At 67.9% G+C, this 55,452-nt stretch carries 57 protein-coding genes, 1 tRNA gene, 1 other RNA gene and 1 pseudogene (2 of these 60 cut by a window edge); 12 read left to right on the top strand and 48 right to left on the bottom strand.

From position 1 onward, the window contains the following. Window positions 1-596 carry the 3' portion of an aminotransferase class V-fold PLP-dependent enzyme gene (locus ACFQZV_RS08200; RefSeq protein ID WP_378749890.1) on the top strand. 493 nt of this gene lie to the left of the window's left edge, so only the last 596 of its 1,089 coding nucleotides appear in the window; the start codon falls outside the window, past its left edge; it ends in the stop codon at window positions 594-596. A 1-nt stretch (window position 597) separates the two neighbouring features. Here ACFQZV_RS08200 and ACFQZV_RS08195 read toward each other — a convergent pair whose 3' ends face one another. From ACFQZV_RS08195 to ACFQZV_RS08170, 6 genes are all read right to left on the bottom strand, one after another. Further along, on the bottom strand, window positions 598-1,842 hold the full coding sequence (locus ACFQZV_RS08195; protein ID WP_378749892.1) for an MFS transporter: 1,245 nt from the start codon (window positions 1,840-1,842) through the stop codon (window positions 598-600). Then, the gene (locus ACFQZV_RS08190) at window positions 1,835-2,602 is read right to left on the bottom strand and encodes a fumarylacetoacetate hydrolase family protein (protein ID WP_378749894.1); all 768 of its coding nucleotides are present in this window, start codon (window positions 2,600-2,602) and stop codon (window positions 1,835-1,837) included. Before ACFQZV_RS08190 ends, ACFQZV_RS08195 begins: the two co-directional genes overlap by 8 nt. A 4-nt stretch (window positions 2,603-2,606) precedes the next feature. Beyond that, window positions 2,607-3,791 (bottom strand): hypothetical protein, encoded by a 1,185-nt coding sequence (locus ACFQZV_RS08185; RefSeq protein WP_378749896.1) that lies wholly within the window; start codon window positions 3,789-3,791, stop codon window positions 2,607-2,609. A 38-nt stretch (window positions 3,792-3,829) separates the two neighbouring features. Next, window positions 3,830-4,936, bottom strand: a complete 1,107-nt coding sequence (locus tag ACFQZV_RS08180; RefSeq protein WP_378749898.1) for a branched-chain amino acid aminotransferase — start codon at window positions 4,934-4,936, stop codon at window positions 3,830-3,832. 31 nt (window positions 4,937-4,967) lie between these two features. Next, window positions 4,968-6,020, bottom strand: coding sequence for a 3-isopropylmalate dehydrogenase (locus ACFQZV_RS08175; protein ID WP_378749900.1), 1,053 nt, complete (start codon window positions 6,018-6,020; stop codon window positions 4,968-4,970). A gap of 63 nt (window positions 6,021-6,083) precedes the next feature. After that, on the bottom strand, window positions 6,084-7,616 hold the full coding sequence (locus ACFQZV_RS08170; RefSeq protein WP_378749902.1) for an MFS transporter: 1,533 nt from the start codon (window positions 7,614-7,616) through the stop codon (window positions 6,084-6,086). Between the two features lie 76 nt (window positions 7,617-7,692). Here ACFQZV_RS08170 and ACFQZV_RS08165 point away from each other — a divergent pair, with 76 nt between their 5' ends. Beyond that, on the top strand, window positions 7,693-8,238 hold the full coding sequence (locus ACFQZV_RS08165) for a TetR/AcrR family transcriptional regulator (RefSeq protein WP_378749904.1): 546 nt from the start codon (window positions 7,693-7,695) through the stop codon (window positions 8,236-8,238). A gap of 28 nt (window positions 8,239-8,266) precedes the next feature. On the opposite strand, the gene serA is transcribed toward ACFQZV_RS08165, so the two are convergent. The 4 genes from serA to ACFQZV_RS08145 all read right to left on the bottom strand — a co-directional run bounded on the left by serA (window position 8,267) and on the right by ACFQZV_RS08145 (window position 11,640). After that, window positions 8,267-9,871 carry a phosphoglycerate dehydrogenase gene (gene serA, locus ACFQZV_RS08160; RefSeq protein ID WP_378749906.1) on the bottom strand — a complete coding sequence of 535 codons (1,605 nt, stop codon included), beginning with the start codon at window positions 9,869-9,871 and terminating at the stop codon, window positions 8,267-8,269. Window positions 9,872-10,013: 142 nt separating this feature from the next. Continuing rightward, complete coding sequence (locus tag ACFQZV_RS08155) at window positions 10,014-10,361, bottom strand: bacitracin resistance protein (protein ID WP_378749908.1); 348 nt, start codon at window positions 10,359-10,361, stop codon at window positions 10,014-10,016. Continuing rightward, a complete protein-coding gene (locus ACFQZV_RS08150) occupies window positions 10,358-10,882 on the bottom strand; it encodes a DNA polymerase III subunit gamma/tau (RefSeq protein WP_378749910.1) in 525 nt (174 codons plus the stop codon). Before ACFQZV_RS08150 ends, ACFQZV_RS08155 begins: the two co-directional genes overlap by 4 nt. Before the next feature lie 35 nt (window positions 10,883-10,917). Further along, on the bottom strand, window positions 10,918-11,640 hold the full coding sequence (locus ACFQZV_RS08145; protein WP_378749912.1) for a copper homeostasis protein CutC: 723 nt from the start codon (window positions 11,638-11,640) through the stop codon (window positions 10,918-10,920). A 152-nt stretch (window positions 11,641-11,792) separates the two neighbouring features. Between ACFQZV_RS08145 and ACFQZV_RS08140 the strand changes: the two genes are divergently transcribed. Both ACFQZV_RS08140 and ACFQZV_RS08135 read left to right on the top strand, forming a co-directional pair. Continuing rightward, window positions 11,793-12,308 (top strand): hypothetical protein, encoded by a 516-nt coding sequence (locus tag ACFQZV_RS08140; RefSeq protein WP_378749914.1) that lies wholly within the window; start codon window positions 11,793-11,795, stop codon window positions 12,306-12,308. Between the two features lie 411 nt (window positions 12,309-12,719). Continuing rightward, on the top strand, window positions 12,720-16,058 hold the full coding sequence (locus ACFQZV_RS08135; RefSeq protein WP_378749916.1) for an nSTAND1 domain-containing NTPase: 3,339 nt from the start codon (window positions 12,720-12,722) through the stop codon (window positions 16,056-16,058). Between the two features lie 89 nt (window positions 16,059-16,147). On the opposite strand, the gene ilvC is transcribed toward ACFQZV_RS08135, so the two are convergent. The 6 genes from ilvC to ACFQZV_RS08105 all read right to left on the bottom strand — a co-directional run bounded on the left by ilvC (window position 16,148) and on the right by ACFQZV_RS08105 (window position 23,604). Then, window positions 16,148-17,173 carry a ketol-acid reductoisomerase gene (ilvC, locus tag ACFQZV_RS08130; protein ID WP_378749918.1) on the bottom strand — a complete coding sequence of 342 codons (1,026 nt, stop codon included), beginning with the start codon at window positions 17,171-17,173 and terminating at the stop codon, window positions 16,148-16,150. An 89-nt stretch (window positions 17,174-17,262) separates the two neighbouring features. Continuing rightward, window positions 17,263-17,772, bottom strand: a complete 510-nt coding sequence (gene ilvN / locus ACFQZV_RS08125; protein WP_378749920.1) for an acetolactate synthase small subunit — start codon at window positions 17,770-17,772, stop codon at window positions 17,263-17,265. A 1-nt stretch (window position 17,773) separates the two neighbouring features. After that, on the bottom strand, window positions 17,774-19,576 hold the full coding sequence (locus ACFQZV_RS08120) for an acetolactate synthase large subunit (protein WP_378749922.1): 1,803 nt from the start codon (window positions 19,574-19,576) through the stop codon (window positions 17,774-17,776). A gap of 66 nt (window positions 19,577-19,642) precedes the next feature. Continuing rightward, on the bottom strand, window positions 19,643-21,349 hold the full coding sequence (gene ilvD / locus ACFQZV_RS08115) for a dihydroxy-acid dehydratase (RefSeq protein ID WP_378749924.1): 1,707 nt from the start codon (window positions 21,347-21,349) through the stop codon (window positions 19,643-19,645). A gap of 9 nt (window positions 21,350-21,358) precedes the next feature. After that, on the bottom strand, window positions 21,359-22,147 hold the full coding sequence (gene otsB, locus ACFQZV_RS08110; RefSeq protein ID WP_378749926.1) for a trehalose-phosphatase: 789 nt from the start codon (window positions 22,145-22,147) through the stop codon (window positions 21,359-21,361). Next, a complete protein-coding gene (locus ACFQZV_RS08105; RefSeq protein WP_378750405.1) occupies window positions 22,144-23,604 on the bottom strand; it encodes an alpha,alpha-trehalose-phosphate synthase (UDP-forming) in 1,461 nt (486 codons plus the stop codon). The genes otsB and ACFQZV_RS08105 overlap by 4 nt, the downstream gene beginning before the upstream one ends. Before the next feature lie 88 nt (window positions 23,605-23,692). Here ACFQZV_RS08105 and ACFQZV_RS08100 point away from each other — a divergent pair, with 88 nt between their 5' ends. Further along, window positions 23,693-23,947, top strand: coding sequence for a hypothetical protein (locus ACFQZV_RS08100; RefSeq protein ID WP_378749928.1), 255 nt, complete (start codon window positions 23,693-23,695; stop codon window positions 23,945-23,947). Here ACFQZV_RS08100 and ACFQZV_RS08095 read toward each other — a convergent pair. From ACFQZV_RS08095 to ACFQZV_RS08045, 11 genes are all read right to left on the bottom strand, one after another. After that, window positions 23,925-24,830 carry an alpha/beta hydrolase gene (locus tag ACFQZV_RS08095; protein WP_378749930.1) on the bottom strand — a complete coding sequence of 302 codons (906 nt, stop codon included), beginning with the start codon at window positions 24,828-24,830 and terminating at the stop codon, window positions 23,925-23,927. The two genes, ACFQZV_RS08100 and ACFQZV_RS08095, sit on opposite strands and share 23 nt — an antisense overlap. Before the next feature lie 8 nt (window positions 24,831-24,838). After that, a complete protein-coding gene (locus ACFQZV_RS08090; RefSeq protein ID WP_378749932.1) occupies window positions 24,839-25,591 on the bottom strand; it encodes a 3-hydroxybutyrate dehydrogenase in 753 nt (250 codons plus the stop codon). Next, the gene (locus ACFQZV_RS08085) at window positions 25,588-26,271 is read right to left on the bottom strand and encodes a TetR/AcrR family transcriptional regulator (protein WP_378749934.1); all 684 of its coding nucleotides are present in this window, start codon (window positions 26,269-26,271) and stop codon (window positions 25,588-25,590) included. Before ACFQZV_RS08085 ends, ACFQZV_RS08090 begins: the two co-directional genes overlap by 4 nt. Beyond that, window positions 26,255-27,823, bottom strand: a complete 1,569-nt coding sequence (locus tag ACFQZV_RS08080; protein ID WP_378749936.1) for a class I adenylate-forming enzyme family protein — start codon at window positions 27,821-27,823, stop codon at window positions 26,255-26,257. Before ACFQZV_RS08080 ends, ACFQZV_RS08085 begins: the two co-directional genes overlap by 17 nt. Beyond that, window positions 27,823-28,869, bottom strand: coding sequence for a branched-chain amino acid ABC transporter permease (locus ACFQZV_RS08075; RefSeq protein ID WP_378750407.1), 1,047 nt, complete (start codon window positions 28,867-28,869; stop codon window positions 27,823-27,825). Before ACFQZV_RS08075 ends, ACFQZV_RS08080 begins: the two co-directional genes overlap by 1 nt. A gap of 89 nt (window positions 28,870-28,958) precedes the next feature. Then, the gene (locus ACFQZV_RS08070; protein WP_378749938.1) at window positions 28,959-29,834 is read right to left on the bottom strand and encodes a branched-chain amino acid ABC transporter permease; all 876 of its coding nucleotides are present in this window, start codon (window positions 29,832-29,834) and stop codon (window positions 28,959-28,961) included. Next, entirely contained in the window at window positions 29,831-30,565 is a 735-nt protein-coding gene (locus tag ACFQZV_RS08065) for an ABC transporter ATP-binding protein (RefSeq protein ID WP_378749940.1), read from the bottom strand. The genes ACFQZV_RS08070 and ACFQZV_RS08065 overlap by 4 nt, the downstream gene beginning before the upstream one ends. Further along, window positions 30,562-31,332 (bottom strand): ABC transporter ATP-binding protein, encoded by a 771-nt coding sequence (locus ACFQZV_RS08060; protein ID WP_378749942.1) that lies wholly within the window; start codon window positions 31,330-31,332, stop codon window positions 30,562-30,564. Before ACFQZV_RS08060 ends, ACFQZV_RS08065 begins: the two co-directional genes overlap by 4 nt. Before the next feature lie 3 nt (window positions 31,333-31,335). Then, window positions 31,336-32,538, bottom strand: a complete 1,203-nt coding sequence (locus ACFQZV_RS08055) for a substrate-binding domain-containing protein (protein WP_378750409.1) — start codon at window positions 32,536-32,538, stop codon at window positions 31,336-31,338. A gap of 204 nt (window positions 32,539-32,742) precedes the next feature. Beyond that, the gene (locus tag ACFQZV_RS08050; RefSeq protein WP_378749944.1) at window positions 32,743-33,252 is read right to left on the bottom strand and encodes a hypothetical protein; all 510 of its coding nucleotides are present in this window, start codon (window positions 33,250-33,252) and stop codon (window positions 32,743-32,745) included. A 338-nt stretch (window positions 33,253-33,590) separates the two neighbouring features. After that, window positions 33,591-33,666, bottom strand: a tRNA-Lys gene (locus tag ACFQZV_RS08045). 96 nt (window positions 33,667-33,762) lie between these two features. Between ACFQZV_RS08045 and ACFQZV_RS08040 the strand changes: the two genes are divergently transcribed. The 4 genes from ACFQZV_RS08040 (at window position 33,763) to ACFQZV_RS08025 (ending at window position 37,242) form a co-directional block, all read left to right on the top strand. Further along, the gene (locus tag ACFQZV_RS08040; protein WP_378749946.1) at window positions 33,763-34,590 is read left to right on the top strand and encodes an inositol monophosphatase family protein; all 828 of its coding nucleotides are present in this window, start codon (window positions 33,763-33,765) and stop codon (window positions 34,588-34,590) included. Window positions 34,591-34,628: 38 nt separating this feature from the next. Continuing rightward, window positions 34,629-35,204 (top strand): hypothetical protein, encoded by a 576-nt coding sequence (locus ACFQZV_RS08035; protein ID WP_378749948.1) that lies wholly within the window; start codon window positions 34,629-34,631, stop codon window positions 35,202-35,204. A 95-nt stretch (window positions 35,205-35,299) separates the two neighbouring features. Beyond that, entirely contained in the window at window positions 35,300-36,625 is a 1,326-nt protein-coding gene (locus ACFQZV_RS08030) for a flavin monoamine oxidase family protein (protein WP_378749950.1), read from the top strand. A gap of 71 nt (window positions 36,626-36,696) precedes the next feature. Then, window positions 36,697-37,242: a pyridoxamine 5'-phosphate oxidase family protein gene (locus ACFQZV_RS08025; RefSeq protein ID WP_378749952.1), complete on the top strand. Its 546-nt coding sequence runs from the start codon at window positions 36,697-36,699 to the stop codon at window positions 37,240-37,242. Between the two features lie 10 nt (window positions 37,243-37,252). On the opposite strand, the gene ACFQZV_RS08020 is transcribed toward ACFQZV_RS08025, so the two are convergent. From ACFQZV_RS08020 to ACFQZV_RS07970, 11 genes and pseudogenes are all read right to left on the bottom strand, one after another. Next, a complete protein-coding gene (locus ACFQZV_RS08020) occupies window positions 37,253-38,473 on the bottom strand; it encodes a Dyp-type peroxidase (protein ID WP_378749954.1) in 1,221 nt (406 codons plus the stop codon). Further along, the gene (locus tag ACFQZV_RS08015) at window positions 38,473-39,051 is read right to left on the bottom strand and encodes a copper chaperone PCu(A)C (RefSeq protein WP_378749956.1); all 579 of its coding nucleotides are present in this window, start codon (window positions 39,049-39,051) and stop codon (window positions 38,473-38,475) included. The genes ACFQZV_RS08020 and ACFQZV_RS08015 overlap by 1 nt, the downstream gene beginning before the upstream one ends. Beyond that, window positions 39,048-39,653, bottom strand: coding sequence for a copper resistance CopC family protein (locus ACFQZV_RS08010; protein ID WP_378749958.1), 606 nt, complete (start codon window positions 39,651-39,653; stop codon window positions 39,048-39,050). Before ACFQZV_RS08010 ends, ACFQZV_RS08015 begins: the two co-directional genes overlap by 4 nt. A 97-nt stretch (window positions 39,654-39,750) precedes the next feature. Continuing rightward, window positions 39,751-40,359: a hypothetical protein gene (locus ACFQZV_RS08005; RefSeq protein ID WP_378749960.1), complete on the bottom strand. Its 609-nt coding sequence runs from the start codon at window positions 40,357-40,359 to the stop codon at window positions 39,751-39,753. Window positions 40,360-40,456: 97 nt separating this feature from the next. After that, the gene (locus tag ACFQZV_RS08000; RefSeq protein WP_378749962.1) at window positions 40,457-41,134 is read right to left on the bottom strand and encodes a CoA transferase; all 678 of its coding nucleotides are present in this window, start codon (window positions 41,132-41,134) and stop codon (window positions 40,457-40,459) included. A 17-nt stretch (window positions 41,135-41,151) separates the two neighbouring features. Further along, window positions 41,152-41,835, bottom strand: a pseudogene (locus ACFQZV_RS07995) (hypothetical protein); the annotation flags it as partial. 200 nt (window positions 41,836-42,035) lie between these two features. After that, window positions 42,036-42,405: a transfer-messenger RNA gene (ssrA, locus tag ACFQZV_RS07990) on the bottom strand. Window positions 42,406-42,516: 111 nt separating this feature from the next. After that, window positions 42,517-43,212 (bottom strand): anti-sigma factor, encoded by a 696-nt coding sequence (locus ACFQZV_RS07985; protein ID WP_378749964.1) that lies wholly within the window; start codon window positions 43,210-43,212, stop codon window positions 42,517-42,519. Next, a complete protein-coding gene (locus ACFQZV_RS07980; RefSeq protein ID WP_378749967.1) occupies window positions 43,199-43,750 on the bottom strand; it encodes an RNA polymerase sigma factor in 552 nt (183 codons plus the stop codon). Before ACFQZV_RS07980 ends, ACFQZV_RS07985 begins: the two co-directional genes overlap by 14 nt. A 21-nt stretch (window positions 43,751-43,771) precedes the next feature. Further along, a complete protein-coding gene (locus tag ACFQZV_RS07975; protein ID WP_378749969.1) occupies window positions 43,772-44,398 on the bottom strand; it encodes a class F sortase in 627 nt (208 codons plus the stop codon). Between the two features lie 10 nt (window positions 44,399-44,408). Beyond that, entirely contained in the window at window positions 44,409-45,233 is an 825-nt protein-coding gene (locus tag ACFQZV_RS07970; RefSeq protein ID WP_378749971.1) for a DUF4397 domain-containing protein, read from the bottom strand. A gap of 134 nt (window positions 45,234-45,367) precedes the next feature. On the opposite strand from ACFQZV_RS07970, the gene ACFQZV_RS07965 reads away from it, so the two are divergent. Next, on the top strand, window positions 45,368-46,042 hold the full coding sequence (locus tag ACFQZV_RS07965; protein WP_378749973.1) for an SIMPL domain-containing protein: 675 nt from the start codon (window positions 45,368-45,370) through the stop codon (window positions 46,040-46,042). A gap of 33 nt (window positions 46,043-46,075) precedes the next feature. On the opposite strand, the gene smpB is transcribed toward ACFQZV_RS07965, so the two are convergent. The 3 genes from smpB to ftsE all read right to left on the bottom strand — a co-directional run bounded on the left by smpB (window position 46,076) and on the right by ftsE (window position 48,727). Continuing rightward, a complete protein-coding gene (gene smpB, locus ACFQZV_RS07960) occupies window positions 46,076-46,552 on the bottom strand; it encodes an SsrA-binding protein SmpB (RefSeq protein WP_378749975.1) in 477 nt (158 codons plus the stop codon). 103 nt (window positions 46,553-46,655) lie between these two features. Further along, a complete protein-coding gene (gene ftsX / locus ACFQZV_RS07955; RefSeq protein WP_378749977.1) occupies window positions 46,656-47,570 on the bottom strand; it encodes a permease-like cell division protein FtsX in 915 nt (304 codons plus the stop codon). Then, window positions 47,567-48,727, bottom strand: a complete 1,161-nt coding sequence (ftsE, locus tag ACFQZV_RS07950) for a cell division ATP-binding protein FtsE (protein WP_378749979.1) — start codon at window positions 48,725-48,727, stop codon at window positions 47,567-47,569. The genes ftsX and ftsE overlap by 4 nt, the downstream gene beginning before the upstream one ends. A gap of 240 nt (window positions 48,728-48,967) precedes the next feature. Here ftsE and ACFQZV_RS07945 point away from each other — a divergent pair, with 240 nt between their 5' ends. After that, entirely contained in the window at window positions 48,968-50,386 is a 1,419-nt protein-coding gene (locus ACFQZV_RS07945) for an HNH endonuclease signature motif containing protein (RefSeq protein ID WP_378749981.1), read from the top strand. A 58-nt stretch (window positions 50,387-50,444) separates the two neighbouring features. Here ACFQZV_RS07945 and prfB read toward each other — a convergent pair whose 3' ends face one another. Then, on the bottom strand, window positions 50,445-51,557 hold the full coding sequence (prfB, locus tag ACFQZV_RS07940; protein WP_378749983.1) for a peptide chain release factor 2: 1,113 nt from the start codon (window positions 51,555-51,557) through the stop codon (window positions 50,445-50,447). Window positions 51,558-51,577: 20 nt separating this feature from the next. On the opposite strand from prfB, the gene ACFQZV_RS07935 reads away from it, so the two are divergent. Next, the gene (locus ACFQZV_RS07935) at window positions 51,578-52,876 is read left to right on the top strand and encodes an MFS transporter (protein ID WP_378749985.1); all 1,299 of its coding nucleotides are present in this window, start codon (window positions 51,578-51,580) and stop codon (window positions 52,874-52,876) included. Window positions 52,877-52,951: 75 nt separating this feature from the next. Here the strand turns inward: ACFQZV_RS07935 and ACFQZV_RS07930 are convergent, their stop codons facing one another. The 6 genes in view from ACFQZV_RS07930 to ACFQZV_RS07905 are tightly spaced (at most 18 nt apart) and all read right to left on the bottom strand, a layout consistent with a single transcriptional unit that may run on beyond the window. After that, window positions 52,952-53,401, bottom strand: a complete 450-nt coding sequence (locus tag ACFQZV_RS07930) for a pilus assembly protein TadG-related protein (RefSeq protein WP_378783299.1) — start codon at window positions 53,399-53,401, stop codon at window positions 52,952-52,954. Then, window positions 53,386-53,832 (bottom strand): TadE family protein, encoded by a 447-nt coding sequence (locus ACFQZV_RS07925; protein ID WP_378749989.1) that lies wholly within the window; start codon window positions 53,830-53,832, stop codon window positions 53,386-53,388. Before ACFQZV_RS07925 ends, ACFQZV_RS07930 begins: the two co-directional genes overlap by 16 nt. 4 nt (window positions 53,833-53,836) lie before the next feature. Then, the gene (locus ACFQZV_RS07920; protein ID WP_378749991.1) at window positions 53,837-54,268 is read right to left on the bottom strand and encodes a TadE/TadG family type IV pilus assembly protein; all 432 of its coding nucleotides are present in this window, start codon (window positions 54,266-54,268) and stop codon (window positions 53,837-53,839) included. 11 nt (window positions 54,269-54,279) lie between these two features. Continuing rightward, window positions 54,280-54,471 carry a hypothetical protein gene (locus ACFQZV_RS07915; protein WP_378749993.1) on the bottom strand — a complete coding sequence of 64 codons (192 nt, stop codon included), beginning with the start codon at window positions 54,469-54,471 and terminating at the stop codon, window positions 54,280-54,282. Between the two features lie 18 nt (window positions 54,472-54,489). Continuing rightward, window positions 54,490-55,437, bottom strand: coding sequence for a type II secretion system F family protein (locus tag ACFQZV_RS07910; protein ID WP_378749995.1), 948 nt, complete (start codon window positions 55,435-55,437; stop codon window positions 54,490-54,492). After that, window positions 55,434-55,452: the end of a type II secretion system F family protein gene (locus ACFQZV_RS07905; RefSeq protein WP_378749997.1), read on the bottom strand. It continues 839 nt past the right edge of the window; 19 of the gene's 858 nt are visible here — the last part of the coding sequence; its start codon lies off the right edge, out of view; the stop codon is at window positions 55,434-55,436. The genes ACFQZV_RS07910 and ACFQZV_RS07905 overlap by 4 nt, the downstream gene beginning before the upstream one ends.

Genomic DNA, 55,452 nt, shown 5'->3' with positions numbered 1-55,452 from the left:
GCCACGGCGTATTGACATATGGCGACGCGACCCAGGCGGTGGGGTGGCTCCCCGTCGACGCGACCGCCGTCGATGCCCTGGTGTGCCACGCCTACAAGTGGCTGTGCGCCCCGCGAGGCGCCGCGTTCCTCGCTCTGAGCCCCGAGTTCCAGCGCCGCATCACGCCCCTGCACGCCGGTTGGTACGCCGGCGACGACCCGTGGGCGTCGTGCTACGGCGCCGCGTTCGACCTCGCACCCGATGCGCGCCGGCTCGACGTGTCGCCCGCGTGGCAGGCGTTCGTGGGTGCCGCGGCGGCGCTCGAGGTGTTCGCTGCGATCGACACCCAAGACCTCTACGTTCATACGACGGGACTGGCCGCACGCTTCCGTGCGGCGATGGGGCTCGATGAGCCCGTGCTCCCCTCGGCGATCGTCACCTGGCCCGACCCCGACGGCCGCGACCTCGCCGCGCTGTCCCGCGCGGGGCTGACGGCCTCCGGCCGCGCCGGTCGGGCTCGCGTGGCCTTCCACGTCTTCAACGACGACGCCGACGTCGACCTCGTTCTCGGCGCACTCGGACGTCAGACCTCGGCGGCCAGGCCGGTCGTCGTCTGACTCACCCGCGCGTTGTGACCGACGCGCCGCGCCGCCCGAGCGGCGAGGCCACGACGACGGCGATCACGGCAACTCCCGACACCAACGCGAGTCCGCCATAGCCGATGAGCCCGAGGATGACGCCGGCCGAGATCGCGCCCGCGGCACCGACGATGCTCATCGTGAAGTCGCTGATGCCCTGACGTCGCGTGCGCATGTCTTCGGCGGAGGTCTCTGTCAGCAGCGTGGAACCGGCGACGGTCGACGCGCTCCACCCGAGCCCGAGAAGCACGAGGGCGACGGTGACCGCGAAGTTCGACTCCGCACCGATGAAGGCGGTCACCAGCGAGGCCGCGAGGATCACCTGACCGACGAGGATCGTCGTGACCCGGCCGACCCTGTCGGCAAGGACGCCGAACACCGGCGCGAGGGCGTACATCCCGGCGATGTGCAGGCTGATCGTCACGCCGACGATCGTCAGATCCGCTCCGTGGTGCAGGAGGTGAACCGGGGTCATGGCCATGATGGCGACCATCACACCGTGCGCAGCGGCAACAGCGAAGATGGCGAACCGAGCCGCGGTCGGCCGGTCAGGCCGCACGATCGCCTCCGCGGCGTCGACACTCTGTCGATCGGCGACGACCCGCTGCGCCGTCAGCAACGGATCGGGGCGGAGGAAGACGAGATACAGCCCGATCGCGAGCAGTTGCGCGCCGACGGTGAACAGGTACGCGCCCGTGAGCGGTGGCATCCCGATGGCAGCGCCCAGCACCTCGCCGGGACCCGTGAGATTCGGCCCCAGCACGGCGCCGATCGTCGTCGCCCACACGACGATCGACAGGTCGCGACCGCGCGTCGCGCTCGTGGCGAGGTCGGTCGCAGCGAAGCGGGATTGCAGGTTCGCGGCCTGACCCGACCCGATGAGCAGGAACGCCAGAAGCAGGAGCGGGAAGGATCGCACCGATACGGCGAAGACCACGAGCATGACGCCCGCCAGGGCGATCACCATTCCGATCGCGAGCGACAGCCGCCGCCCGCGCTGGCGTGCAAGTCGGGCAAGCGGAATCGCGATCAGCGCCGTCCCGAGCGTGACCGCCGCCGTGGCGAGACCCGACAGCGCTTCGTCGCCCGAGATCTCGGCCGCCAGCACAGCACCGAGGGAGATCGTGGCACCGAACGCGATGCCTCCGAGAACCTGGCCGAGCGAAAGGACCCACACCGCGCGCCGCTGGATGCGGGCGACCGCGGCGAGGGTGAGGTCAGGCATTGCGCGCCGTGTTGCGGAGGATTCCGAGCCCGGAGACCTCCACTTCGACGCTCTGCCCCGCGGTGAACGGCCCGACGCCCGCGGGCGTGCCGGTGAGGATCACGTCTCCGGGAAGGAGGGTGAAGGCGGCGGACGCATAGGCGATGACGTCGGCGACGGAGAAGATCATGTCGCTGATCGGCGCCTGCTGGCGCACCTCCCCGTCGACACGTGTCGTGACGACGGCGTCGCCGGTGGGATCGAACTCGGTTTCGATCGCCGGACCGAGCGGGCAGAAGGTGTCGAACCCCTTGGCCCGTGACCACTGGCCGTCGCTCTTCTGCAGGTCTCGCGCCGTGACGTCGTTGCCGACCGTGTAGCCGAAGACATAGTCGAGCGCGTCGGCCGCGGCGACGTTCTTGGCGATACGACCGATCACGACGGCGAGTTCTCCCTCGAAGTCGATGCGCTCGGACTGGGGCGGGAGGACGATGGCGTCATCGGGTCCGATCACCGCGGTGTTCGGCTTCAAGAACAGCAACGGCTCGTCGGGCACGTCGTTGCCCAGTTCGGCGGCGTGATCGCGGTAGTTGCGCCCGACGCAGACGACTTTGGAACGAGGGATGACGGGGGCGAGCAGCGTGATGTCTGCCAGCGGCACGCGCTCTCCTGTCGTGTCGTAGCCCGCGAACATGGGGTCTCCCGACAGGGCGACGATCTCCGAGCCGTCGACGATGCCGTAGCGGATGGCGTTCTGGTGGCTGAAGCGCGCGATTCTCACCCGTTCACCCTATCCGCCGCCGCGGGGTCAAGAACCAGGCGACGACGCCCACGGCCAGGCCCGCCGCGAGCCCCAAGAGCGGCTCGACGATCCCCCGCTGTGCGCGCCGGTCCGCAACCGACCACATTGCGGCGAGGTCGCGGGCGATGTCGGGGCGAGCGAGGGCCGCATTCGCGGGTCCCGGTTCGTAGGTGCTCATCGGTTCGACCGCGCCGGAGGCGGTGTCCACCCACGCGAACAGCGACCTGTTGCCATCCTCACCCGAGGTTCCGTGCACGAGCACGGCGTCCTCGCCGCGCCAGCCGATCGCCGACGCGAACGCGAACCCCTCCAGTGGCAGCGCCTCGACCGCCTCCGCATCCACCGCACCGATATGAAGCGTCGACCCGGATACGACGGCGAAGCTCGTGCCGTCGGGCGAGAACGCGTCGCCGTCCACGATCGCCCCGGCGGGCACATCGACCGGCCTCGTCTCGCCGGTCTCGCGATCGTGGAGCACCACTCCGGTCGACGAGTCGATGAGCACGAGGTCACCCGCCGGCGACAGCGCGGCCGCGTTCACCGTGCCGTCGACCTCGATGGGTTCGGTGGTGACCGATGAGAAGTCGAGCACGACGAGATCGCCGCTGAGACGGAGGTCACGGCTCTCATATCGACTCAATGGTCGATCGCTCGTCACCAGCGCGGCGCGCAGTCCGTCCGCCGAGAGCCCGACGGGTGCGGCGTAGCGTTCCGCATCGATGACGAACTCGTCGATGTCGGCGTCGGCGAAGGTCACGACGGGAACACTCCCGGGGATCTCCCCCGACCCGAGCACCGCGAAAGTACCGTCCGGGGAAAGCGCGAACGCCGCGGGGTCGCCTTGATCGGCGGTGACACCGCGCTGCTCCGCTGCGACCAGGCGCCGGTAGGTGACGCCGTCATCCGCCAGCACGATCGCCTGCGGAGTGTCGCCGCTTTCGACGCCGAGCCCGTTCTGGTAGATCATCGTCGCGGTCGTGACGTCGCCTGCGGCCAGCGGGTCGACGGCGAGCGAGTATTCCGCCACCTGCGCCGGGAACGTGGTTCCCTCCGCGGGCGGCTGCACCCACGTGACCGCAGCGGGCACGACGAACCACGCCGCAACGAGCACGCCCACGATCACCGCGGGTACGAAGCTCCGCGCACCTTTGCGTGCCCGCTGTGCCACGGCTACGCCCCTCTCGACCGGCCGAGCCGCCGCATCCGTCAGTCGTCGAGGCGCATCAGCCAGCCGTGCGTATCCTCACGGCGGCCGTACTGGATGTCGGTCAGCTCCTCGCGCAACGACAACGCGAGCTCACCCGTGGGCTGCTCATCGACGAAGTCCGCCCCCTTGAGCATGCCGATCGGCGTCACCACCGCGGCGGTGCCGCAGGCGAACACCTCGACGATGTCTCCGGAGGCGACCCCCTCGCGCCATTCTGCAAGCGACACCGCGCGACCTTCGACGGTGTGGCCGCGGTCACGCGCGAGCTGCAGGATCGAGTCGCGCGTGATGCCCTCGAGGATCGAGGGCGATTCGGGCGTCACGAGTGTGCCGTCCTTGTAGACGAAGACGACGTTCATGCCGCCGAGCTCTTCGACATTGCGGTCCTGGTCGAGGAAGACGACCTGGTCGCACTCGTGCGCGAACGCCTCGGCCTGCGGAAGCAGTGAGGCAGCGTAGTTGCCTCCGGTCTTGGCCGCGCCCGTGCCGCCACGCCCCGCCCGGGCGTAGTCCTCGCTCAGCCAGATCGACACGGGCTTGACCCCGCCGCGGAAGTACGCTCCTGCCGGCGACGCGATGAGGTAATACGCGACCTTGTGCGCCGGGCGCACGCCGAGGAACGCTTCCTTCGCAAACATGAACGGACGCAGGTAGAGGCTCTGGTCGGCCCCCGACGGCGTCCAGGCACCGTCGACGGCGATGAGCTCACGCAAAGATTGCACGAAGTAACTCACCGGCAGCTCGGGAAGCGCGAGGCGACGTGCCGACCGCTGAAGACGGAGGCCGTTCTGGTCGGGCCGGAACGTGTGGATCGAACCGTCGGCGTGACGATAGGCCTTGATGCCCTCGAAGATCTCCTGTCCGTAGTGCAGCACCGCAGCGGCCGGGTCGAGCGAGATCGGACCGTACGGCTGTACGCGCGGACGATGCCACCCGCCCCCGACAGACCAGCAGATGTCGACCATGTGATCGGTGAAGTGCGATCCGAAGCCGGGGTCGGCGAGGATCTGCTCGCGCTGTTGCGGCGTCTTCGCGTTGAGGTTCTTCGTCACCGCGAACTGCAGCGGCTCGAGGCCGGCGTCGGTGTCGGAATCGATGAGGGTCATGTCACGTCCTGAAGGGTCGGTGCGATCCAGGCTACGCCTGAAGTCGCACGGCGATCGCGTCGCCGATCTGCGTCGTGGTGCGGGTCGAACCGTCGCGTTCGGCGATGTCGGCTTCGACGGCCTGCGTGACCCGGTCGGCTTCGTCCTGCATTCCGAGGTGATCGAGGAGCAGGGCCACCGACAGGATCGCAGCCGTGGGGTCGGCCTTCTGTTGTCCGGCGATGTCGGGCGCCGATCCGTGGACGGGCTCGAACATCGACGGGAACGCGCCGTCGGGGTTGATGTTCCCCGAAGCGGCGAGGCCGATGCCTCCGGTGACGGCGCCGGCCAAATCGGTGAGGATGTCGCCGAAGAGGTTGTCGGTGACGATCACGTCGAAGCGGCCTGGGTTCGTGACCATGAAGATGGTGGCCGCGTCGACGTGGAGATAGTCTACGGCGACATCCGGATGCTCGGAGGCCACCGCATCCACGATTCGCTGCCACATCCCACCGGCATGCACGAGCACATTGGTCTTGTGGACGAGGGTGATCTTCTCGCGGCGGCGCTCGGCGAGGTCGAACGCGTACCGCACGACGCGCTCGATGCCGTAGGCGGTGTTGACGGAGGTCTCGTTGGCGACCTCGTGCGGCGTGCCTCGACGGATCGACCCGCCGTTGCCGACGTAGGGGCCTTCGGTGCCCTCACGGACCACGACGAAGTCGATCGCCCCCGGATCCGCCAGCGGCCCGGGCACACCCGGATACAGCTTCGACGGACGCAGGTTGACGTAGTGATCGAGCTCGAATCGCAGCTTCAACAGCAGACCGCGCTCGATGTTCGCGTCCTTGAGGCGCGCGTCGCCGGGAACTCCGCCGACCGCGCCGAGCAGGATCGCGTCGTGCGCGGCGATCGCCTCGAGGTCGGCATCCGTCAACGTGTCGCCGGTCTCGAGGTAGCGCGCGGCCCCGAGTGAGAAGTGGGTCGTGTCGAAAACGACGTCCGATCCGGCGGTCGCCGCGGCGAGCACCTTCTCGGCTTCTGCGACGACTTCGGGTCCGATACCGTCACCCGGGATGACAGCGAGCTTGACGTTGCGCGGCATCCCACCAGCGTAGCGATGCCGACGAGGCGTGCCCGACCACGAGCGCCGTACGCGAGACGGGCGTCAGCGCGTACGACCGAGTGTCGTGCGCGCAATCACAGCGGCCAGCACGACGAGACCCGCTCCGATCCATGCGGTGACCCCCACGCCCGCATCGAACGCGTGGGCTGCGGCATCCGCCAACTGCGCTCCGAGCGCGGGATCGAGACCGTCCGCGGCATGCACCGCACCGGCGAGCGTCTCCCGCGCGGCATCGGCGGCATCGGCCGGAACTCCGGGAGGGACCACGAGGTTCGTGCGGTATAGCGCGGTGAGGATGCCGCCGATCACGGCCGTCCCGAGCACCGCACCGAGTTCGTACGCCGTCTCGGAGACCGCGCTGGCGGCGCCCGCCTTGGCCGGGGGCGCGCTGGCGAGGATCAATTCGTTCGAGACGGTTTCGGCGGCGCCGATCCCGATGCCGAGCGAGACGAACGCCAGGATCAGGAGCCAGAGGCTCTCGGGCCCCGTCGCCAGCGTGACCAGGGCGTACCCGAGCACCGAGAAGACGAGGGCCACAGGAACCACGGTGCGGGGCGGATTGCGCTTGGCGATCGGCACGATGATCAGGCCCGACACGATCATCGCGAGGAGCCCCGGGACGAGCGCGAACCCCGCCTGCATCGGACTCAGACCGATGATGAGCTGCAGGTGCTGGGCGACGAAGAACAAGAAGCCGACCAGACCCACGACGCTGAGGAGGTTGACCAGGAGCGCACCACTGAACGTCGGGTTGCGGAAGAGTCGCATGTCGAGCATCGGCACGACCGCACGCAACTGCCGGCGGACGAACAGCCACCCGAATCCGATCCCCATAGCGAACCACAGCCACGCCAGCGACATGATGCCGTGCACCGCCAGTTCCTTGATCGCATAGACGATGGGCACCATCGTCGCCATCGACAACGCGATGCTGATCGGGTCGACGCGGCCCGGGTTCGGGTCACGGCTCTCGGGCACGAGCAGCGGAGCGAAGACGAGCAGCGGGATCAGCACGGGGACGGCCATCAAGAAGACCGAGCCCCACGCGAAGTGCTCGAGCAGGATGCCGCCGACGATCGGTCCGAGCGCTGCTCCGGCCGAGAACATCGACGCCCACACCGCGATGGCAAAGCGACGCTGATCGCGGTCGGTGAAGATGCTGCGCAACAGCGACAGGGTCGAGGGCATCAGCATGGCGCCGAAGACGCCCATGCCGGCACGCGCCGCGATCAGGAGTTCGGCGTTGGGCGCGAAGGCGGCCAGAGCCGAGACGATCGCGAAGCCGGTCGCCCCGAGAAGCAGCATGCGGCGTCGACCGAACCGGTCGCCGAGGGTGCCCATCGTGACGAGCAGGCCTGCGAGCACGAGCGGATAGGCGTCGATGATCCACAGCTGCTGTGCGCTGGTCGGCTCGAGCTCGAGCGCGATCGCGGGGAGGGCGAAGCTGAGCACCGTGTTGTCGACCGAAACGAGCAGCACCGGCAGCATCAGCACGACCAGACCCGCCCAGCCGCGCCATCCGACGCGCTGCTGCTGCTCTGCGCGGATCGCTTCGGTGATCGACTCGGGATGCATTCTGGCGCCTCTTTCTGTACCGTCCAGCCGGTATAGTATCAGGTATGCCGCATCCTCCGTCGCTACGATCGACCGCATGAGCCGGCCACCCCTCGCCCGCGAGAAGGTCCTCGACGCGTTCGAGCGCATCCTCATCGACGACGGCGAGCGTGCCGCGACGATGGATGCCACAGCGCGAGCTGCGGGCGTGTCGAAGGGGGGCCTCCTCTACCACTTCGCTTCCAAGGAGGCGATGGAGAACGCGCTGCTCGCCCGATTGGACGAACGCGTTTCAGAAGACCTGACCGCGATGGCGGCAGCACCCGAAGGCCCGGTCGCGTACTTCATCCGGACGTCCGTGATGCAGAACGATCCGCTCGACCGGGCCATCCTCGCTGCCGCGCGACTTGCACAAGGGGGCAACACGGTCGCAGCCGAAGAACTCCGCAACGTCCGCGATCGCTGGGCGCAGACGCTGCGCCCGCACGCGCGTGACGAGACCGCGCTCGATCTCGTCATGCTCGTCAGCGACGGGCTCTACTTCAACAACGCGCTCTCGGGCGGATCGATCCCCGGACCGGTGCCCCGTGATGACGCCATGACGGCTCTCATCACCCTCGTCGAAGACGCGATCCGACCCTGACGCGCAGGTTCCCCCGCAGAGCCCGTGGTCAGACCGGGGTGATCTCGATCTGACGGAAGAGATCCGCCGAGATCACCGACGCGATCTCTCCCAGCAGCGCGTCGGGGACGGGCGAGTCGACCGTGAGCACCGAGAGCGCCTGACCGCCGGCTGCGCGGCGCGCGATCTGCATGCCGGCGATGTTGATACCCGCCTCACCGAACTTCTGCCCGTATACGGCGACGATTCCGGGGCGGTCGGTGTAGACCATGACGACGTGGTTCTTCTCGATCGGCAACTCGATCGCGTAGTCGTTGATCCCCACGAGCTTCTCGATCTGCTTCGTGCCCGTGAGTGTGCCCGACACCGACAGCTGTGAGCCGTCTGACAGTGCACCACGCAACGTGATCACGTTGCGGTACTCGTCGCTGACGTCATCGACGATCAGACGCACCGCGACGCCCCGCTGCTCGGCGAGCAGGGGCGCGTTCACATACGACACCGTCTCACTCACGATGTTCGTGAAGACACCCTTGAGCGCGGCGAGTTCGAGCACGCTGACGTCGTAGTCGTTCAGCTCGCCGTGCACCTCGACGTCGAGCGAGGTCAAGGGCGAATGCGCGAGTGCGGCGAAGATCTGGCCCAGCTTCTCGACCAGCGGGATGCCGGGACGCACGTACGGATCGATCACGCCACCGGCGACGTTGACCGCGTCGGGAACGAGGTCGCCGCCGAGCGCCAGTCGCACCGACACGGCGACCGAGACCCCTGCCTTCTCTTGCGCCTCTTCCGTCGACGCCCCCAGGTGCGGGGTCACGACGACGTTCGGCAGCGACAACAGTGCGGCCGCGGTGCTGCCTTCTGCGGGCGGCTCGGAGGTGAAGACGTCGAGGCCGGCTCCGGCGATCTCACCGTCCCGCAATGCGACCGCAAGCGCGGCCTCATCGATGAGGCCGCCCCGGGCGACGTTCACGACGAACGCGGTCGGCTTCATCCGTGCGAACTGCGCCTCGCCGATCATGCCGGTGGTCTCCGGCGTCTTCGGCATGTGGATCGTCACGAAGTCGCTCTGCTCGAGCAGTTCGTCGAGCGTGACGAGCTGCACACCCAACTGCTGGGCCCGTGCACTGGTCACGTACGGGTCGTAGGCGACGACCCGCATGTCGAAGGCCTGCAGGCGCGCGGCGATGAGGGCGCCGATGCGGCCGAGGCCGATGATCCCGACCGTCTTCTCGAAGAGTTCGGTGCCGGTGTAGGCGCTGCGCTTCCACTGTCCGTCGGCGAGCGATGCGTGAGCGGCCGGGATACGGCGTGCGAGCGAGAGGACGTGCCCGATGGTCAACTCTGCGGCCGAGATGATGTTCGACGTCGGGGCGTTGACCACCATGACACCGGCGGTGGTGGCGGCGGCGATGTCGACGTTGTCCAGACCCACGCCGGCACGCGCGACGACCTTGAGCACGGGCGCGGCGGCGAGCGCTTCGGCGTCGATCTTGGTCGCCGAACGGATCAGCACGGCGTGCGCATCGGCGAGCGCGGACAACAACGCGGGCCGGTCGGTGCCGTCGACGTGGCGCACGTCGAAATCGGGGCCGAGCGCGTCGATCGTGGCGGGTGAGAGTTGTTCGGCGATGAGCACGACGGGCTTCGTCACGAGGGTGGATCCTTCGGGGGCGAGTGCACGGGCGCTGACGGCGCACGGGCGGCGGTGCAGACGGATGCCGCGCCACACGCCGTTGGGGGCGAGACGCCGCCCAGCCTACCGGCCGTGCGGGCTCGGCTCGAACCGTGTGACGTCAGCTGCCCTGGTAGAGCGAGAAACTGGTCGCCGAGTAGGCGACGACGTTGAGCCACAGCACGCTTGTGACGGCGAGGCCGGTCAAGAAGATGAGGATGCTCTCGAGCGCCCGTCGTTTCCATCCCAGGGCGAACGCGAGGGCGAAAGCGAGGATCGGGAAGACGCACGCGAAGATGAGCACGAACCAACCCAGCGCACTCAGCCCGAAGCTGCCGCCTGCTTGTTGAAGGAGGAAGGCGACGGCGTTCCAGACGGCGTAGGCGTAGAAGAGCCCGAAGGCGCCGGCGATCGTCGCGACGAGCCACGTGGGCATGTGCGATCGGCGAGTGGGTGCGGTGTCGGTCATTGTCCCACCGCTCCCACCATGATGAACGGCCACGGAACGAGCAGAACGACACCGCCGACGAGCCACACGATGCGCAGCCATGCCGCCCGCCCCCGGGTGACGAAGAGCGTCGTGCCGAACCAGATGAGCGGGGCGGCGACGGCGAGCACCAGCGCCGGCTGATATGCCTCGGGCGAGACGACGAAGAGCGCCGCCGTCTGAAGACGCAAACCGCCGATCAGCCAGCCGACGCAGAACAGCAGGTACACCCCGGCGAAGATGCCGAGCGCAATGAGCATGCCGTTGCCCATCTGCGCTGCGGGCTCAGAGTCCTCGTCGGGCGCGTCTTCCGTGCCGGTGGATTCCACCTCGGCGCGCGCGCCGTCGTCGATCGACGCCGCGTCCTCGGACCGTGCGAGGGCTTCGCTCCCCTTGCCGACGGCCGTATAGCCCTCGGGCAGCGCGCGCGACTCGGAACCGGCGACATCCATCGTCGGGTCGTCATCGCCCCACGACAGGGCGTCGTCGTCTCGGTCCTTCACGTTCTCCAGCGTAACCCTCGACGGGGCGCGGCCACTCAGGCGCGCGCCGCGGCGACGGCTTCGCCGACGATCCGGGCGCTGGTCGCGTCGTATCCACCCGCCCCGCCTCCGGGACCGCTCGCAGCCTCGACGCCGACCCGCACCCGGGCCGAAAGATGCACAGCGGGCAGACCCGCGCGTCGCAGCAGTGGGACGTCGACGGGGCGAACACCACCCCCTGCCATCACCTCGATCGCTCCGTTCCCCCGCGTCACGAAGGCTTCCAGGCTCTGCAGTCCGTCGACGCTGCGTGCCGCGCCGCCCGACGTCAGTACCCGCGGGATGCGCTGCTCGACGAGCGCGTCGAACACATCAAAGGGGTGGGGCGCCGCGTCGATCGCACGGTGGAAGACGACCGTCGCCGAGCCCGCGGCATCCTGCCATCGTCGAATCGCCTCACGGTCGAGTGCGCCGTCGGCGGTCAGCGCTCCCACGACCACACCTCCGACACCACGCGCGACACACGTTGCGATATCGGCGCTGACCACGGCGATCTCTTCAGGCGAGTAGACGAAACCGCCCGGCCTCGGGCGCACGAGCACGTTCACGCGAGACGGGTCGACGGCGTCGGCCACCGCATCGATGAGCCCGAGCGAGGGTGTGAGACCGCCGGTCTCGAGGGCCTGGCACAGCTCCACGCGGTCCGCCCCCTCAGTGAGGGCGACCCGGGCGCCGAGCGCGTCCTGAACGGCGATCTCGACGATGAGCGGCGCGGCCATGGGCATCACTCTACCGAGGGGTTCGAACGCGCCGCGGGGCCCCGATCACGCTCCGAGCCGCCTCGAATCCGCGCGGATAGCCGACGGATAGCGCCGCAGAGCAGTCTCGGCGTATCCGAGGGGTCTCCCCCGGCTGACGAAGGGACAAGATCATGAGGATTCGGATTCCCGAAAGGGGCTTCGCATGGCGGTTGCGCTCCGCGTTCCTGACAGCGGCGCTGGTCGCGACGCTCGTGGGCTGCGCGCACGTGGCGACGCCCTCACTCACCGACGAGTCACCCGCACCGGTGGCTGAGGCGGACACGTGGGAGGAGGCATGGGACGCGGCATTCGGACCGCGGGGCGTCTCCGTCGGCACGATCCGGGGCGTCGCAGACGACTTCCCGCTGTCGTTGCCGATGCCCGACGGAACCCTCGTCGCATCGACGGTGGGTCTCGGGGTATGGGACATGACGTTCGAGACCGAAGACGCCGAGAACGAAGCCGACGAGCTCGTCGCGGCGCTGGACGAGCAGATCGATCAGGTGAGCCAAGGCTCGACACCCGCTGGTGGCGAGTACTGGCGGTACTTCGACGACACCTACGCGGTTCAGGTGCAAATGGAACCGGGGCCCACTCCCCCGGCGATGGTCGCAGTGGTGGTGATCGAGCACGGTTTGCTGCGCTGACGAGGCGGCAGGACCGCCACACGGCGACGCCAGGACGTGTCTTCGTCCTGGCGTCGCCGGGTGTCAACGCATGACCGGTCGGCTGCTCCGCAAGGGCAGGTGCCCGCGAGCCCCCCGCCGCACGGGCGCCGGGCGTGCGGGCGATGGAGGCACCGGGCGCTCCTGTACCCGCCTGCGCAGCTCGACCTCCTGCGCGAGGGCGGCGACTCGGGCCCGCGCCAGTGCCCAGCCGATCGACGTGTTGTAGTCCATGATGATCGTCTCCTCTCACGGCGTACTTGCGCCTCGAGTCCCACCGTCACCCGGGCCACCTCCCACCGGATATTCAGCGATACCCGTTCGATATCCGGGTCGACGTGATCGTCATCGCGCGGCATTGACAGCCCGCCGACGGCCGCGGACACTCGAACCATGACCACGCGGGTCTTCGGGCCGCTGGACATCGACGGCCTGACCCTCAGCCCGCGAGAACGCACGATTCTTGCGGCACTCATCGTCACGCGCGCCGCCGCGGTCACGGTCGACGAACTCGCGGACGCCTGCTGGGGCGAGCGACCACCGCCCACGTGGCGACAGCAGGTGCACAACGCCATCGCCCGCATACGCTCTCACGTCGGGCCCGAATGCGTGCGGACGGTCGGCACAGGCTACGCGCTGGGGATCGACCGAGCCTCGATCGATGCGACCCAATTCGAGGATGCGGTGACCGAGGCCCGCGCACATGGTCTGCGCGGCGCCCACGACCGCGCGGCCGCCGCGTACCGGCGCGCGTTGGCGCTCTGGCGCGGTGAACCATTCGAGGATGTCGCCGAGTGGGGGCCCGCGCGCACCGAAGCCGCGCGCCTCGCGGAACTGCGCGCGAGCGGCGAAGAAGAACTCATCGAAGCGCGTGTGCGGTCGGGCGAGGACCGCACGGTGATCGCCGACGCGGAGCGACTCGTGCACGAGCACCCCCTCCGCGAACAGCGCTGGGCCGTGCTCGCGCTGGCGAATTATCGCGCCGATCGTCAGGCCGACGCCCTCGAGGTCTTGCGTTCCGCGCGTGAGCGTCTGGCAGAAGATCTGGGAGTCGAACCGGGACGCTCGCTGAGCGACCTTGAGGCGGCGATCCTGCGACAGGATCCCGCGTTGCGCGCGCGCCCGCCCACGGTTCTCCCCGATGGCATCTCCGCCTGCCCCTACCGCGGACTCGAGCCGTTCGACGTCGCGGATTCGGCGACGTTCTTCGGGCGCGACGACGACATCGAAGCGGTCACGGCACGATGCGTCCCCGGCGCGGTCGTCACCGTCGTCGGACCGAGCGGCTCGGGCAAGTCTTCGCTCGTGCGGGCCGGCGTCGCCCCGCGCCTGCGCGCACGCGGCCGCGCCGTCCACGTCCTCACACCCGATCGCAGCGCATCGGGCATCTCGCGGGCGTTCGACGGCGCGTCGGGTGTCGTCGTCCTCGACCAAGCCGAAGAGGTGCGCACCGCGCCTCACGAGGCCGTAGCGGAGTGGGCCCAGCTGGCAGCCCGTTGGCTCGCCGCCGGAGGATGTCTCGTCCTCACGGTGCGCTCGGACTTCCTCGACCACGCCACAGCCCTCCCCGAGATCGGACCCGAGATCGGCCGCGGCGCCTACGCGCTGTCGCCGCTCAGCCCCGCCGGAATCCGACAGGCGATCACGAGGCCGGCCGCCGCCGGCGGCCTCGCCGTCGAACCCGGCCTCGAAGAGGTGATCCTGCACGACGCGGGTGATCGCCCCGGCATCCTTCCGGCGCTCTCGCACGCACTCGCCGAAACATGGAGGCGTCGAGAGGGTGCGACCCTGACGATCGCGGGCTACGAGGACGCGGGAGGGATCGCCGGGGCGATCGCGGAATCCGCCGAGACCGTCTACCTCGGGCTGAGCACGGCCGGACGCGACGCATGCCGTGCCCTGATGATGCGAATGCTCGAACGAACCCCTGAGGGAGCCACGGTGCGACGCCGCGTCTCCGTCCACGCACTCGCCGATGATGCCACCCGGCGTGATGTCGTCGAACGACTCGTCGCGGCACGGTTGGTGACGATCGACACGGACACAGCAGTGGTCTCACACGAAGCGGTCGCGCAGACGTGGCCACGTCTGTCGGCGTGGCTCGCCGAAGACCACGCGGATGCGGCGATGCTGCGCCAGATCTCGACAGCGGCCGATATCTGGCACACGGCCGGGCGGCCATCCGAAGACCTCCTGCGCGGAGGTCGCCTGCATGCTGCCGAACAGTGGCGAGAGGCGCGAGCACCCGATCTCACGGGCGTGGAGGCCGCATTCCTCGTCGCGTCCACCCGACGTCACCGCGACGAGGCACACGATCTGCGGTTGCGCGCGGCGCGCGAGCGCACCGTGAATCGCCGTCTCCGCGCGGCGCTCGTCGCGGCCGCGATCCTGATCGTCGCCGTCGTCGTCGCATCGTCGGTGGCCATCGTCCGCAGCAACGATCTCGTCGCACTCGCCGAGCGGGAGCGGATCGACGCACTCACCGACACAGTGGCGTTGCTCGCCGACCGAGAGCCCACGCTCGCCGCGCTCATCGCGGCCGAGGCGTACGCACGCTGGCCGGATGATCCGCAGACGCAGCGCAGTCTCATCGAGACCCTCGCATCGACGTCGTTGGAGCGCAGCATCCTCTTCCCCGGCGCGTTGGCGATCTCCGGAGAGGTCATTCCGGGATCTGAGCGCGCGTTCGTCGTCGTGGACGCCGTCGAAGCCGACGAGGTGATGACGACGGTCCGGTCGCACGTCGTCGATCTGGCCACGGGAGACGTCGGCGCCCCGCTGGCCGCGGTGCTTCCGCCCCTGGACTCGCGCCTCATCCGGACCGTGGACGTCACGCCGAACGGTGAGACCGCGCTGGTGGTGACCGGGGCCCTGCGCGAAGAGGACGAGCTCTCGTCGTGCTGCATGAACCTGTTGAGCGGCGTCGACCTCACCACCGGCGAACTGGCGTTCGACACGGTCGCGTTGGATCGACGGACAGGTGGACAGGTGGCGTTCTCGCCGGACAGCCGGCGCGCCTACCTCATGCACCCGTTCGCGCTCACTCCTCTGAGCGTGGACCTGGCGAGCGGTTCCGTCACGACGATCGATGAGTTGTCCCCCGAGGACCATCTCGATCAGAACCACCTCGCCGGGGGTATCGCCGCGGTGGGAGACGCCGTGTACATCAGCGATGTCGGCGGCGTCCGGGTGTTCGACCCCGACACGCTGCGGCACCGCCACGACATCGCGCTGCCCCGCGGCGGCTTCAGCGAGACGCTGCTGACACCCGTCGATGACGATCGCATGCTGCTGTTCGGGTCTCAGGGTGCCGGCTTGCTCGACCTGACCACCGAGGAGGTCGTGTGGGACGTGCTGGGCGACGGCGTGTCCTGCCCGTTCCCCGGCGCCGTCGGTGCGGAGTCGTTTTTCTGCACCACATCCCAGACGGAGGTGCGCGAGTTCCGGCTCAGCGACGGTCAGCCGACAGGGCGCATCGGCGTCGGGCTGGCGCCGGATGCGATGACCGTCGACCTGCTCGCGGACGGCGATCACATCGCGATCTTCTCCGGCTACGGCGCTCCCACGATCGCGCGGTGGCGAGTGCGTGGGACAGCCGACTACAGCCGTATGACCGGAGACGAGTTGCACGCGGCCGCGTGTGCGGTGGCCGGACGGGGGCTGACCGCACACGAGTGGTCACGATATCTCGGCGATGCGCCGTACGTGCCGCTCTGCGCCGACGACCGCTGACTGTCCGGACACAAGAGAAGACTCCCGCCCCGGGTAGGGGGCGGGAGTCCATGGAGCCGAGCTTGTGTGCTGGCTGTCCGGGGCGAAGATCAGCGCGCGGCGCTGCCCTCGACGTAGTCGGTGTCCTGCTGCTTCCAGGCGAAGAGTCCGCGCAGTTCCTTGCCGACCGCCTCGATCGGGTGCTGCGCAGCCTTCTCCCGCAGTTCGACGAACTCGACGGCACCGTTGTCCTGGTCGTCGATGAAGCGCTTCGCGAACGCCCCCGACTGGATGTCGGCGAGAACGGCCTTCATGTTCTCCTTGACGCTGGGGTCGATCACGCGCGGTCCCGAGACGTAGTCGCCGTACTCGGCGGTGTCCGACACGCTCCAGCGCTGCTTGGCGATACCGCCCTCCCACATGAGGTCGACGATGAGCTTCAGCTCGTGGAGCACCTCGAAGTAGGCGATCTGCGGCTGGTAGCCGGCCTCGGTGAGCGTCTCGAAGCCGTACTGCACGAGCTGCGAGACCCCACCGCAGAGCACGGACTGCTCACCGAACAGGTCGGTCTCGGTCTCTTCGGTGAAGGTCGTCTTGATGACACCGGCACGGGTTCCGCCGATCGCCTTCGCGTACGACAGTGCCGTCGCCCACGCCGAACCACTCGCGTCACGCTCGACGGCGATGATGTCGGGGATGCCGCGGCCGGCGACGTACTCGCGACGCACCGTGTGACCGGGGGCCTTCGGGGCGACGAGGATGACGTCGACGCCCTCGGGTGCGTCGATGTAGCCGAAGCGGATGTTGAATCCGTGCGCGAAGGCGAGCGTCTTTCCCGGCGTCAGCTTGTCCTTGATGCTGTCGGTGAAGATGCCGCGCTGGTGCTGGTCGGGAGCGAGGATCATGATGACGTCGGCCCACTCGGCCGCGTCGGCAACCGTCTTGACCTCGAAGCCCTCGTCCTGGGCCTTCTCGGTGGACTTCGAGCCCTCCTTGAGCGCGATGACGACCTCGACGCCCGAGTCGCGCAGGTTCAGCGCGTGGGCGTGGCCCTGCGAGCCGTAGCCGACGATCGCGACCTTCTTGCCCTGGATGATGCTCAGGTCGGCGTCGTCGTCGTAGAACAGTTCAGCCATTGGTGGTTTCTCCTTGATCGGTTCGGTCGTTGGGCAGATGTGTCTCGCTCGGCGCACTCAACGACCGATGAGCGCCTCGCGAAAGGATGTCAGCCGCGCAGGACGCGTTCGGTGATGGACTTGCCACCGCGCCCGATCGCGACCAGTCCCGACTGTGCGATCTCTTTGATGCCGAAGGGCTCCAGCGCACGCAGCAGCGCCTCGACCTTGCCCTTGTCGCCGGTCACCTCGACGACGACCGCATCAGGGGCATAGTCGACGACCTGCGCGCGGAAGAGGTTCACGACCTCGAGAACATTCGAGCGGTTCTGGTTGTCGGCCCGCACCTTGATCAGCATGTGCTCGCGCTGAACGGATGCCGGTCCCTCGAGCTCGACGATCTTGATGACGTTGATGAGCTTGTTGAGCTGCTTCGTCACCTGCTCGAGCGGAAGCTGGTCGACGTCGACGACGACGGTGATGCGCGAGAGGCCGGGAACCTCGGTGACGCCCACGGCGAGCGAGTTGATGTTGAACCCGCGGCGGGCGAACAGACCCGCGACGCGCGTGAGCAGACCCGGCTTGTCCTCGACGAGGAGGCTCAGAACGTGTGTCGACATCTCAGACCTCCTCATCGAAGGACGGCGCGTGATCGCGGGCGTACTGGACGTAGCTGTTGCTCACGCCCTGCGGCACCATCGGCCACACCATGGCGTCGGCGCTGACCACGAAGTCGATCACGACCGGGCGGTCGTTCGTCTCAAGCGCGGTCTGGATCGCCGCATCCACGTCTTCTTCCTTCTCGACACGAATCGCGAGACACCCGTACGCCTCGGCGAGGGTGACGAAGTCGGGAATGCGCACGGTGCCGTGCCCGGTGTTGAGATCGGTGTGCGAGTGGCGGCCGTCGTAGAAGAGTGTCTGCCACTGACGCACCATGCCCAACGACGAGTTGTTGATCACCGCGACCTTGATCGGAATCTTGTTGATCGCGCACGTGGCCAATTCCTGATTCGTCATCTGGAAGCAGCCGTCACCGTCGATCGCCCACACCACACGGTCCGGCTCGGCGACCTTCGCGCCCATCGCCGCCGGCACCGCGTAGCCCATGGTCCCGGCACCGCCGGAGTTGAGCCACGCGTTCGGACGCTCGTACTTGATGAACTGCGCGGCCCACATCTGGTGCTGCCCGACGCCGGCGGCGTACACGGCCTCGGGGCCGGTGAGCTCACCGATCCGCTGAATGACGTACTGCGGCGAGAGCAGGCCATCCGAGGTCGGCGCGTATCCGAGCGGGAACTCGTCGCGCAGTCCGTCGAGGTAGGCCCACCATTCCGAGATATCGGGGGTCTTGCCTTCGACGACGCCCCGGTAGGCGGTGTCGAGATCGACGAGGACGTCACGCAGATCTCCGACGATGGGAACGTCCGCGGTGCGGATCTTCGAGATCTCAGCCGGGTCGATGTCGACGTGCACGACCTTCGCATTCGGCGCGAAGAGTGCGGCCTTGCCGGTCACACGGTCGTCGAAACGCGCTCCGAGCGAGACCAGGAGGTCAGCTTCCTGCAACGCGAGCACCGCCGGAACCGTGCCGTGCATGCCCGGCATGCCGAGGTGCTGCGGGTGCGAATCCGGGAATGCGCCGCGCGCCATCAGCGTGGTCACCACCGGCGCCCCTGTGGTCTCGGCGAGGGTGCGCAACTCATCCGACGCCTGCGAGCGGATCGTGCCGCCTCCGACGTAGAGCACGGGCTTCTCGGCATTGGCGAGCAGCTGGGCCGCCGCCTGGATCTGCTTGCCGTGCGCCTTGGTGACCGGGCGGTACCCCGGCAGGTCGATCTTCGGCGGCCAGACGAACGGAGCCTCCGCCTGTTGCGCGTCCTTCGTGATGTCGACGAGAACCGGCCCGGGCCGGCCGGTGGAGGCCACCTCGAAAGCCGCGGCGATCGCGCCGGGGATCTCCTCGACGTCCTTCACGAGGATCGAGTGCTTGGTGATCGGCATCGTGATGCCCACGATGTCGGCCTCTTGGAACGCATCCGTTCCCATGAGGTTCGAGAACACCTGCCCGGTGATGCAGACGATCGGAACCGAGTCCATGTATGCATCGGCGATCGCGGTCACGAGGTTCGTCGCGCCCGGCCCCGAGGTCGCGATCGCGACTCCGACGCGGTTCGAGGCGGAGGCATATCCCTCGGCGGCGTGGCCTGCTCCCTGCTCGTGACGCACGAGGATGTGGCGCAGCCCGGTCGAATCGAGCAGCGGGTCGTAGACGTGCATGATCGCACCGCCGGGGATACCGAAGACGTCGGTGACGCCGAGGAGCTCCAGCGAACGGACGACGGCCTGCGCACCCGTGAGCACGGGCGCGGTGGCGGTGCGGGCGGGAGGCCGTGGCACGGCCTGCGCGATTTCGGCGGACATGGTGATGATCCTTGAGTGGTGCGGTGGATGTCTGGCGATGCGGGCGACGCAGCGGGCGCCGGCGGTTCAGCCGGTGGTCGCGCCTTCGGCGGCGGAGCGCACGAGACGGGAGTACTTGGCAAGGACGCCACGGGTATAGCGCGGAGGAAGGGGCTCCCAGCCTTCGCGGCGGGAGCTCAGCTCGGCCTCGTCGACGAGTAGGTCGAGAGTGCGAGCCGCGATATCGACCCGTATCAGATCACCATCGCGCACGAATGCGATCGGACCGGAGTCCACCGCTTCGGGTGCTATGTGGCCGATGCACAGGCCGGTTGTGCCGCCCGAGAATCTGCCGTCCGTCAAGAGTAGTACATCTTTTCCGAGTCCCGCGCCCTTGATGGCTGCGGTGATCGCGAGCATCTCGCGCATCCCGGGACCGCCCTTGGGACCTTCGTAGCGGATGACCACCACGTCGCCGGCGGAGACCTCTCCGGCCTCGAGCGCGTCCATCGCGGCGCGCTCGCGCTCGAACACGCGAGCGGGACCCTCGAAGACGGCGGCGTCGAAGCCGGCGGTCTTGACGACAGCGCCCTCGGGGGCGAGCGACCCATGCAGGATCGTGAGCCCGCCCGACGCGTGGATGGGGTTGTCGAATGTGTGGATCACGGTTCCGTCGACGGGGTCGGGATCGAGGTCCCGCATGTTCTCTGCGAGGGTCTTGCCGGTGACGGTGAGCGCGTCGCCGTGCAGCAGTCCTTCGTCGAGCATCGCCTTCATCACGACCGGGATGCCGCCGTGACGGTCGACGTCGTTCATGACGTATTGGCCGAACGGCTTCATGTCGGCCACGTGCGGCACCTTGTCGCCGATGCGGTTGAAGTCGTGGAGGCTCAACTCGACCTCTGCTTCGCGCGCGATCGCGAGCAAGTGCAGGACCACATTGGTGGAGCCGCCCAACGCCATCGCGAGGGCGACGGCGTTCTCGAAGGCCTCTTTGGTCAGGATGTCTCGCGTCGTGATGCCCTGCCGCAGGAGGTTCACGACCGCTTCACCAGAGCGGTGCGCGAAGTAATCGCGGCGGCGGTCCGCCGACGGCGGTGCCGCCGAGCCGGGCAGCGACAGACCGAGCGCCTCGGCGACGGAAGCCATCGTGTTGGCCGTATACATGCCGCCGCACGCACCTTCACCGGGCGCGAATGCGCACTCGATGCGCTTGAGATCGGCTTCGCTCATGCGGCCCGAGAGGCACGCGCCCACACCCTCGAACGAGTCGATGATCGTGATGTCCTTCTCGGTGCCGTCCGAGAGCTTCACCCAGCCGGGCGCGATCGAGCCGGCGTAGAGGAAGACGCTCGACAGGTCCAGACGCGCCGAGGCCATGAGCATGCCCGGAATCGATTTGTCACACCCGGCAAGCAACACCGTGCCGTCGAGGCGCTCAGCCATCACGACGGTCTCGACCGAATCGGCGATGACCTCGCGAGACACAAGCGAGAAGTGCATGCCCTCATGGCCCATCGAGATGCCGTCCGAGACCGAGATGGTGCCGAACTGCAGGGGGTATCCCCCGCCGGTGTGCACACCTTCCTTGGCGCCCTGCGCGAGGCGGTCGAGGCTCAGGTTGCAGGGGGTGATCTCGTTCCAGCTCGATGCAATGCCGATCTGGGGCTTGTCCCAGTCGTCGTCACCCATTCCGACCGCACGGAGCATTCCGCGGGAGGTCGTGGCTTCGATGCCGTCGGTGACGACGCGGCTGCGGGGCTTGATGTCGATGTCGGTGCGTGACTCGGGCATTCCCCGAGTCTATTGCCGCGCGCGAGCGCGTACTGTCGCGAGCTCCTCCAACAGCGAGGCCAGATCTTCGACGTCTGCCACGAAGACGGATGCCGCGCCCGTGGCATCACCCACACGAACACCGAGATCGTCCGAACCGAGGCTCGCGAGCGCGTCCTCATCGGTGACGTCATCGCCGGCGAAGAACACCGCGGTCGCCCGCGTGTGCGCGCGCAACGCCGCGATCGCGGAGTCCTTGCCCTCGTGGCGGAACGCATACTCGACCACACCTTTGCCCGTGCGGCGGCGCCAGTGGGCGGCATCCGTCGTCATCAGCTCGTCGACCGTGCCGCGCACGGTCTCTGCGATGTCCGCCGTGGCCAGGCGTGTGTGGAGGGCGAACCCGAAGGCCTTGGGCTCGATCCACACGCCGGGGAGGTCCGCGACGACCTCCTCGACGCGCGTGCGCAGAGTATCGCGGCGCCGTTCCTCGTCACCGTCACGGGCCGAATCGACGACCCCGCTCTCGGGGAACCAGAACTCCGCGCCGTGACTGCCGGCGAGAAGGTACGGCGAATCGTCGGTGTGCTCGGCGATCGCGCGCAGATCGTGCAGGTTGCGTCCCGACACGAGGGCCACGGTGGTCTCGGGCAGGGCGTCGAGTCTCTCGACCGCCGCACGGGCGCGCCGCGTCATCCGCGCCGTCATCGGCTCGTCGACGAGGGGTGCCAGCGTCCCGTCGAAGTCAAGCGCCACCAGCAGGTGCTCCGTGTCGGCGATGCGGACGATGTGCGTGTGCCTGTCGACGCCCCCGCTCACGAGCGCGCCTTGGCCTGGGCGAGGGCCTTCAAGAAGTCAGAGGACCATTTCGCCACGTCGTTGTCGAGCACCTTCTTGCGCATCGCCCGCATGCGCCGGCCTTGCTCGGCCGGGGGCATCTCGATGGCTCGGACGATCGTGTCCTTGAGGGTGTCGATGTCGTGCGGGTTGACGCGCAGTGCGGTTCCGAGCTCATCCGCTGCACCGGCGAACTCGCTGAGCACGAGCGTTCCCCGGTTGTCGACCCGGCAGGCCACGTACTCCTTTGCGACCAGGTTCATGCCGTCGCGCAGAGCCGTCACCAGCATGACGTCGGCGGCGAGGTACAGAGCGACCATCTCTTCCCGCGGAAGTCCCTGGTGCAGGTAGCGGATCGCCGTGTGGTTCAAGGTGTCGTGGTCACCGTTGACCCGCGTGACGGTGAGTTCGATCTCGTCGCGGAGCTCGATGTACGCCTGGACCCGCTCACGGCTGGGACTTGCGACCTGCACGAGCGTGACGTCTTCGACGCTGACGCGATCGTCGCCGAGCAGTTCGCCGTAGGCCTTGAGTCGGTGACGGATGCCCTTGGTGTAGTCGAGCCGGTCGACGCCCAGGAGGACCTTCTTGGGGTTTCCGAGGCCCTCGCGGATCTCGACGGCCCTCGCCTGGATGTCCGGTCGACGGGCGAGGTCGGCGAAGTGCTCCGCATCGATCGAGATCGGGAACGCTTTCGCGAGCGCCACGTGCGAGGTTCCGTTCTCACCGGGAACCCGGATACCCGATGCGCGGGTCTCGTAGTGGAACAACCGGCGCACGGCACGGGCGAAATTGCCGGCGTCTGCCACTCTCTGGAATCCGATCACGTCGGCACCGAGCAGACCCTCGAGCACGAGTCTTCGCCACGGAAGCTGGGAGTACAGCCCGTATGCGGGGAACGGAATGTGGTGGAAGTACCCGATCGTGAGGTCGGGGCGCATCTCACGCAACATCTTCGGGACGAGCTGCAATTGGTAGTCCTGCACCCACACCGTGGCGCCGGTCGCGGCAGTGCGGGCGGCCGCCTCGGCGAAGCGGCGGTTCACTCGTTCGTATGAGTCCCACCACACGCGCCGGTAGCGGGGTGCGGCGATGACGTCGTGGTAGAGCGGCCAGATGGTGTCGTTCGAGAAGCCCTCGTAATACTGCTCGACGTCGTCGGCGGAGAGGGTGACGGGAACGAGTCGGGTGCCGTCGAAATCGAATGGAGCCACCTCGAGATCGGCCTTGCCGGGCCACCCCACCCACGCGCCGTCGACGGAACGCATGACCGGCTCGAGAGCGGTGACAAGGCCCCCGGGCGAACGCCGCCACCCGCCCTCTCCTTGCCCCTCGGGCGCCCGGTCTACGGGCAGACGGTTGGCGACGACGACGAAATCAGCCTTGGTCACGGGGCTCCAGACACGCTCGGCAAGCAGGGTTCCCAGGCTACCGTGCATGCGAGCGCACAGCAGTTCGGGCCCACGTCGTGCTTCGCTTCGCCCTGCGAAGGGGGCGTGTTCGGCCATCGCGCGCTAGCGTGGGGGGATGCGCACCTACCTCTTCGGATCCGGGCTGTTCAGTGCGATCATGAGCGGACTGAGCTTGCTCCGTTCCGCCCGCGAAGACTCTCCCTTCACGTGGCGCACCGCGTTGGCGTGGATGAGCTGGGGTATCACCCTCGCGCTCGCGATCGGCTCCATCGTCGACACGCGTCGCGCGTCGCAAGGAAAGCTCGTCGCAACGGACTCACCTGTGCACGGCAAGGAAGCGAAGCTTCTCAAGAAGCAGCTGCGCAGCTGATCTCTTCGAGGATCACAGGGGCGATGTCCTCTGCGCCCGCTGCGGTCATCACGACCGTGTAGTGGTTGTGCGAACTCCATCGCTCGTGATTCACCCCGGGCGTCGCGGGCAGCATTCGCGCAAGATGCTCGGGCGAATACAGCCCAGGCGGCTCGTTCTGCAACCCGCGCGGCACCGTGATCAGGCGGGTCGGGTGTGTGAGAGCTGCGAGCGCATCCACGAGCGCGGTACCGGTGTTCATGTCGACCGTGTCGTCGACCGTGGTCGCATAACTCGTCGCCGGCCGGAAAGTGCCGGGCTCGGCCGGGACGAGGTCGTACGCGATGTAGTCCTCGAGTTCGGGTGACCAGCCGTCGACGAATCCCGGATGCTGCCGCCAGAACGTGTGGTAGTCCTCGACGCTGCCGAACCTCATCGAGAGGCGGGCCGCGGTGGGGCCGAGGATCGCCGCCACGAGCTCGTCCGCGTCCAAGCCTGCGGGAGCATCGAGGGGAAGGCCTCCGTCGATGAGAAGGAGGCGCGACACGCGGTGGGGATAGCGGTGAGCGAACACGAGCGCGACGAACGCACCCATCGAGTGGCCGACGACGACCGTCTGTTCGATGCCCAAAGTATCCAACGTCGCGGCGAGATCGTCCGCGTGGGCACGCAGGCCCGCCGGACCCGCGATCTCGTTGCTGCGTCCCCGCCCGCGCAGATCGGGGGCGACGGCACGAACGCCGGGCAGCCGGTCGACCACGAAGGGCCACGCGAGATGCGAGGCGGTGACGCCGTGGATGAGGAGCACGTCGGCCACGTGCGCACCCTCGGGGTCCCACACACCGACGCGCAGGTCACCGCCGTCGACGGAGACATCGACCGTCCGGTACGTGTGGGTCGTCATGACATCGCTCATCGCGCCGTCCACCCGCCGTCCATCGTGTACGAGGCCCCGGTCACCATTCCCGCGTGATCCGATGCCATCCAGCCGACAAGCGAGGCGACCTCATCCGCCTCGGTCAGACGCTTGATCGCCGACTCGGTGAGCATGATCCTCTCGATCACTTCACTCTCGTCGATCCCGTGGAGACGGGCCTGGTCGGCGATCTGCTTCTCGACCAACGGCGTACGGACGTAGCCCGGGTTGATGCAGTTGCTCGTGACACCGTGCGCACCGCCCTCGAGCGCAGTCACCTTCGAGAGCCCTTCGAGTCCGTGCTTGGCGCTGACGTACGCCGACTTGAACGCGCTCGCGCGCAGACCATGGACGCTCGAGATGTTGATGATCCGCCCCCAACCCTTCGCGTACATTCCCGGCAGAGCCGCGCGCACGAGGAGGAAAGGTGACTCCAGCATGAGGCGCAGCAGCAGCCGGAAGGTGTCGGGATCGTATTCCTGCACGGGCGACACTCGCTGGATGCCGGCGTTGTTGACGAGGATGTCGACGTCGAGCGAGAGATCGTCCAGCGCGGCGGTGTCCGCGAGATCGACCACCCACGCCTCTCCCCCGATGTCGGCGGCCGCGGCCGCCGCGGCATCCGCGTCCAGATCGGCCACGGTGACATGCGCGCCGCGACGGGCGAACTCGTGCGCGCATGCCAGGCCGATGCCGCTGGCGCCGCCCGTGATCAATGCACGTCGTCCGGCGAGGTCCTGGTGGGTCATGCGGTGCTGCCTTCCTGCGTGCGTGGTGCGAGTGCGTTGTCGATGAGGCGTGCCATCGAATCGAAGACCTTCGGATCGAGTTCGGACGGCGGGGTGCCCGCGGCGTCGCGCTCCCAGAGCAGGAAGCGCATGCCGATCAGTTCGCCCATGCCCATCAGTGCCCAGGCGGTGGTCTCTGGATCGAGCACACGGTCGACGTCACCGGTCTGCTGAGCAGCCCTCAACCCAGCCTCATAGCCTTCGACGATGCGGGTGTAGTGGAGACGCAGCACCTCGGGCGAGACGAACTCCGCCTCACGGACGACCCGGTACAGTGCCGGATGTTCCGCGGTGAATCGGAAGAATCCCTGAAATCCGGATCGCTCCGCCTCGAGACGCGAGGATGCCCCGGCCATCGCCTCCGACATCGAGTGGCGCACGCGGCGGTTGAGATCGATCACGAGAGCCTCGAAGATCGACTGTTTGCTGTCGAAGTAGAGGTAGAAAGTGCCGAGACCGACGCCGGCTTTCTCGGTGATCTTGACGATCGACGCCTCGTGATATCCCTGTTCGGCGAAGACGACCTCGGCCGCCTCCAGCAGCCGATGGCGGGTCGCCTCACCGCGCTTGGTCAGCGGACGCCCCGTGGCCTGCGAGACCGCGCCCGCATCGTCATCCGCGATGTCAGTGTGTGACGCCATCACGCATCCCCTCGATCAGTCGCGCCGCGCGCGCACGCAGCCGTGACCGTGCGAGCTTCTCGATCGTCGACCGCGGAAGCGTTTCGACGAATTCGACGTGGATCGGCACTTTGTACCCGGCGAGTTGCCGCCGCGCGTGCGCGATCACCTCGTCGACCGAGAGCGCCGCGCCGTTCTTGGGCACCACGAAGGCTACGCCCCGCTCCCCCCACACGTCGTCCGGAGCACCGACGACCGCGACATCCGAGATCAACGGGTGCTGGCTCAGCGCGTGCTCCACCTCTGCGGGGGCGACGTTCTCGCCGCCCGAGATGTAGATGTCCTTGAGGCGATCGACGATGCGGTAGACGCCGTCGCGGCGTTCGACGAGATCGCCTGTGCGCAGCCACTCCCCGCGGCGCGCGGCATCGGTCGCGGCGACGTCGTCGAGATAGCCGGCGAACACGCTCGGTCCACGCACCCACAGCTCGCCCGTTGCGTCTCCGTCGAGGGGGAGACCCGTCTCGGGGTCGGCGAGCCGCACGGACACGTGAGGGTACGGTCGCCCGACGGTTCCCGGATGGGCCGCGGATTCCGCCGCGGGCAGATGCAGGACGTTCGGCGCCGCCTCGGTGAGCCCGTAGCCCTGCGTGAGCGGGATCCCTCGCTCCGTCCAGGCTCGCTGCACGGCCGCGGGCGTCGTCGCGCCTCCGACGAGTGCGATCCGCAGCGTCGAAAGGTCGGCGGCATCCCAGTGACGATCGGCTGTCAACAACGCATACTGCGTCGGCACACCCATCATGGCGGTCACGCCGCGGTCGTGGATCAGCTGCAGCACGCGCGCCGGCTGGAACGAGCGTTCGAGCACGACGGTGGCTCCGGCCCACCACGCCAACAGCGGCTGGCAGTTCCAGGCCGCGATGTGAAACTGCGGCAGCATCGCCAGCACCACATCGTCCTGGTGGATGGGCAGCGCCTGCGACAGGGACAGGTTGTTCCAGAAGCAGTTCGCATGTGTGAGCACGACACCCTTCGGCGCCGCTTCGCTGCCGGAGGTGAAGATCACCATGAGGGGGTCATCGTCACGGACAGGGTGATCCTCCCCCGCGCGCGGTCCGGATGCCGGCGGCACGAGCGATTCGACACCGGTCGTGCCGAGCGTGGCCAGAGGTGTCTGGGCCGGGAGCATCCGCGATGCTTCACGGGCGAGGGTGTCGTAGTCGTCCTCGATCAGCACGAGCGCGGGGCGGGCGCGTTGCATGAGTGCACCCAGTTCGCCGGCGGTGAGCCGCCACGACAGCGGCACGAACGCCGCTCCGGCCAGCGCGCACGCGAAGAAGGCGACGATGTGATCTGCGGAGTTGCCGGAGACCGTCGCGATACGGTCGCCGCGGCCGTATCCGGCCACGCGGAGGCCGCGCGCGAGTTCGACGGAGCGTGACGACAGCGCGGCGTAATCGATCGTGACCCCTCGATCGTCGATCGCGATACGTCGCGGCGTGCGCGCAGCACGGTCGACGAGCCATCGCCCGATCGTGTGGGGGTCGTCCTCGACCACGTCCAGACTCGTCATCACCGCGCCTCGGCCGCCTCGGACTCGATGTCGGCGTCATCCATGGTTCGCATGGTGCTGCGCGTGGATTCTCCGCGACGACGCCGTGCCAGCTTGTCGAGGGTTCCCGCGATCCCGCCCGGCAGGAACATGACGACGAGGATGAACAGCACGCCGAAGAGGAACAGCGGCTCCGACAGCGGGATGCGCAGGACGTCGGGCAGCCCGGCGATCGCTTCGGAGCCGGCCAGCACCGTCAGTCGCTGGTCGAGAAGTGTGTACAGCACACCCCCGACGATGGCACCCCAACGGAACCCAGCGCCACCCAGCACCACCATCACCAGCACGGTGATCGTCAGGTCGGCCGACACCGAACGCGGAACGGTGCCCGACTGCAGCAGCATGTACGCCACGCCCGCGAGGCTGGCGAGCGTCCCGGCGACGATGAACAGCAGCAGCTTGACGCGGTAAGGCTGAAGTCCGAGCACCTTGACGCGCTGATCGTTCTCGCGCGTGGCGCGCACGAGGTGTCCGAGACGGGAGGAGTCGACCCACAGTGCGACGAGGTACACAACCACGAGCACCGCCAGGGCGAACCAGTACAGGTTGCGGGTGTTGACCACACCGACCAAGAACTCAGGCACGTGCGTCGTGTTGAGGCTCAAGCCCTCCTCACCGCCGGTCACTGCGGCGTTGCGCCGCACGAGGACAGAACCGGCCTGCGCGAACGCGAGCGTCACCATGGCGAACGGGATTCCTGACACCCGCATCGCGACGGCACCGGTCACCAGCGCGATCACCATTCCGCCGATGAGCGCGATGAAGACGCCGGGCCAGAGGGGAACACCGAAGTGTTCGAGGGCGATTCCGAGTCCGTAGGCTCCCGCGCCGAAGTACAAGGCGTGTCCGAACGAGAGCATCCCGGCCGACCCGAGCAGCAGGTTGTACGACAGTGCGAGAGACGCGAAGACCATGCACAGCGACAACAGGGCGAGCGTGCCGGGCATGTAGGTCGGCGTCGGCAAGATGCCCGGGATCGAAATGTTCAGAAGCGGCAGTACCGCCATGAAGACGACCAGCACGACACCGATCACCGCGGGGATGTAGCGGGTGAGGGAACGGGTGGAGGACGATGCGCCCTCGGCGTTGCGAAGAGTCATGCCTTCCTCCCCAGGAGGCCCGTCGGGCGGACGAGCAGGACGACGGCGAGGAGGATGACGACGATGAAGTCGCCCGTCCCGCCGAGATAGAAGTTGGCGAATTGTTGGAGGACCGCGACCAGCACGGACGCGATGGCGGCGCCGGTCAACGACCCGAGCCCGCCGACGACGGTGACGATGAAGGCGAAGATCAGAAGCGTCTGCCCGAGGTGTGCCGACACGAACGTCGAGTAGTGCATCGCCAACACACCGCCGATGCCGGCGGCGGCGCCGCCGATGGCGAACACGAGGGTGAAGGAGCGGCGCACGTCGATCCCGAGAGCGGTCACCATCGACCGGTTCTCGACGCCGGCGCGGATGATCATTCCGTAGCGCGTCTTCTGCAAGAAGATGACCAGTGCAGCGAGCACGAGGATCGCGGCGATCATGAGGACCCAGTAGGTATTGGGGATGCGGGCGCCGAGGACTTCGGTGGTTTCCTTGAGCCACGACGGTCCCGCGATGTGGATCGCGTCCGTGCCCCAGATGCCCTCGAACAGGGCGACCGCTGCGAAAGACAACCCGACGGTTACCAGCACCTGTTCTATATGGCGTTCGTAGAGCGGTCTGATGAGCACCAGCTCGGTCGCGGTCGCGAAGATCGCGCCGACGACGGCGCCCGCCAGGACCGACAGGAGGAACGAGCCCCACGAATCCGTCCCGAGCGATTGTGCGACCCACCACCCGATGAAGGCGCTCAGTGTCAGGAACGCGCCGTGCGCGAAGTTCAGCACGTGCATGAGCCCGTAGATGAGGCTCAGCCCGCTCGCGACGAGGAAGTACAGGGCGCCGAGGCCGATGCCGGTGATGAGGGTCAGGACGAGGGTGCTCATGCGTCGGCCTCCGTGGCATGCGGCGCGGTTGTCTCGGCGTGCACGCCGAGCAGACGACGGGTCAGGTCCTCGTCGTCGAGGATGGCAGCGGCGCTGCCGGTGTGGACGACTCGGCCTCCGCCGATGACGATCGCGCCGGTCGCGAGACGCCGGACGACCTCGAGGTTCTGCTCGACGAGCAGGATGGGAACCGTCTTGGACGCTTCGGCGAGGGCAGCGGCGACCTCGGAGACGATCTTGGGCGCAAGGCCCTTCGTGGGCTCGTCGACGAGCAGCAGCCGGTTGTCGTTCATCAGCGCACGAGCGACCGACACCATTTGCTGCTGACCGCCTGAGAGCGTTCCGGCCGGTTGGTCCTTGCGGGCGACGAGGTCGGGGAACAGCTCGGCGACGAACTCCCGGCGCGGGTTGCGCTGTCGTTCGGCCAACGCGAGATTCTCGGCCACGCTCAGCTTGGCGAACACTTCGCGGTCTTCGGGGACGTAGCCGACCCCACGACGGACGATCCGGTGCGTCGGCATCCCATCGATACGCTCGCCGCCGAGCGTGACGCGTCCGCGTCGATGGATGAGACCGAGGATGCCGCGGAGAGTCGAGGTCTTGCCGACCCCGTTGCGACCCAGCACGGCGGTGATGCCGGTCGCGGGGACGTCGAACGTGACGTCCTCGACGACCTGCTGCCCCGCGATCGTGCACCGCAGGCCCTCGACGGAGAGAATGGGTGTGGTCATGCGGCGGTCCCCGTTCCGAGGTAAGCGCTCTGGACCGTCGGATCGGCCATGACAGCCTCCGGCGTGTCGTAGGCGATGATGTTGCCGAAGTACATGACGGCGACCTTGTCGACCAGGCCCATGAGCACATCGATGTGATGTTCCACCATCAGCACGGTGCAGCCCTTCTCGGCGTGCAGGTCGCGGATGTTCTGGACCAACCCGGCCACGTCGCCGGAGGCGACACCGGCCATCGGTTCATCGAGTAGGACGATCGACGCTTCGGTGGCCAGGAGCACGGCGATCTCTAGCTTGCGCTTGTCGCCGTGGGACATGTCACCCGCCGCGGTGTCGAGTTTGTGCGACAGTCCGACGGCCTCAAGCTTCTGCAACGCGAGCTCGGTCGCGGCATCCGATCGCCGGGGGAAGCGGAACAGCGACGAGGAGCCGCCGAGCGAGACCTGTGCCGCGAGGCGCACGTTCTCGAGGACGCTGAGCCGCGGGAACAGACTCGAGGTCTGGAAGGTGCGCCCCAGTCCCGCCCGCGCCCGGGCGGGCACGGACGCCGACGTGATGTCGGTGCCGTCCATGAGGACTCGTCCCGCGGTCGGCCGGACGATCCCGGAGATCACGTTGAAGAGCGTGGTCTTGCCGGCACCGTTCGGGCCGATGACGCCGACGAGCGAACCCGCCGCGACGTCGAGCTGGACGTCCTTGAGGATGGATGCGCCGCCGATCTGCAGGCCGAGGCCTTCGATGCGAAGCGCGGACGGGACAGGAGCGCTCATGGGTTACTGCGCCTCTGCCGGAGCGACCTGGTCGGCCGACACGGTCTCGACGAGCTCGGGGACGAAGGTGTCACCGTCGGCGACGAGGCGCACCTGGTACATCTCCTGCAACAGAGCGTGGTCCCCGGCGCGGATCGTCATCGTGCCCTTCGGGCCCTCGAACTCGTAACCCTCGAGCGCTGCGACCATCGCGTCGACGTCGCCCTTGCCTTCCTTGATCGCCTGGACGACCATGAGCGCGGCGTTGAAGCCATCGGGGCTGAACAGGTCGACGGTGCCACCGGCGGCTTCGATCGACTCCACCATGGCGGCGTTGACCTCGTTGTCGGGTGCTCCGGCGAAGTAGTGGTTCAGGAAGCTGATCTGCTCCGAAGCCTCACCGTAGGCGCCGAACGTCGCGGCGTCACCGAGACCGGTCACGACGGGGATCTCATCCATGACGCCCTGCTGGCTCATGGCCTGCCACATGGCACCCGAGGTGGCACCGGCCCACGCGACGAACACGAGGTCGGGCTGCTCGGCGAGCACCTGCTGGGCGAACGGCGTGAACTCAGTGGCGTCCTCGGGAACGAGGATCGAGTTCACCTCGGCGCCGGCCGCGCCGAGGATCGCCTGGACGGCAGCCTCATTGCCCGTGCCGAATGCGGTGTTCTGCGCGAAGACCGTGACGGTCTTGCCGCTGATGTCGTCGAGGAAGGTACCGGCGGTGGCGACGTCCTGTGCGCTCTGGCGACCTGAGCGGAAGGTGTACTCGTTGATGCCGGTGACCGCGTCGGCAGCGGCGGGGCCCGAGATGTAGAGCACCTTGTTCTGGGCTGCCTGCTCGGCGACCGCGAGCGCGACGCCCGACGACACCGTCCCGGCGATGATGTTGACGCCTTCGCCGATGAGTTCCTTGACGGCGGTGACGGCCTTGTCGGCGTCGCCGGCGTCGTCCTTCTCCTCGACGACGATGCTCATGCCATCGACCTCGTTCGTGCCGTCGGTCGCGTACTCGAGACCGGCCTCGAAGCCGTGCAGGTACTGCTCGCCGTAGCTGGCCAGCGGGCCCGTCTCGCTCGTGACGATGCCGACCTTGATCTCCTCGGGGCCGTCACCGCCCGTATCGCCGGTTCCGCCGGCGTCGGTGGCCGGCGCGCAGGCCGCCAGGACGAGGGCGGCCGTGGCGACCACGGAGCCCAAGAACAACTTCTTCGTTACACGCATGTGCATGCCTTTCACCGTTGGAAGGATGTGGTGCCCCGCAGGGTTACCTGAAAGCTGATTCAGGTATTGGCAATGTATGTGAGCGAGCGCGGACGGTCAAGCCGGGCGGCGTGTCGTTATCGATTCGCGATCCGATATCCACAGCGCGCAACGACGAGAAGGGGACCCCCACCGCACGGCAGGGGTCCCCTCGGGAGTGGCGGATCAGAGCACGGCGCCGCCGACACTCACACAATTGATGGCGGGGCGATCGAACTCGACGACGACGGGGTCACCGACATGGGAGCCGTCTTGGTTGACCTTCTGGAGGGTGACCGACACCGTTCCGCCCGGCCGGGTGTCCCAGCTGGAGCCGTCGCCCTTGAGCGCGACGATGGACGTGTATTCGGCCGAGCCACGCTGCTTGTCCAGCGTGCGGTCGCCGGCATAGCGGGCGTCCCAGCCCTTTCCGCCGGTCGCCTCGACCGAGACGTTCCACGGGCGGTTCGAGTGCCCGACGGTCTCGACGTACACGCCGACGTAGGGCGTGTCGAAGAAGTTGTGGCAACCCGCCTGAAGGTTGACCTTGACCGAGCCAGCCTTCTGCGAGGCGACATAGCGGCCGTCCGCGAGGACGGAACCGGGATAGGACGCGGCCGATGCCGGAACCGCGGCGCCGAGCGCGAGCGCGCCGGCCGCCGCGAGGCCGAGCGCCGCCTTCGTGACGATCTTCATGTGTTCTCCTCCTGTGATCGGGCTGATCCGCCCGGGCGGCTTCGGCACAGGTCCGAGGTCGCCCGCGCGGATCAGCCCGTCATCAGCAGAAGCGGCAACCCGCTATGCGTTCGCACGCGGTTGCGCCACGTCCCTGCGCGACGCATCCCCATTCCTGTGATCACGTTTCGTTCCCCAGTAGGTGATCGGCGAGGCCAGTCACGCCCATCTGGCTCGGAGATTAGCAGTGTGCTCCGACATGGGTCGAGACCGAATCTGTGCCGATATCGGGGCGGCAGGGCGCATTCTGAACGAGAGAACCCCGGCACACAGCGATCTGCGTGCCGGGGTTTTCGTGGTGGTGCACCCCCAGGGACTTGAACCCTGAACCCACTGATTAAGAGTCAGTTGCTCTGCCGATTGAGCTAGAGGTGCGGACGATTCACACACGGCGAACCGAGGGTCAACATTAGCATCACGATCCGGTCTCCGAGAAATCGAGGGCACAGAGCGCCGGTTATCCTGATTCGCGTGACATCTGCCGCCACGGACGGCCCCGAGACGGGGGCTGAGATCGACCTGCACGCCGACCTGGATCTGGCGCTGCGACTGGCCGACGCCGCAGACCTTGCCTCGATGCCCCGCTTCGACGCGCCCGACCTCAACGTGCAGGCCAAACCGGACGCGACGTTCGTGACAGATGCCGACATCGCCACCGAAGAGGCGATCCGCACGATCCTCACCGCCGAACGCCCGGACGACAGCGTGCTGGGTGAGGAGTTCGGAACGACCGGCTCCGGCGCCCGGCAGTGGATCATCGACCCCATCGACGGCACCCACAATTATCTGCGCGGCATCCCGATGTGGACGACGCTCATCGCGCTCGCAGTCAACGGCGTCCCGCGTGTGGGCGTCGTGAGCCAGCCGGCGATCGGACGACGCTGGTGGGCGGCGGCAGGACTCGGAGCCTGGACGAACACACCGAGCGGGGGCATCCGTCGCATCCACGTATCGGACGTCGACACCCTCGATCGCGCGAGTGTCAGTTTCCAAAGCATCGAACAGTGGCGGGATGCCGAGCAGCTCCCGGCGCTCGAACGCCTCACGTCGGCGGTGTGGCGCGATCGCGGATACGGTGACGCCTGGCCGTACATGCTGTTGGCCGAGGGTCGCCTCGAACTCGTGGCCGAGTTCGGTGTGAAAGAGTACGACATCGCCGCCCTGGCGCCGATCGTGGAAGAAGCCGGCGGGCGCTTCACCGCGTTCTCGGGCACGGCCTCGATCGCTGAACGTTCCGCACTGGCCACCAACGGCCTCCTCCACCCCGTTTTCCTCGACCTCCTCCATTCCCCTGCCTGATCCCTTCCCGTCCGACTCCCCTCCCCATCGGAGCCGCTATGCCGACCCCCTTCGCCCGCCTGGGTGCCGCTCTCTCGATCGCCGCGATCGCGGCACTGGCCACCGCCTGCGCGGGCGCAGATCCTGAGCCGACCGCCACGGCCACCGCGGCGCCGACCGTGACCGAGGCCGCCCCCGAGCCCGTCGTCACCGAGACGGTCGAGCCGGAAACACCGGACCCGACGTGCGAGACGATCATCCCCGCCTCAACGGTGGAAGGGTTCGAGAGCATCGGATGGACGGTGCTCGCCGACCGCTTCTACCTGGGCGAGCTCGAACTGGCCGACGGCATCATCTGCACCTGGGCCGATTTCGAAGGGCCTGCCAGCGATAATCTGCAGCGTTTCGGATGGGCGCCGATCACCGATGAGGCGGCGGCGGATGCGCAGACCGCCCTCGTCGCAGCGGGGTGGATCCGCGAAGACGGCGCTGCCGGTGTCTACATCACCGAGGACCCCGAGACGACGATCTCCGCGGACGAAGAGGGCTACGGAATGACCTACCTGTTCGCCGACGGTGCGGTCACGTTCGCCGACACCAAGCAAGGGCTCTTGTTGATCGAGTGGCCGAATTGACCTGACGGCGCGCGTCGCGGGAATCGATACGGGCGCAGCAGCCCCCGGCGCGGTAGCGTCACTCTGAGCGCCGCCGCGCGCACGAGGAGGCCGGGATGCCGCACCACGACACGATCGTCGTCGGAGCCGGAGTGGCGGGCCTCACCGCCGCGCGGCTGCTCGCCGCGGAAGGACGGGATGTCATCGTCCTCGAGGCGCGCGACCGCGTCGGCGGACGCGTCGTGACCGATCGGCGATTCCAGCTCGTCACCGACATGGGTGCATCGTGGATCCACGGCGTGAACGGCAGCCCGGTGGCCGCTGCGGCCGAGGCGCTCGGAATGCGGATGTCCGAGTTCACCGTCGGTGGGTATCAACCCGACAGCCGCCCGATCGCCCACTACGGACCCGACGGCGCGCGGCTGTCGGATGCGCAGGCGCGCGCCTATGTCGCCGACATCCACGCAGTGGATGCGACGTTGGTCGAGGTGATCGACCGATCGTCCCCGGATGCGTCGTACCGTGATGTCACCGAAGCGGCGCTGGCCGCACAGGAGTGGGACGATACGCGGACGCAGCGGGTGCGCGAGTACCTCGAGCATCGCTCCGAGGAACAGTACGGCGCGTGGATCGAGGATCTGGCCGCGCACGGTCTCGACGACGACGCGATCGACGGAGACGAGGTCGTCTTCCCGGATGGCTACGACCGTCTCCCGCGGCGCCTGGCCGAAGGCCTCGACGTGCGCCTGACCCACGTGGTCTCTCGAATCGATTGGTCGGACGACGTGAGCGTCACAACCGATCACGGCACGTTCCACGCGAACCGCGCGATCGTGACCGTGCCCGTCGGTGTGCTGCAGTCTGCAGACTTCGTCATCTCACCGCAGCTTCCCGAGCCGGTCAGCACAGCCCTCGGCCGTCTGTCGATGAACGCGTTCGAGAAGGTCTTTCTGCGCTTTCGCACGAGATTCTGGGACGAGGACGTCTACGTGATCCGGCAGCAAGGCCCAGAAGGACGGTGGTGGCACTCCTGGTATGACCTCACCGATCTCCACGACACCCCGACGCTGCTCACATTCGCTGCCGGCCCCGCTGCCGAGGCGACGCGGGATTGGTCGGAGGACGAGATCGCCCGGTCGGTGGTCGATCAGTTGCGGCGTCTGTACGGCGCCGCGGTAGAAACCCCGACGCACGTGCACGTCACGGATTGGCAGGATGATCCCTGGGCACGCGGGTCGTATGCATACATGACCCTCGGCTCGACCACATCCGATCACGACGATCTCGCGACACCGATCGGCGACGTGCTGCACCTCGCCGGAGAGGCGACATGGACCGACGATCCGGCAACCGTGTCCGCGGCGATGCTGTCCGGCCACCGAGCCGCCGAACGCGTGCTCGGGCGGAGCGTTCCGATCCCCTCCGCGTGGCGAGATCTCTGACCGTCCCCCTGTCGACTGCGCGCGTTCCGGGCTACCGTGGAAAGCGAGAGCAGAATCGGGGGTGATGCCTCGTGACGGCATCCGAATCCGTGGAGCAACTCAGCGCACAGGATTGCTGGGGACTGCTCCAGTCATCGAATCTGGGCCGCCTGGCGGTGATCCGCGCTGACGGCGAGCCCGACATCTTTCCCGTCAATTATGTCTGCCACGAGGGAGCGCTCTACGTGCGCACCGCGAGGGACCGCAAGCTGTTCCATATCGCCCATCATCCGATCGTGGCTTTCGAGATCGACGGGTCGACCCCCGATGCCTACTGGAGCGTCGTGGTGCGCGGTCCTGCGTCGCGTGTCACCGATGATCGCGAGCTCCGAGGCAGCGGCGTGCGCGGCCTCGTCTCGAACAACCCCATCCCCTTGCACACCGCGATGAAGGTTCAGGCGAACACGGTCACCGGCAGGCGCCTGCGCCGACACACCGGATCGACGAGCGACGTCTACGCGTACGAGGGTGAGGCGACGACGTCGGCGACGCCCGTCGTCGAGGCGGACGCGCTGCCAGCGCGGTCCCAGCGGCCGAGCCACATTCCCCATGTCCCTCCGGTCGACGATCGCGCGTAGGCGCTCCGAATCAGGAGAGAAGCGTCTCGCCGACGTACCCTCCCCGAGCGCATCCGGGGGGAACGGCGAACACCGCTGAACCGATCGGGGTCGTCCACTCGTTCAGCAGGTCGAGCTCGTCCAGCCGTCGCTGGATCGGGACGAATTGACGATCGACGTCAGCCTGGAACGAGACGAAGATCAGTCCGGAGTCCGACACACGATCACCGGACGGGGCGTCGTCGTAGTTGTACGCGCGGCGGAAGATGCGTTCGGTCGGATCGTCGCTGCGCGCTCGTCGCAGGTGCGAGAACTCCGGGATGACAGGGAACCCTATCGACGTCGTCGCGTCGAAGTCCGGCTCGTCGAACTCGTCCGTTCCGGTCAACGGTGCACCGTTGGAGTGGAAGCGACCGATGGACTGATCGCGCCCGCCACGGTCGAGTCGGTCCCACTTGTCGAGATCCATGTGGGTGCGACGGATGACGATGCTCGTCCCTGCGGCAAGCCAGCCGTCCTCGATCCACACAACGGAATCGAAGTCGGTCGTCCCGGGAACAGGATTGGTCGTTCCGTCGATCTGTCCGAAGAGGTTTCGCATCGTCGTGCCCGGTTTCACGCTGCCGTACGCCTGTCGGAAACCGCGCTGCGTCCATCGCACGGTCGCGAACGTACGACTGTCCTTGAGCAGCATCCGGGTCGCGTGGGCGAGCGTGATCGGGTCGTCCGACGCGATCTGCATCAGCAGGTCACCGTCGCCGAACTCCGGCTGCAGTCGGTCGATGCCGAACGCGGGCAGGGGACGCAACCACGTCGGCGCGGCCCCGCTCGCCCGCGCCACGAGCCCCGGCCCGAACCCGAACGTGACGGTGAGCCGCGCGGGGGTCGTCGCCAGTTCCGGCTCCGAATCTGCCAGCGCGCCTTCCCCTTGTGTCAGGCGGGCGGCGTCGTCGCTCAGGATTCGCATGAGCCGCCGCAACGCGTCACGGTCGACCTCCGGGCGCAGATCGAGCGCGATGAACACGCCGTTCGCCTGCGCGTCCGTGTCGATGCCGGCCTGATGGTTCCCGAAGAACGGTACGACGGTGTCTCCGTTGAGAGGCACGGATGCCGCGACCGACCCGCCATTGTTCACGGCGTAGTCGACGCCGACCGCCGCGGCGGCGCCGACACCGGCGACGGCCCCTCCGAAGAGGAACTGCCGCCGGGTCGACCCACGGCGACCGGGATCGGAGCCCCGGTCTGCGGGCATCAGTGATCCATCTCCTCGTCTTCATCGTCGGAGTGGTCATGACCATCGTGATCGTGGTCCATCTCGGAGTGATCCCCTTCGTAGCTCTCGTTGGCACCCGAGTAGTCCTTCACCGGCGCGACGAACTCGAACGTCGAGCCGTCGGACAGCGTCAGGATGAAGGTCGCCTCGCTTCCGGCGACGAGCGGTGCGGTGAGATCCATGAGCATGAGGTGGTTGCCACCGGGTTCGAGGGTGAGACTTCCACCGGCGGGGATCACGAATCCCCCGTCGATCTCGCGCATCACCATCTCACCTGCGTCGTTCGCGGAGGTCTCATGCAGCTCGAGCATCGTGGACGCCTCGGACTCTGCCGAAACGACGGTGATGTCGGTGTCGCCTTGATTGGTGAGTTCGCCGAACGCGGCGGACATGCCTTCGTCGGCCGACTTGACCCACGTATCGACGATCTCGATCGATTCCGCTTCGGTCATCGTCTCCGCGGCGGGAGCGGACTGCGACGCACATCCCGAGAGCGCGAGTGCGCCCACGGCCAGGAGCGCGGCGAGGCGAGTCAGTGTGGTGGTCTTGGTGGTCATGGGTTGTGCCTTTCCGGGGTGTCTCTGTCGACACCGGATCTGTGTGTGACGCCGACTGTCCGGCGTCGGGTGAGGGTTCGCACGGCGACGTAGAGCGCGATCGCGATGAGCGCGCCCCCGACGCCGATGAGGACGGCGCGCAGTGCGCCGCCTTCCGAGTCGGTCTGCCTCTCCGCAGAGGTGGTCGCATCCGCTGATTCGACCGATTCGGCGTCCCGCGTGAGCGGATCGCCGTCACCGACCGTGAACGGCACGATGCCCGCGACCGGATGCCCGTCACCGGATACGACCCGCCAGCGCACCTCGTATCCCGCCTCGGGCATGCCGGGACGGATGATCGCTGAGACGGTCGCCCCGTCGACCAGCGGGTCTCCTTCGGTCCAATCGGTTCCGTCTGCGTCAGCCACCATGATGACCGCCCCCATCGTGAGGACGTCGCCGGTGAACTGAAGCGTCACCGTTTCGGGCGCTGCGACCAGCGCCTGGTCGGCGGCAGGGTCGCTCGAGACGAGTTCGTCGTGAGCGGATGCCGGAGCCACCGGTGCGAGCACCGCGACAACGGTGACGGCGACACCGGCGAGGATCTTGCGTGCGCGAAGCATGGACGCGCCCCTTCTCGTGCGCCGTCGACCGACGGCACGCGTCTGGGCACCCCGAGGGTGCGGAATCACACCGCCCGAGGACCGGCGCGGCGCGGAATCAGACCAGAAGGAGTGAGGGCGGACCGCGACGTGCGACGCTGTCGGCGTGCCGTCCGAGGCTCGGGAGTGCGCGGAGCTCCGACGCGACGACCGGAACGGGCCGCGGAGTCGGCGCGGCGAAGGCCGGAACGATGAGCCTTCGCCGCACGGCGGAGAGGAGATCACGTGCCAGTGCGCCCAGACGACGCGCTGCCGTCTCTCCGCGATACACGACGGCGATGGTGACGATGGCGGCGACTGCGTGGCTCACCCACATGGCGGCCCCGCCATGCATCATGCTCTCGACGAATGCGGGCTCCCCGGACAGCGTCTGCACATGGCCGTGCATGTGCACTGCGGTCGCCCGTGAGGAGCTCGGAGTGCCGAGCACGAAGAGCAGATGGTAGAGCGTCTGGCTGAGAACGACGCCGAGCGAGAGGCGAGCGAGCGAGAGCGAGCGACCCGTGAGCAGTGTGCACACCATGACGGACAGCACCCACGGCACCGCGATACCGAGCAGTGCCGGGAGGGCTCCCCCCGCGGCCACGTGTGACATCAAGGCGATGAACGTCGCGATCGAGGCAACGATCGTCCCCCGCACGACGCGCAGACCTCTCGATTGAGCCACGTCTCCATTCTGGCAGACGGGCGCGTGATGATCGGCGCCGGTCCCATCCCGGCGCGCGGACGCTTCGTCCCTACCGATCACGGCCAGACGGGGGCTATCAGCTCACCCAGCGCGCGGCGTCCGCACCCCACGGGCGTCCCACGTGCGAATAATCCGCGGGAGCGCCTTCGAAGGCCAGCACGGGAGGCGCGTACGTGATGCGACCGCGGCGGTGTGTCGGCAGCGTTGTCGCGCCGTCGAGGTCAAAGGCTCCGCCTTTCGCACCGACGGCGGCCGCAGAGCCGGCCGAAGACAGAAGCGCGTGGGCTGTGCGCGCCAGTGACATTCGCACGTCGATCGAACCGCCCACTCTATGTTGTTCGCGCAATGCCAGAACGATCGCGGCGGCGAGAAAGTGTCCCGTGGCGTGGTCGAGCGCCTGCACGGGCAGGGCACCCGGAGTGACACCATCGACACTCTCGACCAGCGAGACACCGCACACCGCCTGCACGATGCTGTCGAATCCGCGCCGGCCGGCCCAGGGCCCCTGCCACCCCCAGACGGAAACGGAGGCCGTCACCACCCCTGGGACGCGTTCCGCGAGAGAACGCGCATCGAGCCCGAATCGCTCGAGGGCTCCGGGGCGATACCCGGTGAGCACCACGTCGGCGCGCGACAGCAGCCGATCGAACGCCTCGCGGTCGGCGCGCTCGCGCAGGTCGAGCAGGGTCGACCGCTTGCCCTGACCTGTGTCCAGATGGATCCACCCGATCTCGGGGTGAGACGGCGTATCCACACGCAAACCTCCGCACCGGCGAACGCAAGGTCCCGCGAGGCGACGGGTCCCGCCAGCACCCTCGTGAGGTCGAGTACCCGGATGCCGCTCAGGGGCGCACCACCCTGGTGCCATACCCGTGGGGCCCCACCCTCGACGGACGTGTGCTGCACCACCGGGGCCGCGTTCACGGCACGGCCCGGCGCTCCCTCACTCCACGACTGCGGTGTGCGCGCGGCTCCGACGACGGCACCGATGCGCGCGGCGCGCTCTTCGAGATCGAAAGAATTCCTGTCGCCGATCGCGCGCGCCACGACCGGCACCTGTGCGTCGTCGCTCACACCGAGGAGCGAACGCAGTGCCCGCTCATGGTGGGGATAGTTCGCATGCGAACGCACCCAACCGTCTGCCGTCCGCCAGAATCCCGACAGCGGCGCCCAGGCCACCGGTCGCACTCCGTCGATACGCAACACGCGATCGCCGGCGAAGGATGCGGCAACGGCGGCTCCGTCGACCGAGACGCGGGAGATGTCCTGGGCACCGCACTCCGCCACAATGAGGTTGACCGCCAGCGACGCGAGCGCCACGCTGTCATGCGCGAGAGCCGCCACAGGTAGACGCGACTCCCAGGGGCGAACACCGTACGGAGTCTCGATGTACTCGGCGGCCCACGCAAGGTCGAGGCACGCCGCGAACTCCCGCCCGACATCCCCGAGCGTCATGTCGCGACCGGCTGATCAGACCCGAACCGCGAACGTCCTCGAATCCACCATCGCGGCATGTCGCCGGCGTCGTGCGTCATGTCGCACACCCTAAGGGGTCGACGTCATGATCCGCCCGCGGACCGTCGTCGGTGAGATCGAGAAAGCCCCGCGGTCCCCTGTTTCCAAGGGACCGCGGGGCGTGAACTCCGTGACAGCGGCAGTGGAGATGGGGGGAATCGAACCCCCGTCCATCGCTGAGATACTGCGTCTTCTCCGGGCGCAGTCTGTGAAGACGTTCTGCTCGGCTCCGACCTTTGTCACAGACACCTAAGTCGACGAGCCCAGCCTGGGAAGAGTCCCGCGTGACGTCCAGACGCCGTCACACAGCAAGATTCCTAGATGACGCCAGGATCCGTGTCGGAATCAGCCACGGTCTGACGGACTATCGGGCTCGCTTATGCAGCGAGGGCGAAGTCGTTGCGCTTTGCATCGGCAACTATTGGTTTGCAGAGGGCGTTTACGAGATAACCCTGCATCCTCGGCCCGCTTCCCGCAGATTCACAGGCGATGTCGAAACCGATCATCCCCGTGAACCTTCGTGTGAAGGCGGCCGCTGTCACACTGTGGAGTTGTCATGTTTCGGATGCCGTGACATCCGAGCACATCAGGATACAACGTGAGCGGCCATCCCGCCATTCCTCACACGAAATCGAGTTCACCGCGCACGATCGAGTCACCGGAGTGCGAGGGATCGCCGTCGTCGTCCTCCTGGGAGATGTCGACGAGGACGTACTCGCGGATGTCGATGTCCGCCGGCACCGGGAAGACACCCTCGCTCCCCTCGAGCACGCCGAGACTGATGAGAGCCGACGCATCCGAACGGATGAGCCACACCTCTCGGTACCCGACGTCGGCGGCGTCCGCGTCGAGCGCGACGAGAACCTCAACCTCGCCCTCGGGCGACTCGATCACCGTCGCGTGTCCGAGGGATCCGGGATGCTCGGGGAAGGCATCCAGGGTGGCGGAGGCGAGCTCGACGACCTGCGGAGCCCGCACGAGGTTCCACACTCCCGCGATCCCGAGAACCACGACGAGGCTGGCCGCGAGTCCGAACAGGACGCGTGAGACGGTGCGCGAGCGCGCGGGCACCGTGGCCACGGTTTCTTCCGCGGCACGCGCCGCGCTGACGTCGGCGACGATCCGCTCCCATACCCGTTCAGGCGGCGCTTCGAGCTCACCGACGGTAGCCGTGGAACGCCCCACCGACACCGTGTGCTCGAGCTCGGCGAGTTCGAGAGCACACTCGTCGCACGCGTCGAGGTGCGTCGTCTCATCAGATGTAGGTTCTTCGCCGAAGGCGATCAAGGCGAAACGATCCTGGTCAAGATGTGACATGTCCCACCTCCAATCGTGTGCGCATTCTGGTCAGACTTCGTCGAATATGGCTCTTCACGGTACCGAGCGGCATCTCGAGCCTCTGGGCTATCTGGTCGTGCGTCAGGTCGTCGTAGAACGCGAGCCGCACGACCGTTCGCGCATCGGGTTCGAGTCGTTCGATCTCGTCGGCCAGCAGCAGACTGTCGCCGAGGTCGACCTCTCCCCCGACGAGTTCGTCCGGGTGCGCGAACCGCTGCAGTTCTTCTTGCAGCGCCTTCACGCGAGCCCGTGCCTCGTGGGCGTCGGCAATGCGTCGCCTGGTGATCATCACGAGCCACGTCGACAACCGCGACTTGGCCGGATCGAAGGATTCCCGCGACGTCCACGCCGACACGAAGGCCTTCTGCGTGACGTCTTCCGCGTCACCACGGTCGCCGAGCGAACGCAGCGCAAGGGTGAACACGATCGGCGACCAGCGCCGATACACCTCTTCGAGTGCGCGTTCCTCTCCAGCTCGGAAGCGTTCGACGAGGTCTTCGTCATCGGGGGCGGACACACCCGCTCCTTTCTCTGCAGATCAATCGACGGGCGTGGCGATCGTCACCACGTTATCCCGGTAGCGACCGACCGACGGGTCGTACTCTCCCCCGCAGGTGATGAGCACGAGGTCACGAGATCCCTGCCGCGCGAACAGTTCGTCCACGGGCAGGTCGGTTTTGCGGTAGTAGGTGACGCTGTCGACGCGGTAACGGTGCGTGGTGCCCGCGGCATCCGTCACCGAGACCTCGGCACCCGCACCCAGATCGCGGAGGCGACTGAACGGACCGATCGGATACTCCGGCGCATCGACGTGGGCTGAGATCACGACGTTGCCGTCGCCACTGGTGGGATCTGCCCCGAAGCGATACCACCCCGCCACCGCCGGGTTGGGGTCGAGCTCCATGAAGCCGCCGGGTTCGATCCCGACGGGAACGACCGGCACATCGATGTCTACGGAGGACACCGCCACCCGCACGGGCGGCACGTCGGGGACGGCCGGCGTGAGGGTGGCGGCGGTGACGGGGACCTCCACCTCGGGCGTGGGAAGCGCCCGAGGAGTCTCCGTCACGACCGGCGGGGTGGACGCCTCGGGGGTCGCGCCACACCCCGCCGACACGAGGACGATCACCGCCGCAGCCAGCACGGCGGTGATCGTCCTCGTCATGATCCGGTCCTCAGCGGGTCGACCGCGCACGGACGACGACCGCCGACGAGATCCCAATGGCGAGGAGGAGAGCGATGCCTCCCCCGATCAGGAGCATCTGCATGGCGGCGTCCTGCTGTGCGAGCTGCCCGCCCGTACCCGAGTCCACGCCACCGGGCGCGGAGTGCAGACCGCTGATCGTCTGGACGGCGAGCGCGAGGGTCTCGTCCTCGAGGCTGCCCCAGGCGTACACGATGGTGAGCGTTCCCTCTTCGATCGTCACGTCCGCCGGTCCGAGCACGGGCTCGGTGGTTCCGGCGGCGGCGACGGATGCGGAGATGGTTCCGGGTGCGAGGTTGAGTGTCGCCTCGTCGGGGTTCGCGAGTCCTTCGATGACCGCTGTGCCACCGGCAAGCACATCGACGGCGGGGGCTGCAGCGTCGTGACGCACGGTCAGACGGCCTTCACCCGCGGCGGTCTGCGACGTGTCGTTGACGTACGGGGTGAGGGTCGGGTCGCCTGCCTCGGTGAGATGGGCGACCGCGGTGTAGTTCATGCCGCCCTCGAGGGTGACGGTGGCAGGTCCCAGGATCGGGGCACTGTCATCCGCGGCATCCGGAGCGGTCAGAGCGACTTCGTAGTCGCCCGCGGGGAGGTCGAGGGGGCCGGCGAGGTCGCCGGGTGCGAAGTCGTCGAGAGTGAGGTCTCCGTTGACGTACACATCGACGGGTGTGTCCGGGATGCCGTGGAGGACGGACAGCTGGGCGTTGTCGGCCCCGGCTGCGTGGGCGGGCGCGATCAGGCCCATAGCTGCGATGGCCCCGGCTGCGACGCCGAGAGCGAGTGTCTTGCGCACGTTCTTTCCCTTCATCGGAGGCGGTCGTTCACCGCCCTGGTGAAGAGTGATTCCGGGCGACGGAGTGTTTTGGATGCACCTGGATGGAATTTTTCTCAGGATGCTCGCGACCGGCCCCGCGTAGGGTCGAGCCCATGAGCGAAGTGACCATCACCGTCCGGGGCGAGCACGAGGCGCGCGTGGCGCCCGAAGAGGGCATCGCCCAGATCTCCGTGCGCACCGAAGGGCATGACCGCGGCGATGTCGTCGAGCGGATCGCCTCGCTGGCCACGCCGATCCGCGAAGACCTCGCTGCGCGCGCGGCCGCCGACGAGGTGACCGACTGGTCGAGTCAGCGGGTGTCGTTGTGGGCGAACAGGCCGTGGAACAGCGAGGGCAAGCAGCTTTCCCTCGTTCACTACGCATCCGTCGAGATGACCGCCACCTTCACCGATTTCGCGGCACTGTCGTGGTGGGTCAGCAACGTCGCCGAACGCGACGGCGTGCAGATCGACGGCATCTCGTGGCGCCTCACCCCGGCGACCGCGGCGCGTGTCGAAGCGGATGTCGCAGCCCATGCGGTGCGCGTGGCCGTCCAACGTGCGCAATCTTATGCGGATGCCCTCGATCTGGGCGCGGTCATCCCTCTCGAGATCGCCGACACCGGACTGCTGGTGAAGGCGGATGCCGGGGCAGGCCCCGAGATGCGCCTCGCGCGGGCCGCATTCGCGGCCGATACCGGCGCAGGCGGTCCCGCGCTCGAGTTCGAACCCGAGGACATCGTCGTGTCGGCAGCGGTCGAGGCGCGTTTCACCGCGCGCGCACACTGACCTGCGGCATCGGTCCGATCGCGGGGAATGAGCTCAGTCGCCGAGACGATTGCGTGAGCGCATCGCGCGTTCTGCTTCACGTTTGTCTTCGCGCTCGCGGATCGTCTGCCGCTTCTCGTACTCGCGCTTGCCCTTCGCGACCGCGATCTCGACTTTCGCACGGCCGTCCGAGAAATAGAGCTTCAGCGGGATGAGTGTGTAGCCGCCGGCAGAGATGGCATGCGAGAGCTTGATGATCTCGGCCTTGTGGAGCAGAAGCTTGCGGGTGCGCTTGGTCGAGTGATTCGTCCAGTGCCCTTGCGAGTACTCGGGAATGTGCACGGCATCCAACCATGCCTGCTCACCGTCGATGTAGGCGTAGCCGTCCGAGAGGTTCGCGCGTCCCTGGCGCAGCGACTTGACCTCGGTGCCTGTGAGGACGAGGCCCGCCTCGTAGGTCTTCTCGATCTCGTAGTCGAAGCGCGCGCGCCGGTTGGTCGCGATGACCTGCTCGCCGCGTTCCCTGGGCATGGTGACTCCTCGATCGGATGCCGCGACGCCGGATCCCCGACCGGTTCGGGTGCGCACGACAGCCTGACAGTCTACAACGCCTCTTGCGCGAGACGCCCGCAACTCAGGCGCGCAGCCAGCGGCGGATGGCGAAGCTCGCCGACAGCGCGGCCAGCAGCACGCCGATGATCACGAGCACAGGGACGACCATCCACGCCTCGGGAATATCGACCCAGGTCGTCACGAACGCCAGACGCTCACGCAGGTAGCCGTTGACGCCGAACTCGACGCCGGCGATGACCGCTCCGCTGGCCAGTGCTGATCCGATGAACGCCGCCAGAACGCCTTCGAGCACGAAAGGGGTCTGGATGAATCTGTTGGAGGCGCCCACCAGCCGCATGATGCCGATCTCGCGCCGTCGCGCATAGGCGGACAGGCGGATCGTCGTCGCGATCAACAGCACTGCGGCGATCAGCATGAGGCCGGCGATGCCGACGGCGATGTACGTCGCGACGGTCAGCGCCGAGAACAGCGGTTCGAGGTACTGCATCTCGTCACGCACGTCTTCGACGCCTGTCATCCCCGAGAACGCCTCGACGATGACGTCGGATTGTCGTTGATCGACCAGGTTGATCATGAACGTCTCGTTGAGCTGTTCGGGCGTGATGACGCTGGCGTAGTCCTCACCGAGCAGATCGACGACGTTCTGGTACGCCTGCTCGCGATCCTCGAACTCGACGTCGCGGATGATTCCGGCCAGGGCCGGACTCTCGAGTTGCGTTTCGACCTCGATGAGCTGATCGGGGGTGGCCACTCCCCCGGTGCAGGTCTCCGTCGTGGAGCTCTCGCTGCACATGTAGATCGCGACCTGGGCACGATCGACCCAGTAGTCGCGCATCGTGCCGATCTGCATCTGCATGAGGATGGCCGCGCCGACGAAGGTCAACGAGACGAACGTGACGAGCACGACCGAGATGACCATGGATGCGTTGCGACGCAGGCCGGTGAACGCCTCCGACAGGATCAGACCGGCCCTCACGAGGTGGGCCCCACTTCGTCATCGGGCTCGCCGTCGCGCAACCCCAGTCGGTCAGCGAGACCGAGTTCTTGCACGTCCATCTCGATCGACTCCACCACGGGAATGGGATTGGTGCGCGCCACCGGCGAAGGCTCGGGTCCGCGCCCCGGCGCGGGCTCGACGGCCTGCGGAGCGGCATCGTCGGCGGCTGCGGCATCCGTTGTGGTCGGATCGGGGGTGAGCGGATCGGGGGCCTCACCATCGTCACCGAGAGCGGCAGCGGATTCTGCGATGGCCGACTCCGAGGCCTCGACCGTTCGCGCCTCGAGCGCCGGCTCCGCCGCAGCGGCAGCCGCCTCGATCGCGGCATCGACGGCAAGCGGTTCGACGGCGCCCGTCTCGACGATCTCGCGGTGAAGCTCCAAGACAGCGGTGAGCGCCGCGACGGACGCGGCCCCCTTCTCTGCGGCGGGCGCGAGGCTCGGAAGACCCGAGGTGTCGCCGTAGCCACCGTGCCTCTCGTCGCGGATCATCTCGCCGTGTCGCAGTTCGATCACGCGCCGTTGCATCTGGTCGACGAATCCCGCCTCATGAGTGGCCATCACCACGGTCGTCCCCCCGGCGTTGATGCGGGCGAGGAGCTGCATGATGTCCACCGAGGTGGCGGGGTCGAGGTTTCCGGTCGGCTCGTCGGCGAGCAGCACCTGTGGCCGGTTCACCAGCGCACGGGCGATCGCCACGCGCTGCTGCTCGCCGCCGGAGAGTTCGTGGGGAAAGCGCTTCTCTTTGCCCGCGAGTCCGACGAGGGCGAGGGCTTCGGGGACCGCCTGCTGGACGAATCCCCGGGACGACCCGATGACCTGCAGGGTGAACGCGACGTTCTGGAACACCGTCTTGTTCGGCAGCAGCCGGAAGTCCTGGAAGACCGCCCCGATGTGGCGGCGGAAGTACGGGACTTTACGATTCGAGAGGGTACGGAGGTCACGCCCGAGGACGACCACGCGACCGGCGGACGCGGTCTCCTCGCGCAGGATGAGCCGCAGGCACGACGACTTTCCCGACCCTGAGGCGCCGACGAGGAACACGAACTCCCCGCGCTGCACCTCGAAGTCGACCTCGTTGAGGGCGGGCCTGGGGGTGCCACGGAAGCGTTTCGTGACGTTTTCGAACCGGATCATGGCGTGTCGAGCCTAAGCGCGCGCCGCGCCGCCGCTCCGAACGACACGGCGACGAGGCCGAGGGCGGGCATTCGACGACGAGGCAGGATCGGCGGAGGCGAGGACGTGGGAACGGCCGCGGGGTGCGACGACTCCTCCACAGCGACGGCCGATCGCCCACTCTCCACAGGCTGTGGATTATCCTCCTGATCTGGGAGAATTCCTACGCTGAATGTCCGAGGGGGTCACCAGAATGGAGTCATGAAGCCACTCCTCGAGCACCTCGATGACCTCGCGTCACTCGTGGATTCTGCGAGGGCCGGCTCCGAGGTGTCGACGTTGCCCGACGCCGAGCTCGTCGAGGCGCTCACGGCGGTCGGTCGCCTGCAGCGGCGCGTCGAGGCGTTGCTGATCGACGCGGTCGATGAGGTAGCGGCTCGGTCGGCGACCCCGTTCGTCGGCGACCGTCTGACGAGCAGGTTCGGGTGTCACGATGTCAACGAACTGGTCCAGCGCACGACGTTGGTTGCGCCGCAAACCGCCTCACGTGTCACGCGCGCGGCGCGCGCCGTCTGCGGTGAACGCGCGCTCGTGAGCGGGGAGGCGCTCGAGCCTCTGTTTCCCGCCGTGCGGGCCGCCCTCGATGCCGGTGCCGTCGGAGTCGACGGCGTTCTCGCCGCGACGACCGAGATTCTCACGGCGGGGCGACGGGTCGGTCGCGACGAACGCCTCTTCGCCGACCAGGCTCTCGCCGATGTCGCGCTCGGCTGCGGTCCGGACGCCGCACCGCCTGTATGCGCTGATCTTCTCCGCGTCCAAGCGCACGCGTGGGCGACGGCGATCGACCAAGACGGTGCCGAGCCGAAAGAAGCGCTCCAGGCGCACAAGCGTGGGGTGACACTCGGCACCCCGGGGCTTCACGGCGTACCCGTGCGTGGAATGCTGCTCCCCGAGGTCGCCGCGCAGTTCCAGCAGATCTGCGATGCGCTGCTGAGCCCGCGCGCCGGGGTCCGGTTCGACACCCCAGAACACGACGATGACCAAGGCGCCTCAGACAGTGATGCCCCGACGTCCGGACCGGCAGACACGCGCACACGCGCTCAGAAGCAGCATGATGCCCTGGCCACCGCACTCGGTGTGGCCGCCGCCAGCAGACAGTTGCCGACCGTGGGCGGCGCAGCACCGACACTCGTGGTCTCGGTGCGCGAAGAAGACCTCTCGCGCGACAGTGGACACGCGTACGTCGACGCGCTCGGCGTTCCGGTTTCCCTCGGTGCGGCGCGCCATGTCGCCTGCCGAGGTGTCACCCAGCGCATCAGCCTCGACGATGCGGGGCGCATCCGGCGCCTCGGCACAGAAGAACGTGTCTTCAACAAGCACCAACGCCGCGCAATCGCCCTGCGTGACGGCGGATGCCTGATCCCCGGCTGCAGTGTTCCGGCGGCCTGGTGCGAGATCCACCATGTCGACGAACACGCCCGCGGCGGGGCGACACATACCGACAACGGCGTCCTGCTGTGCTGGTTCCACCACCGATTCCTCGACACCCACGGGTGGTCGATCCGTATGGACCAGGGGGTGCCGTTGGTGAAGGCGCCGCGGTGGTATGACCCCGGCAGAGGCTGGCGGGCCGTGACCCGCTCCCCCACCCGGTTACGATCGCGCGTCCTGCGAACGTGACGCGCCGTCGCTCTGCCCCCGCGACGCCACGCGTGCGACGGCGGGTGCGCCGGCGAGGTCAGTCCTCGTCGTCGCGACGCTTGCGCCAGCGGATGCCGGCCGAGATGAGGCCGTCGAGGTCGCCGTCGAAGACGACCGCGGGGTTTCCCACCTCGTACCCCGTACGCAGATCCTTCACGAGCTGCTGACCGTACAGGAAGTATGAGCGCATCTGGTCGCCCCAACTCGCCGTGATGACGCCGGCGAGTTCCTTCTTCTTGGCCGCCTCTTCTTCTTTCTTCAGCAGCAGCAGGCGCGTCTGCAGAACGCGCATCGCGGCGGCACGGTTCTGGATCTGCGATTTCTCGTTCTGCATCGATACGACGATGCCGGTCGGCATGTGCGTGAGGCGCACCGCCGAATCGGTCGTGTTGACGGATTGTCCGCCGGGGCCCGACGAACGGAAGACGTCGACGCGAATGTCGTTCTCGGGAATGTCGACCTCGACGGCCTCCTCCATCACCGGGATCACCTCGACCGCGGCGAAGGACGTCTGCCGTTTGTCGGCCGAACCGAATGGGCTGATGCGGGCCAGGCGGTGCGTTCCCGCTTCGACCGACAGCGTGCCGTAGGCGTACGGCGCGTCGACCTCGAACGTCGCCGACTTGATGCCCGCACCCTCGGCGTACGAAGTGTCCATCACCTTGACCGGATACTTGTGACGCTCGGCCCAGCGCAAGTACATGCGCATGAGCATCTCGGCGAAGTCGGTGGCGTCGTCACCGCCGGCACCGGAGCGGATCGTCACGACCGCCGAGCGATCGTCGTACTCGCCGTCGAGCAGCGTCTGCACTTCGAGCTGGCTGACGATGTCTTCGAGCTCGGCGAGTTCCTTGCGAGCCTCGTCGGCGGAGTCTTCGTCCTCCATCTCGATCGCGAGCTCGATGAGCACGTCGAGGTCATCCAGGCGTCGCTCGATGTCGGTCACGCGCTTGAACTCGGCCTGCCGGTGACTGAGTGCACTGGTGACCTTCTGCGCCCGTTCGACGTCGTCCCAGAGGTCGGGTGCACCGGCCTCTTCGCTGAGCCGCTCGATCTCCTTCGTGAGCGCAGGGACGTCGACCACCGCCTGGATGTCGGCGAAGGTGGCGCGGAGGGCCTGGATATCGGCGGAGAGATCGAGCTCGAGCATGGCACTCCAGACTAACGTGGATGGACGTGTCCCATGATCCCCCGTCGTTGCGCGCTCGCGACGTGCTGTGGCGGTTCGGACCGATGGTCTATGGACCGACGGTCCTGTTCGCCCTCGGCGAGGGCGCGGTCATCCCCCTCATTCCCGTGATCGCCGCGCGCCTCGGCGCCGATGTCGCGACCGCCGCGCTCGTGGCATCTGCACTGGTCGTCGGGCAGCTCGCCGGCAATCTCCCTGCCGGGTGGGCCGTCGCACGGCTCGGAGAGCGGCTGACGATGGCGATCGCCGGAACCGTCGCGCTGGCGGGTGTGGTCGTGATGGCTCTGGCACCCCACCTCGGCGTCTTCGCCATCTCGGTGCTGTTGATCGGATTCTGTGCCGCCGCGTTCGGCCTGGCCCGGCATTCCTTCATGACGACCCGCGTTCCACTGACCTTCCGCGCCCGCGCACTCTCGCTCCTTGGCGGCACCTTCCGGTTCGGCATGTTCATCGGACCGTTCGTCGCCGCCGCCCTCCTTGCGGTGTTCGAAGACGAGCACGCGGCGATCTGGTTCTTCGGGGTGTGCCTGATCGCCACGGTTCTGCTCGTGCTCCTCGGCCCCGACCCCGAGAAGCAGTTCGCCGCGCCTCAGCCGTCCGGTTCCCCGCCTGGCGCGACCGAGCAGAACGGCACCCTGAGCGAAGACACCGGCGAGGCGATCACGGGATCGCTCCCCGTGGTCAGGCGCGAGGGGGTGTTCCGCACGATGTGGCGGTTCCGCGGAGTGCTCGGCCGCCTGGGCGTGGCAGCGGCATCCCTGTCGGCCGTTCGCTCGGCGCGCCAGGTGGTGCTGCCCCTGTGGGGTGTGTCGATCGGACTCGACGCCCAGACCATCGCCCTCGTCGTCGGCGTGTCGGGGGCCATCGATTTCGCGCTCTTCTACGCGAGCGGTCAGGTGATGGACCGGTTCGGGCGACTCTGGGCGGCACTCCCGGCCATGATCCTCATGGGTGGCGGATTCATCGCCCTCTCGTTCACGCACGATCTCGGTCAGTCAGCGATGTGGTTCGCGATGTTCGCCGCGGTCCTCGGCGTCGGCAACGGGCTGTCCAGCGGCATACTGTTGACCCTCGGCGCCGATGCCGCGCCCAAGACCGACCCTGCCCCGTTCCTCGGGTCGTGGCGCACGCTCACCGACGCGGGCGGAGCCACCGCTCCCCTCTTGGTATCGGCGATCGCAGCCGCCAGCACCCTGGCGGTCGCCACCGGCGTGATGGGCGCCGTCGGATTGCTCGGCGCCCTGGCCTTCTATCGCTGGGTGCCGCGCAACACGGACTGAGCGACGTCCCGTCGACGGTCCGCGCGGTCGCCGATGTCGGAGCGGAAGTCGGGACCGAGCGGCACAGCCCACGGATCAACGCAACGCGGTGCGACTCGTCGCCGTTGCGGTGAGGTCCACCCCGTCCGGCACGAAGAGCGAGAACACCGGCGGATGCCACGTGCCACCGACCGTGACGCGCGCAGACGACCCGTCGGGCGCATCCGCCGCGATGAGATGCGCGTCGGTGCCCGCAGCCGACAAGAGAGCGGTCGCTTCGTCGCGGACGGCAGACGAGGAGACACGCGCGATCGGGCCGTCGTCGACGATCTCGAGCGTGAATCCATCTGCACCCGCCAGTGCCGCGGCATCCGCGAGCGAATCCAACCGCTTCTGCGCGAGATACAAGCTCGTCGCATCGACGCAGACGAGGATCGTCGCCAACGCGAGGACGGCGTAGCCGAGGATCAGGATCAGGACGCTTCCCTCATCGTCGCCCGCGATCTGCGCGCGGCGCCGCACCCACGCGATCACGGTCCACCCCACACGCGCGACATCTTCTGCACCGCCACACCCTCGACCGGAACGACGGCGACACGATCGAGATCGAGCACCGGCGGCACGAGCGGTAGAGCGACCTCGCTCTGAATCGTCACGACGATCGTGGCTCCCGCACGTGGGCACCCCCCGACGGACTGTCCGCAGTCGATGTTCAGTGCGAGGCGAGAGGCGTCGATTCCGTACTCGCGCGTGATCGATTCGAGCACCGACCGCGCCCGACGGTCCGCCTCCGCCGCATCCGTCGCCGTCGAGATCGCGCGCGCGACGTGTCGGGCGCCCGATTCGACGCCGAGCGCCTGCTGCTGGATCATCCCGAGCGCCACGACGAGGTAGACGACCGGAACAAGCAACACCAGGCCGCCGACGATGAACTCCAGTGCCGCTGAGCCCTGCTCATCGCGCAGCGAGGGCCGCACCCGTTCAATCGAACGTCTCAACCGGCGCATGCGCCGACACCTCCAGCGCGTGCGGAATCCCGAACAAGCCCACGAGAGGCAGAGTGGCCTGCACCCTGACTTCGACGGCCCGATAGCCGAAATCTCGGGTCTCACGGACGGATGCGTGCGTCGCGTACCCGTCACCGATGGTGCGGGTGACGATCTGGGTGGTGCGCGCGGCACCGTCGACGAGCGAGGTGTCGGCGAGCGCCGCGTGGTGAGCACCTTCGACCGCTGCATCGTGCACCACGTTGCGCACATACACGGCGAGTCCGAATTGCAGCACGGCGAGCGTGAGCGCCGTGAGCACCACTCCGACCAGCACGAACTCGACCGGACTCGACCCACGCTCATCATGCGCGAGGGTGGTCCCCGTGCGACGGATGCCGGTGGTCCGGTCTCGACCTCGGCGCATCCCCGGCACGCTCAGAAGCCGGAGACGCGTGAGATCGCCTGCTCGAACAGACCGGAAAGGGCGGGGCCGGCAAGGGCCCACACCGCGACGACCAATCCGGCGGTCATCAACGTGATGAGCACCCACCCGGGCACGTCGCCGCGCTCGTCGTCGCGCAGTTCGGCGGCGACTCCTCGGGCAGTGGCAAGAAGCTGACGGAACATCGAAAGAGCCTTTCTTTATCAACCAAGTCCAAGGCGCAACATGAACACCCCGGGGAACACCGCGAACAGCACACTGAGCGGCAGAATCATGAAGACGAGCGGAAGGAGCATGTAGATCTCTTTGCGCCCCGCCTGTTCGAGCAGGCTGCGCTTGGCCTCATCGCGCGCGTCCTGGGCTTGAGCGTGCAGGACCCCGGCAAGCGGCGCGCCGCGATCCATTGCCGCGACGAGGTGATCCACGGCACGCGTGAGCGGCGCCGACTCCAACTCGACCGAGAGCCGTGTCAGTGAGGCAGCCAGAGGCGAGCCCGTACCGACCTCGAGCACGACGGCGCGCACTTCTGCCGTCACCTCCCCCGAACCGACGGCGCCGACGCGCCGTAGCGCGTCGAGCAGACCCTCGCCCGCCGACAGACACAGCGCGAGGAACTCCAGGAGGGTGGGAAGCTCCTCCTGGAGTCGGGCGAGCCGGGCGCGCGCGCCATGGGTCAGCCACATGTCCGTTGCGATCACGACGATGACGGCGAACAGGGGCGGCAGCAGCCACATCGCCGTGCTCGCGCGTCCGACCAGCGCGAGGGTGACCACGAAAACCCCGCCGACCGCGAGTGCCCCGACGGCAGCGCCCAACTGACGCGCACGGAAAGTTTCGGCGCCGATCTGCCATCCGGCTTGCCGCAGCCTCAGGGTCACTGCGTCGGCCGAACCGAACAGCCGACCCAACCGGCGCTGAGCTGCGCCCCACAGCGCGCGGATGTCGCTCCCCCCGGGCAGATCGATACCACGGGGCAGATCGATCGTCGCGCCACGGGGATCGGTCACGTCGCGGATGTACGGCGAGATCCGACGGGCAAGACTCGGGGCGCCCCATCGCGGCACAACCGCGAGCAGACACAGAACGCCGACCGCGAATCCCGTGCCCAGCATCGCGGCGAGTGCCGCGTCGGTGACCTGTGCAGCATTCACGCGAACCACCTGCGC

The organism is Microbacterium koreense, assembly GCF_042677105.1.
Classification (GTDB): domain Bacteria; phylum Actinomycetota; class Actinomycetes; order Actinomycetales; family Microbacteriaceae; genus Microbacterium; species Microbacterium koreense.
The sequence above is the reverse complement of the archived record's forward strand: the minus strand, read 5'-3'. Positions and strand labels throughout refer to the sequence as shown.

Excerpts from the sequence above, each read along its gene's own strand:
- ACFQZV_RS08195 (WP_378749892.1), bottom strand. The coding sequence starts at position 1,842 with ATGCCTGACCTCACCCTCGCCGCGGTCGCCCGCATCCAGCGGCGCGCG.
- ACFQZV_RS08180 (WP_378749898.1), bottom strand. The coding sequence starts at position 4,936 with ATGACCCTCATCGATTCCGACACCGACGCCGGCCTCGAGCCGCTGCAG.
- ACFQZV_RS08175 (WP_378749900.1), bottom strand. The coding sequence starts at position 6,020 with ATGCCGCGCAACGTCAAGCTCGCTGTCATCCCGGGTGACGGTATCGGA.
- ACFQZV_RS08170 (WP_378749902.1), bottom strand. The coding sequence starts at position 7,616 with ATGCATCCCGAGTCGATCACCGAAGCGATCCGCGCAGAGCAGCAGCAG.
- ACFQZV_RS08165 (WP_378749904.1), top strand. The coding sequence starts at position 7,693 with ATGAGCCGGCCACCCCTCGCCCGCGAGAAGGTCCTCGACGCGTTCGAG.
- ACFQZV_RS08155 (WP_378749908.1), bottom strand. The coding sequence starts at position 10,361 with ATGACCGACACCGCACCCACTCGCCGATCGCACATGCCCACGTGGCTC.
- ACFQZV_RS08145 (WP_378749912.1), bottom strand. The coding sequence starts at position 11,640 with ATGGCCGCGCCGCTCATCGTCGAGATCGCCGTTCAGGACGCGCTCGGC.
- ACFQZV_RS08140 (WP_378749914.1), top strand. The coding sequence starts at position 11,793 with ATGAGGATTCGGATTCCCGAAAGGGGCTTCGCATGGCGGTTGCGCTCC.
- ACFQZV_RS08135 (WP_378749916.1), top strand. The coding sequence starts at position 12,720 with ATGACCACGCGGGTCTTCGGGCCGCTGGACATCGACGGCCTGACCCTC.
- ilvC (WP_378749918.1), bottom strand. The coding sequence starts at position 17,173 with ATGGCTGAACTGTTCTACGACGACGACGCCGACCTGAGCATCATCCAG.
- ilvN (WP_378749920.1), bottom strand. The coding sequence starts at position 17,772 with ATGTCGACACACGTTCTGAGCCTCCTCGTCGAGGACAAGCCGGGTCTG.
- ACFQZV_RS08120 (WP_378749922.1), bottom strand. The coding sequence starts at position 19,576 with ATGTCCGCCGAAATCGCGCAGGCCGTGCCACGGCCTCCCGCCCGCACC.
- ilvD (WP_378749924.1), bottom strand. The coding sequence starts at position 21,349 with ATGCCCGAGTCACGCACCGACATCGACATCAAGCCCCGCAGCCGCGTC.
- ACFQZV_RS08105 (WP_378750405.1), bottom strand. The coding sequence starts at position 23,604 with ATGCACGGTAGCCTGGGAACCCTGCTTGCCGAGCGTGTCTGGAGCCCC.
- ACFQZV_RS08100 (WP_378749928.1), top strand. The coding sequence starts at position 23,693 with ATGCGCACCTACCTCTTCGGATCCGGGCTGTTCAGTGCGATCATGAGC.
- ACFQZV_RS08095 (WP_378749930.1), bottom strand. The coding sequence starts at position 24,830 with ATGACGACCCACACGTACCGGACGGTCGATGTCTCCGTCGACGGCGGT.
- ACFQZV_RS08090 (WP_378749932.1), bottom strand. The coding sequence starts at position 25,591 with ATGACCCACCAGGACCTCGCCGGACGACGTGCATTGATCACGGGCGGC.
- ACFQZV_RS08085 (WP_378749934.1), bottom strand. The coding sequence starts at position 26,271 with ATGGCGTCACACACTGACATCGCGGATGACGATGCGGGCGCGGTCTCG.
- ACFQZV_RS08080 (WP_378749936.1), bottom strand. The coding sequence starts at position 27,823 with ATGACGAGTCTGGACGTGGTCGAGGACGACCCCCACACGATCGGGCGA.
- ACFQZV_RS08075 (WP_378750407.1), bottom strand. The coding sequence starts at position 28,869 with ATGGCGGTACTGCCGCTTCTGAACATTTCGATCCCGGGCATCTTGCCG.
- ACFQZV_RS08070 (WP_378749938.1), bottom strand. The coding sequence starts at position 29,834 with ATGAGCACCCTCGTCCTGACCCTCATCACCGGCATCGGCCTCGGCGCC.
- ACFQZV_RS08065 (WP_378749940.1), bottom strand. The coding sequence starts at position 30,565 with ATGACCACACCCATTCTCTCCGTCGAGGGCCTGCGGTGCACGATCGCG.
- ACFQZV_RS08060 (WP_378749942.1), bottom strand. The coding sequence starts at position 31,332 with ATGAGCGCTCCTGTCCCGTCCGCGCTTCGCATCGAAGGCCTCGGCCTG.
- ACFQZV_RS08055 (WP_378750409.1), bottom strand. The coding sequence starts at position 32,538 with ATGCGTGTAACGAAGAAGTTGTTCTTGGGCTCCGTGGTCGCCACGGCC.
- ACFQZV_RS08050 (WP_378749944.1), bottom strand. The coding sequence starts at position 33,252 with ATGAAGATCGTCACGAAGGCGGCGCTCGGCCTCGCGGCGGCCGGCGCG.
- ACFQZV_RS08035 (WP_378749948.1), top strand. The coding sequence starts at position 34,629 with ATGCCGACCCCCTTCGCCCGCCTGGGTGCCGCTCTCTCGATCGCCGCG.
- ACFQZV_RS08030 (WP_378749950.1), top strand. The coding sequence starts at position 35,300 with ATGCCGCACCACGACACGATCGTCGTCGGAGCCGGAGTGGCGGGCCTC.
- ACFQZV_RS08020 (WP_378749954.1), bottom strand. The coding sequence starts at position 38,473 with ATGCCCGCAGACCGGGGCTCCGATCCCGGTCGCCGTGGGTCGACCCGG.
- ACFQZV_RS08015 (WP_378749956.1), bottom strand. The coding sequence starts at position 39,051 with ATGACCACCAAGACCACCACACTGACTCGCCTCGCCGCGCTCCTGGCC.
- ACFQZV_RS08010 (WP_378749958.1), bottom strand. The coding sequence starts at position 39,653 with ATGCTTCGCGCACGCAAGATCCTCGCCGGTGTCGCCGTCACCGTTGTC.
- ACFQZV_RS07985 (WP_378749964.1), bottom strand. The coding sequence starts at position 43,212 with ATGTCACATCTTGACCAGGATCGTTTCGCCTTGATCGCCTTCGGCGAA.
- ACFQZV_RS07975 (WP_378749969.1), bottom strand. The coding sequence starts at position 44,398 with ATGACGAGGACGATCACCGCCGTGCTGGCTGCGGCGGTGATCGTCCTC.
- ACFQZV_RS07965 (WP_378749973.1), top strand. The coding sequence starts at position 45,368 with ATGAGCGAAGTGACCATCACCGTCCGGGGCGAGCACGAGGCGCGCGTG.
- smpB (WP_378749975.1), bottom strand. The coding sequence starts at position 46,552 with ATGCCCAGGGAACGCGGCGAGCAGGTCATCGCGACCAACCGGCGCGCG.
- ftsE (WP_378749979.1), bottom strand. The coding sequence starts at position 48,727 with ATGATCCGGTTCGAAAACGTCACGAAACGCTTCCGTGGCACCCCCAGG.
- ACFQZV_RS07945 (WP_378749981.1), top strand. The coding sequence starts at position 48,968 with ATGAAGCCACTCCTCGAGCACCTCGATGACCTCGCGTCACTCGTGGAT.
- prfB (WP_378749983.1), bottom strand. The coding sequence starts at position 51,557 with ATGCTCGAGCTCGATCTCTCCGCCGATATCCAGGCCCTCCGCGCCACC.
- ACFQZV_RS07935 (WP_378749985.1), top strand. The coding sequence starts at position 51,578 with ATGGACGTGTCCCATGATCCCCCGTCGTTGCGCGCTCGCGACGTGCTG.
- ACFQZV_RS07920 (WP_378749991.1), bottom strand. The coding sequence starts at position 54,268 with ATGCGCCGAGGTCGAGACCGGACCACCGGCATCCGTCGCACGGGGACC.
- ACFQZV_RS07915 (WP_378749993.1), bottom strand. The coding sequence starts at position 54,471 with ATGTTCCGTCAGCTTCTTGCCACTGCCCGAGGAGTCGCCGCCGAACTG.